52 protein-coding genes and 1 rRNA gene (1 of these 53 running past the window's edge) are annotated in these 56,501 nt (G+C 65.5%); 31 read left to right on the forward strand and 22 right to left on the reverse strand.

Annotated features, from left to right (window positions below; translation table 11 throughout):
- Nucleotides 1-55: 55 nt before the first annotated feature.
- Nucleotides 56-1,592: ribosomal RNA gene (locus tag G7Z99_RS05090) — 16S ribosomal RNA — on the reverse strand.
- 455 nt (nt 1,593-2,047) lie between these two features.
- On the opposite strand from G7Z99_RS05090, the gene G7Z99_RS05095 reads away from it, so the two are divergent.
- From G7Z99_RS05095 to G7Z99_RS05105, 3 genes are all read left to right on the forward strand, one after another.
- Entirely contained in the window at nt 2,048-2,965 is a 918-nt protein-coding gene (locus G7Z99_RS05095) for a formate/nitrite transporter family protein (RefSeq protein WP_181092504.1), read from the forward strand.
- 369 nt (nt 2,966-3,334) lie between these two features.
- A complete protein-coding gene (locus G7Z99_RS05100; RefSeq protein ID WP_181092505.1) occupies nt 3,335-4,411 on the forward strand; it encodes a diguanylate cyclase in 1,077 nt (358 codons plus the stop codon).
- A 165-nt stretch (nt 4,412-4,576) separates the two neighbouring features.
- Entirely contained in the window at nt 4,577-5,833 is a 1,257-nt protein-coding gene (locus G7Z99_RS05105) for a GAF domain-containing sensor histidine kinase (protein ID WP_181092506.1), read from the forward strand.
- Here G7Z99_RS05105 and G7Z99_RS05110 read toward each other — a convergent pair.
- The 6 genes from G7Z99_RS05110 to G7Z99_RS05135 form a co-directional block, all read right to left on the reverse strand.
- Nucleotides 5,806-6,681, reverse strand: coding sequence for an efflux RND transporter periplasmic adaptor subunit (locus tag G7Z99_RS05110; RefSeq protein WP_181092507.1), 876 nt, complete (start codon nt 6,679-6,681; stop codon nt 5,806-5,808). The genes G7Z99_RS05105 and G7Z99_RS05110 overlap by 28 nt on opposite strands.
- Before the next feature lie 9 nt (nt 6,682-6,690).
- Complete coding sequence (locus G7Z99_RS05115) at nt 6,691-6,897, reverse strand: DUF1656 domain-containing protein (protein ID WP_181092508.1); 207 nt, start codon at nt 6,895-6,897, stop codon at nt 6,691-6,693.
- On the reverse strand, nt 6,884-8,872 hold the full coding sequence (locus G7Z99_RS05120; RefSeq protein ID WP_181092686.1) for an FUSC family protein: 1,989 nt from the start codon (nt 8,870-8,872) through the stop codon (nt 6,884-6,886). Before G7Z99_RS05120 ends, G7Z99_RS05115 begins: the two co-directional genes overlap by 14 nt.
- A gap of 337 nt (nt 8,873-9,209) precedes the next feature.
- Complete coding sequence (locus G7Z99_RS05125) at nt 9,210-9,374, reverse strand: hypothetical protein (RefSeq protein ID WP_181092509.1); 165 nt, start codon at nt 9,372-9,374, stop codon at nt 9,210-9,212.
- Between the two features lie 67 nt (nt 9,375-9,441).
- The gene (locus G7Z99_RS05130; protein ID WP_181092510.1) at nt 9,442-9,771 is read right to left on the reverse strand and encodes an aspartate-semialdehyde dehydrogenase; all 330 of its coding nucleotides are present in this window, start codon (nt 9,769-9,771) and stop codon (nt 9,442-9,444) included.
- A 107-nt stretch (nt 9,772-9,878) separates the two neighbouring features.
- The gene (locus G7Z99_RS05135; protein WP_181092511.1) at nt 9,879-10,571 is read right to left on the reverse strand and encodes a M949_RS01915 family surface polysaccharide biosynthesis protein; all 693 of its coding nucleotides are present in this window, start codon (nt 10,569-10,571) and stop codon (nt 9,879-9,881) included.
- A gap of 114 nt (nt 10,572-10,685) precedes the next feature.
- On the opposite strand from G7Z99_RS05135, the gene rapA reads away from it, so the two are divergent.
- Nucleotides 10,686-13,529 (forward strand): RNA polymerase-associated protein RapA, encoded by a 2,844-nt coding sequence (gene rapA / locus G7Z99_RS05140; protein ID WP_181092512.1) that lies wholly within the window; start codon nt 10,686-10,688, stop codon nt 13,527-13,529.
- Between the two features lie 185 nt (nt 13,530-13,714).
- Here rapA and G7Z99_RS05145 read toward each other — a convergent pair whose 3' ends face one another.
- A complete protein-coding gene (locus G7Z99_RS05145) occupies nt 13,715-14,023 on the reverse strand; it encodes a DUF2288 domain-containing protein (protein ID WP_181092513.1) in 309 nt (102 codons plus the stop codon).
- A 359-nt stretch (nt 14,024-14,382) separates the two neighbouring features.
- On the opposite strand from G7Z99_RS05145, the gene G7Z99_RS05150 reads away from it, so the two are divergent.
- The 7 genes from G7Z99_RS05150 to G7Z99_RS05180 all read left to right on the forward strand — a co-directional run bounded on the left by G7Z99_RS05150 (nt 14,383) and on the right by G7Z99_RS05180 (nt 22,366).
- Entirely contained in the window at nt 14,383-15,498 is a 1,116-nt protein-coding gene (locus G7Z99_RS05150) for a branched-chain amino acid ABC transporter substrate-binding protein (RefSeq protein ID WP_181092514.1), read from the forward strand.
- Nucleotides 15,499-15,717: 219 nt separating this feature from the next.
- Nucleotides 15,718-16,641, forward strand: a complete 924-nt coding sequence (livH, locus tag G7Z99_RS05155; RefSeq protein ID WP_060394721.1) for a high-affinity branched-chain amino acid ABC transporter permease LivH — start codon at nt 15,718-15,720, stop codon at nt 16,639-16,641.
- A complete protein-coding gene (locus G7Z99_RS05160; protein ID WP_181092515.1) occupies nt 16,638-17,894 on the forward strand; it encodes a high-affinity branched-chain amino acid ABC transporter permease LivM in 1,257 nt (418 codons plus the stop codon). Before livH ends, G7Z99_RS05160 begins: the two co-directional genes overlap by 4 nt.
- The gene (gene livG, locus G7Z99_RS05165) at nt 17,891-18,658 is read left to right on the forward strand and encodes a high-affinity branched-chain amino acid ABC transporter ATP-binding protein LivG (protein ID WP_060394723.1); all 768 of its coding nucleotides are present in this window, start codon (nt 17,891-17,893) and stop codon (nt 18,656-18,658) included. The genes G7Z99_RS05160 and livG overlap by 4 nt, the downstream gene beginning before the upstream one ends.
- On the forward strand, nt 18,658-19,359 hold the full coding sequence (locus tag G7Z99_RS05170; RefSeq protein ID WP_181092516.1) for an ABC transporter ATP-binding protein: 702 nt from the start codon (nt 18,658-18,660) through the stop codon (nt 19,357-19,359). Before livG ends, G7Z99_RS05170 begins: the two co-directional genes overlap by 1 nt.
- Before the next feature lie 618 nt (nt 19,360-19,977).
- Nucleotides 19,978-20,649 carry a COG3650 family protein gene (locus G7Z99_RS05175; RefSeq protein WP_181092517.1) on the forward strand — a complete coding sequence of 224 codons (672 nt, stop codon included), beginning with the start codon at nt 19,978-19,980 and terminating at the stop codon, nt 20,647-20,649.
- A 103-nt stretch (nt 20,650-20,752) separates the two neighbouring features.
- The gene (locus G7Z99_RS05180) at nt 20,753-22,366 is read left to right on the forward strand and encodes an NAD(P)/FAD-dependent oxidoreductase (protein ID WP_181092518.1); all 1,614 of its coding nucleotides are present in this window, start codon (nt 20,753-20,755) and stop codon (nt 22,364-22,366) included.
- A gap of 64 nt (nt 22,367-22,430) precedes the next feature.
- Here the strand turns inward: G7Z99_RS05180 and G7Z99_RS05185 are convergent, their stop codons facing one another.
- From G7Z99_RS05185 to dinG, 6 genes are all read right to left on the reverse strand, one after another.
- Nucleotides 22,431-22,895: an outer membrane lipoprotein gene (locus G7Z99_RS05185; RefSeq protein WP_060394727.1), complete on the reverse strand. Its 465-nt coding sequence runs from the start codon at nt 22,893-22,895 to the stop codon at nt 22,431-22,433.
- Nucleotides 22,896-23,263: 368 nt separating this feature from the next.
- Nucleotides 23,264-23,911, reverse strand: a complete 648-nt coding sequence (gene pdxH, locus G7Z99_RS05190) for a pyridoxamine 5'-phosphate oxidase (protein WP_181092519.1) — start codon at nt 23,909-23,911, stop codon at nt 23,264-23,266.
- Between the two features lie 18 nt (nt 23,912-23,929).
- Nucleotides 23,930-24,901, reverse strand: coding sequence for an OmpA family protein (locus tag G7Z99_RS05195; protein WP_181092520.1), 972 nt, complete (start codon nt 24,899-24,901; stop codon nt 23,930-23,932).
- Between the two features lie 99 nt (nt 24,902-25,000).
- A complete protein-coding gene (locus G7Z99_RS05200; protein WP_181092521.1) occupies nt 25,001-26,146 on the reverse strand; it encodes a serine hydrolase domain-containing protein in 1,146 nt (381 codons plus the stop codon).
- A gap of 140 nt (nt 26,147-26,286) precedes the next feature.
- Nucleotides 26,287-28,530 (reverse strand): beta-galactosidase, encoded by a 2,244-nt coding sequence (locus G7Z99_RS05205; RefSeq protein WP_181092522.1) that lies wholly within the window; start codon nt 28,528-28,530, stop codon nt 26,287-26,289.
- Between the two features lie 77 nt (nt 28,531-28,607).
- Nucleotides 28,608-30,752, reverse strand: a complete 2,145-nt coding sequence (gene dinG / locus G7Z99_RS05210; protein ID WP_181092523.1) for an ATP-dependent DNA helicase DinG — start codon at nt 30,750-30,752, stop codon at nt 28,608-28,610.
- A gap of 97 nt (nt 30,753-30,849) precedes the next feature.
- Here dinG and G7Z99_RS05215 point away from each other — a divergent pair, with 97 nt between their 5' ends.
- Nucleotides 30,850-31,314: a hypothetical protein gene (locus G7Z99_RS05215; RefSeq protein WP_181092524.1), complete on the forward strand. Its 465-nt coding sequence runs from the start codon at nt 30,850-30,852 to the stop codon at nt 31,312-31,314.
- Nucleotides 31,315-31,344: 30 nt separating this feature from the next.
- On the opposite strand, the gene G7Z99_RS05220 is transcribed toward G7Z99_RS05215, so the two are convergent.
- A complete protein-coding gene (locus G7Z99_RS05220) occupies nt 31,345-31,611 on the reverse strand; it encodes a DUF1145 domain-containing protein (protein ID WP_181092525.1) in 267 nt (88 codons plus the stop codon).
- Between the two features lie 183 nt (nt 31,612-31,794).
- Between G7Z99_RS05220 and G7Z99_RS05225 the strand changes: the two genes are divergently transcribed.
- The 10 genes from G7Z99_RS05225 to pdeM all read left to right on the forward strand — a co-directional run bounded on the left by G7Z99_RS05225 (nt 31,795) and on the right by pdeM (nt 43,369).
- Entirely contained in the window at nt 31,795-32,289 is a 495-nt protein-coding gene (locus G7Z99_RS05225; protein WP_181092526.1) for a DUF6231 family protein, read from the forward strand.
- Nucleotides 32,290-32,419: 130 nt separating this feature from the next.
- The gene (locus G7Z99_RS05230) at nt 32,420-32,896 is read left to right on the forward strand and encodes a YchJ family protein (protein ID WP_181092527.1); all 477 of its coding nucleotides are present in this window, start codon (nt 32,420-32,422) and stop codon (nt 32,894-32,896) included.
- Between the two features lies 1 nt (nt 32,897).
- Nucleotides 32,898-33,374, forward strand: coding sequence for an LEA type 2 family protein (locus tag G7Z99_RS05235; protein WP_181092528.1), 477 nt, complete (start codon nt 32,898-32,900; stop codon nt 33,372-33,374).
- A 5-nt stretch (nt 33,375-33,379) separates the two neighbouring features.
- Nucleotides 33,380-33,583, forward strand: a complete 204-nt coding sequence (locus G7Z99_RS05240; protein ID WP_181092529.1) for an SEC-C metal-binding domain-containing protein — start codon at nt 33,380-33,382, stop codon at nt 33,581-33,583.
- Between the two features lie 138 nt (nt 33,584-33,721).
- Nucleotides 33,722-36,163: a penicillin acylase family protein gene (locus G7Z99_RS05245; protein WP_181092530.1), complete on the forward strand. Its 2,442-nt coding sequence runs from the start codon at nt 33,722-33,724 to the stop codon at nt 36,161-36,163.
- A 151-nt stretch (nt 36,164-36,314) separates the two neighbouring features.
- Complete coding sequence (locus G7Z99_RS05250; protein ID WP_181092531.1) at nt 36,315-37,334, forward strand: ligase-associated DNA damage response exonuclease; 1,020 nt, start codon at nt 36,315-36,317, stop codon at nt 37,332-37,334.
- A complete protein-coding gene (locus G7Z99_RS05255) occupies nt 37,331-38,989 on the forward strand; it encodes an ATP-dependent DNA ligase (RefSeq protein WP_181092532.1) in 1,659 nt (552 codons plus the stop codon). Before G7Z99_RS05250 ends, G7Z99_RS05255 begins: the two co-directional genes overlap by 4 nt.
- 93 nt (nt 38,990-39,082) lie before the next feature.
- Nucleotides 39,083-40,198: a succinylglutamate desuccinylase/aspartoacylase family protein gene (locus G7Z99_RS05260; RefSeq protein ID WP_181092533.1), complete on the forward strand. Its 1,116-nt coding sequence runs from the start codon at nt 39,083-39,085 to the stop codon at nt 40,196-40,198.
- Nucleotides 40,199-40,262: 64 nt separating this feature from the next.
- On the forward strand, nt 40,263-42,716 hold the full coding sequence (locus G7Z99_RS05265) for a ligase-associated DNA damage response DEXH box helicase (protein WP_181092534.1): 2,454 nt from the start codon (nt 40,263-40,265) through the stop codon (nt 42,714-42,716).
- The gene (gene pdeM / locus G7Z99_RS05270) at nt 42,713-43,369 is read left to right on the forward strand and encodes a ligase-associated DNA damage response endonuclease PdeM (RefSeq protein ID WP_181092535.1); all 657 of its coding nucleotides are present in this window, start codon (nt 42,713-42,715) and stop codon (nt 43,367-43,369) included. Before G7Z99_RS05265 ends, pdeM begins: the two co-directional genes overlap by 4 nt.
- Nucleotide 43,370: 1 nt before the next feature.
- Here the strand turns inward: pdeM and G7Z99_RS05275 are convergent, their stop codons facing one another.
- A complete protein-coding gene (locus G7Z99_RS05275; RefSeq protein WP_181092536.1) occupies nt 43,371-43,592 on the reverse strand; it encodes a hypothetical protein in 222 nt (73 codons plus the stop codon).
- 99 nt (nt 43,593-43,691) lie between these two features.
- Entirely contained in the window at nt 43,692-44,258 is a 567-nt protein-coding gene (gene dcd / locus G7Z99_RS05280) for a dCTP deaminase (RefSeq protein ID WP_060394744.1), read from the reverse strand.
- A 325-nt stretch (nt 44,259-44,583) separates the two neighbouring features.
- Between dcd and G7Z99_RS05285 the strand changes: the two genes are divergently transcribed.
- Nucleotides 44,584-44,793, forward strand: coding sequence for a cold-shock protein (locus G7Z99_RS05285; RefSeq protein ID WP_016488765.1), 210 nt, complete (start codon nt 44,584-44,586; stop codon nt 44,791-44,793).
- A gap of 103 nt (nt 44,794-44,896) precedes the next feature.
- Here G7Z99_RS05285 and apbC read toward each other — a convergent pair whose 3' ends face one another.
- Nucleotides 44,897-45,991 carry an iron-sulfur cluster carrier protein ApbC gene (gene apbC / locus G7Z99_RS05290; protein ID WP_181092537.1) on the reverse strand — a complete coding sequence of 365 codons (1,095 nt, stop codon included), beginning with the start codon at nt 45,989-45,991 and terminating at the stop codon, nt 44,897-44,899.
- 157 nt (nt 45,992-46,148) lie between these two features.
- On the opposite strand from apbC, the gene metG reads away from it, so the two are divergent.
- The 3 genes from metG to G7Z99_RS05305 all read left to right on the forward strand — a co-directional run bounded on the left by metG (nt 46,149) and on the right by G7Z99_RS05305 (nt 49,244).
- Nucleotides 46,149-48,197, forward strand: a complete 2,049-nt coding sequence (gene metG / locus G7Z99_RS05295) for a methionine--tRNA ligase (RefSeq protein ID WP_181092538.1) — start codon at nt 46,149-46,151, stop codon at nt 48,195-48,197.
- Nucleotides 48,198-48,324: 127 nt separating this feature from the next.
- Nucleotides 48,325-48,963, forward strand: a complete 639-nt coding sequence (gene nth / locus G7Z99_RS05300; protein WP_181092539.1) for an endonuclease III — start codon at nt 48,325-48,327, stop codon at nt 48,961-48,963.
- A gap of 101 nt (nt 48,964-49,064) precedes the next feature.
- Nucleotides 49,065-49,244 carry a PA3496 family putative envelope integrity protein gene (locus G7Z99_RS05305; protein ID WP_181092540.1) on the forward strand — a complete coding sequence of 60 codons (180 nt, stop codon included), beginning with the start codon at nt 49,065-49,067 and terminating at the stop codon, nt 49,242-49,244.
- 31 nt (nt 49,245-49,275) lie between these two features.
- Here the strand turns inward: G7Z99_RS05305 and G7Z99_RS05310 are convergent, their stop codons facing one another.
- Nucleotides 49,276-49,902, reverse strand: coding sequence for a response regulator transcription factor (locus tag G7Z99_RS05310; RefSeq protein WP_181092541.1), 627 nt, complete (start codon nt 49,900-49,902; stop codon nt 49,276-49,278).
- Between the two features lie 388 nt (nt 49,903-50,290).
- Here G7Z99_RS05310 and G7Z99_RS19840 point away from each other — a divergent pair, with 388 nt between their 5' ends.
- On the forward strand, nt 50,291-50,779 hold the full coding sequence (locus G7Z99_RS19840; protein WP_258196965.1) for an ApaG domain-containing protein: 489 nt from the start codon (nt 50,291-50,293) through the stop codon (nt 50,777-50,779).
- A 129-nt stretch (nt 50,780-50,908) separates the two neighbouring features.
- On the opposite strand, the gene G7Z99_RS05320 is transcribed toward G7Z99_RS19840, so the two are convergent.
- Both G7Z99_RS05320 and G7Z99_RS05325 read right to left on the reverse strand, forming a co-directional pair.
- A complete protein-coding gene (locus G7Z99_RS05320; RefSeq protein ID WP_181092542.1) occupies nt 50,909-52,126 on the reverse strand; it encodes an argininosuccinate synthase in 1,218 nt (405 codons plus the stop codon).
- 126 nt (nt 52,127-52,252) lie between these two features.
- Entirely contained in the window at nt 52,253-53,242 is a 990-nt protein-coding gene (locus G7Z99_RS05325) for a flagellar protein MotY (RefSeq protein ID WP_181092543.1), read from the reverse strand.
- 130 nt (nt 53,243-53,372) lie between these two features.
- Between G7Z99_RS05325 and pyrC the strand changes: the two genes are divergently transcribed.
- Both pyrC and rnt read left to right on the forward strand, forming a co-directional pair.
- Complete coding sequence (pyrC, locus tag G7Z99_RS05330) at nt 53,373-54,419, forward strand: dihydroorotase (RefSeq protein ID WP_181092544.1); 1,047 nt, start codon at nt 53,373-53,375, stop codon at nt 54,417-54,419.
- Nucleotides 54,420-54,475: 56 nt separating this feature from the next.
- Nucleotides 54,476-55,087: a ribonuclease T gene (gene rnt / locus G7Z99_RS05335; protein ID WP_219854087.1), complete on the forward strand. Its 612-nt coding sequence runs from the start codon at nt 54,476-54,478 to the stop codon at nt 55,085-55,087.
- Between the two features lie 109 nt (nt 55,088-55,196).
- Here the strand turns inward: rnt and G7Z99_RS05340 are convergent, their stop codons facing one another.
- A complete protein-coding gene (locus G7Z99_RS05340) occupies nt 55,197-55,799 on the reverse strand; it encodes a peroxiredoxin (protein WP_181092545.1) in 603 nt (200 codons plus the stop codon).
- A 210-nt stretch (nt 55,800-56,009) separates the two neighbouring features.
- On the opposite strand from G7Z99_RS05340, the gene G7Z99_RS05345 reads away from it, so the two are divergent.
- The gene (locus G7Z99_RS05345; protein ID WP_181092546.1) at nt 56,010-56,231 is read left to right on the forward strand and encodes a bacterioferritin-associated ferredoxin; all 222 of its coding nucleotides are present in this window, start codon (nt 56,010-56,012) and stop codon (nt 56,229-56,231) included.
- 198 nt (nt 56,232-56,429) lie between these two features.
- Nucleotides 56,430-56,501, forward strand: partial view of a bacterioferritin gene (gene bfr, locus G7Z99_RS05350; protein ID WP_181092547.1) — the 5' end (the start) only. 402 nt of this gene lie beyond the right edge of the window; the window shows 72 of its 474 coding nt (coding positions 1-72); it begins with the start codon at nt 56,430-56,432; its stop codon lies beyond the right edge, outside the window.

Genomic DNA, 56,501 nt, shown 5'->3' on the forward strand with positions numbered 1-56,501 from the left:
TACAATGAATCAAGCAATTCGTGTGGGAGCTCATCAGCTGGCTGATGTCGTCGATTAAGGAGGTGATCCAGCCGCAGGTTCCCCTACGGCTACCTTGTTACGACTTCACCCCAGTCATGAATCACACCGTGGTAACCGTCCTCCCGAGGGTTAGACTAGCTACTTCTGGTGCAACCCACTCCCATGGTGTGACGGGCGGTGTGTACAAGGCCCGGGAACGTATTCACCGCGACATTCTGATTCGCGATTACTAGCGATTCCGACTTCACGCAGTCGAGTTGCAGACTGCGATCCGGACTACGATCGGTTTTGTGAGATTAGCTCCACCTCGCGGCTTGGCAACCCTCTGTACCGACCATTGTAGCACGTGTGTAGCCCAGGCCGTAAGGGCCATGATGACTTGACGTCATCCCCACCTTCCTCCGGTTTGTCACCGGCAGTCTCCTTAGAGTGCCCACCATAACGTGCTGGTAACTAAGGACAAGGGTTGCGCTCGTTACGGGACTTAACCCAACATCTCACGACACGAGCTGACGACAGCCATGCAGCACCTGTGTCAGAGTTCCCGAAGGCACCAATCCATCTCTGGAAAGTTCTCTGCATGTCAAGGCCTGGTAAGGTTCTTCGCGTTGCTTCGAATTAAACCACATGCTCCACCGCTTGTGCGGGCCCCCGTCAATTCATTTGAGTTTTAACCTTGCGGCCGTACTCCCCAGGCGGTCAACTTAATGCGTTAGCTGCGCCACTAAAATCTCAAGGATTCCAACGGCTAGTTGACATCGTTTACGGCGTGGACTACCAGGGTATCTAATCCTGTTTGCTCCCCACGCTTTCGCACCTCAGTGTCAGTACCAGTCCAGGTGGTCGCCTTCGCCACTGGTGTTCCTTCCTATATCTACGCATTTCACCGCTACACAGGAAATTCCACCACCCTCTACCGTACTCTAGCTTGCCAGTTTTGGATGCAGTTCCCAGGTTGAGCCCGGGGCTTTCACATCCAACTTAACAAACCACCTACGCGCGCTTTACGCCCAGTAATTCCGATTAACGCTTGCACCCTCTGTATTACCGCGGCTGCTGGCACAGAGTTAGCCGGTGCTTATTCTGTCGGTAACGTCAAAATTGCAGAGTATTAATCTACAACCCTTCCTCCCAACTTAAAGTGCTTTACAATCCGAAGACCTTCTTCACACACGCGGCATGGCTGGATCAGGCTTTCGCCCATTGTCCAATATTCCCCACTGCTGCCTCCCGTAGGAGTCTGGACCGTGTCTCAGTTCCAGTGTGACTGATCATCCTCTCAGACCAGTTACGGATCGTCGCCTTGGTGAGCCATTACCTCACCAACTAGCTAATCCGACCTAGGCTCATCTGATAGCGCAAGGCCCGAAGGTCCCCTGCTTTCTCCCGTAGGACGTATGCGGTATTAGCGTTCCTTTCGAAACGTTGTCCCCCACTACCAGGCAGATTCCTAGGCATTACTCACCCGTCCGCCGCTGAATCCAGGAGCAAGCTCCCGTCATCCGCTCGACTTGCATGTGTTAGGCCTGCCGCCAGCGTTCAATCTGAGCCATGATCAAACTCTTCAGTTCAATACTGCTTGGGTTTTTAAGAAACCCTAAACTTGGCTCAGCAATCTCAAATGACTACTATGATTACTCATGTGTCACTTGTGATGCTGATAATCTATCTGACTATCAGTCCAAACTCACAAGCACCCACACGAATTGCTTGATTCAAGTTGTTAAAGAGCGGTTGGTTGAGAAGCTTTCGTCTCAACCGAGGCGCGCATTCTACGCTGTCCTCGTTGTCTGTCAAGCGTTTATTTTGAAGTTTTTTTCGATCTGGTGTCTGTCGACACCGTGATCACTTCATGTTGCGCTTGCCCCGCTGCAAGTGCATCGCTGCGGGAGGCGAATAATACGTCATTCACAGACAGTGTCAACCACTGCATTGAAAATATTTCCAAATCCCTGGGTCGGGCCCAGGCAACTATTCAAGGCCGCTCTGATCTGTACCTACAGCCCACCTGCAGAGCGAACCCTCCATGAACGATGAACACGAAGAAAAGACCCCCGGCCTCTCGGCCGATGAAGAGCAGGAAGCCTCTCACAACCAACCCCCGCGTGCAGCCGTGCTGCACGAGATCATCCGCACCCAGGGCGACCACGAGCTCGAGCGCCCCGTCGCAGCCCTCTGGTGGTCGGCGCTGGCCGCAGGGCTGAGCATGGGGCTCTCGTTCATGGCGATGGGCCTGTTCTCGGCACGCCTGCCAGACGGCGAGAGCAGTCATGTGATCGCCAGCCTCGGCTACAGCGCGGGGTTTCTGGCCGTCATCATCGCCCGCCAACAGCTGTTCACCGAGAACACCCTCACGGCCGTGCTGCCCCTGATGAGCGCTCCGACCTTCAGCAACCTCGGACGCCTGCTCAGGCTGTGGGGCGTGGTGCTGGTCGGCAACCTGGCCGGCACGTTGCTGGTGGCCTGGGTCATGCTCGAGCTGCCGATCTTCGACGCCAAGACCGACGCGGCCTTCCTCGACATCGGCCGCAAGGTCATGGAGAACGACATCGCCCAGATGTTCGCCAAGGGCATCATCTCGGGCTGGATGATCGCCACCATGGTCTGGATGATCCCGTCCATGGAGCACGCCAAGATCTGGATCATCGTGCTGATCACCTACCTGATGGCCCTGGGCGACTTCACCCACATCGTGGTCGGTTCGGTCGAGGTCTCCTACCTGGTCTGGGCTGGCGAGCAGACCTGGAGCGACTTCTGGCTGCAGTTCGCCTTGCCGACCCTGGCTGGCAACATCATTGGCGGCAGCTTCATCTTCGCGCTGATCAGCCATGCGCAGGTTCGCAGCGACAGCGAGCAGCCACCCTCGCGTGACGGCAAGACACCCGAGGCGCCCAGGACCCAGCGTAACCGTGATACGACCGAAGGCGCGTCGCGCAAGCCATGACGCTCACGCATGGGCAGTCGCCGGACCCGGCTGCCCATGCACCTTTGCAATCCCCCTTCCCCTCCCCTCTTTCCTCTCCTCGACCGGCCGCCGATCGGTATCCCCTGGCATGCCGTCGTATTTTTTCGAATAGCCCATTCCTTGCTCGCTGCGTACCGCTATCATAGGCGGGCATGACGCAACGCCTCTTTCGCTGGAGGGCGGTCGTCGTCATCGACAGCGCTGCAACGTCGTGCCCTGTTCTAGGTATGCGGCGTGATTGGACCGGCCATGCCCTGGCCTCGAGGTCAAGCGATTCCCTATAGAAGTGCTCCTTAAACCGTTTGCCTGCAACGCGCGCCCGACAGCGCCCAGGGATTGACCTCGATCATGATCGACAACACGACCGGCAGTGGTCTTTCTTTCGTCAAGCGCATCTACCGGCCACGCATCGTCGGCAAGGTGCTTGGCCTGATCGCCGTCCTGGCTGCGTTCACCACGCTGACACTGCCCGACTGGGTCTGGGGACTGGTCCTCTTCAATGGGCTGGTCTGGCCGCACGTCGCCTATTACTGGGCGTCACGTGCCCTCGTGCCTTACAGGGCCGAACGACGCAACCTGCTGATCGACTCCTTGATGACCGGCTTCTGGATCGCCTGCATGCAGTTCAACCCTCTGCCCAGCCTGACCATCCTGTCGATGGTGACCATGAACAACGTGGCCGTGGGCGGCAAGCGCCTGGTGGCCCAGGGCATGCTCACGCAGTTGATCGGCATGACGCTGGGCGTCGCTTGCTTCGGCCTGAACCTGCAGCTCATCGTCACGCCCTACCAGGTCTATGCCTGCCTACCGATGCTGACGCTCTACCCGCTGGCGCTTGGCTGGGTGTCCTACCGCCTGGCCATCACGCTGTCCGAACACAAGCAGCGCCTGGGCATCCTGAGCCGTACGGACAGCCTGACCGGCCTGCTGAACCACGGCGCCTGGCAGAACCTGCTGAAGGTGGCGTTCCACCGCTGCCAGGCCAAGGGCGAACACGCCATCATCGCGCTGATCGACGTCGACCACTTCAAGCCGATCAACGACACCTTCGGCCATGCCGTGGGCGATACCGTACTGCGCACGCTGAGCCAGGAGCTCAAGGGCAACCTGCGCCCGACCGACCGGGCCGGGCGTTATGGCGGCGACGAGTTCTGCGTGTTGCTGCGTGACGTCACCGAAGCCCAGGCCTACCAGATCATGGACCGGGTGCGGCAACGCATCGCCAGCTACCATGACCCCTTGCTGCCTGAACTGCGCATCAGCCTGAGCATCGGGCTGGCCAGCTTCCGTGCCGATCTGGGCAGTGCCGATGCCTGGCTGGAAAATGCCGACAAGGCACTCTACACCGCCAAGCGCCAAGGCCGTGACCAGGTCTTCGCCCGCGCGCTGCCGCCACAACTGCGCCTGGTCAATCCAGAAGGATGACCCTGACCACCCGTCGAGGTGCTCGAGCAATCCCCTTCGCGCAGTGATGCACGTCAATACATCGCACGATGCCTGCGATTCGACCTGACCTCGCGCCCCGGCGCAGCGGCCTGCCGACTAGAATGTCTGGCATGGAGTCCGTCCTGACAACCTGCCAGGTAAGGTATGAGCATCGACATCGCAGCCGACATCGCAACGCTTGGGCGCATCACGGCGGTGCCCGCCATTCTGCAAGTCATTCACGAACAGACCGGCCTGCGCTTCGCGGCCGTGGCGCGGGTGACCGAAGACCGCTGGACCGCCTGCGCCGTACTCGACCTGCATCATGTCGGCATCCAGCCGGGTGACGCGCTGGACGTGACCACGACGCTGTGCCATGACATCCGGGCGACCCGTCGCACCATCGTGATCGACCATGCCCGCGAAGACACCCGCTATTGCCGCCATCAAGCTCCGCGCCTGCACGGCTTCGAAAGCTACATTTCGGTACCGATCATCCGCGCCGACGGACGCTTCTTCGGTACCCTGTGCGCGCTCGATGCACGGCCCGCCGCCCTGCGCGGTAGCGCCATCGTACCGATGATGGAGGCCTTCGCCCGGTTGCTGTCGATCCAGATCGCCAGCGAAGAGAGCGCGCAACGCACCGAACACGCCCTGCTCGAGGAACGCGCCATGGCCGACGTGCGCGAACACTTCATCGCCGTCCTGGGCCACGACCTGCGCAACCCGTTGTTCGCCATCAGCGCAGGCGCCGAGCTGTTGGCGCAACGCCTGAAAACGCCACGCGACGTGACCATCGCGCGCCATATCCAGACCTGCGGCAAGCGCGCCTCACAACTGGTACGTGATGTGCTGGACTTCGCCCGGGGGCGGCTGGGCGGCGGCATCGTGCTGGACATACGTCCCTGCCCGGACCTGGACAAGGCCATCGAGCATGTCGCTCTGGAACTGCACAGTGTGCATCCACAACGGGACATCCGCTTGTGCCTGCAGACCTTGCACGGCGTCCACTGTGACCGGGAGCGGATCATGCAGTTGCTGTCCAACCTGATCGCCAATGCCCTCACCCATGGCGCGAGCGATGGCCCCATCACCGTTCAGGCCGAGGTCGAGGACGAGGTGCTGCGCATGAGCGTGCACAACCAGGGCGAACCGATCCCGACCGCCATCCTGGCACACCTATTCCAGCCGTTCACCAGCCCCGTCGATGGCAAACCCCGGCAAGGTCTGGGCCTGGGGCTCTACATCGCCAATCAGATCGCCATGGCCCATGGGGGGCGCCTGAGTGTCGTCTCGACCCAGGAAGCCGGAACAGCATTCACCTTCACCCTGCCACTGACGCAGGCACTGCCCCAGGCCAGCGACACTCCCTCCTCGACCGATGCCGAGGACCATCACAGTCCGGAACGCTCGGCGCTCTGATGCACCCGCACGCTGGCGGTCATGCCCGCGCTGAGCACCGTGCCCGTCGGGACCTGCTCGAGCCGAATGCGCACCGGGATACGCTGCGCCAGGCGCACCCAGTTGAACGTGGGCTCCACCTCGGCCAGCAATTGGCCGTCAGGCGTCGTGTTGCGGTCGTTGATCCCCCGGCTGATGCTGTCGACACGGCCGGGGATCGGCTCGCCTGCGCTCATCAGCCACACCTGCACCGCGTCGCCCTCGTGCACACGTGGCAGCTTGGTTTCTTCGAAGTACGCCTGCACATAGAAGGTGGCATCGTCCACCAGCGCCATGACCGACTGCCCTGCCGTGGCGTAGTTGCCCTGTGCCAGGCGCAGGTTGGTGATGTGCCCTGCCCTGGGCGCTCGCACATCGCTGCGCGCCAGGTTGATCTTCGCCAGCTCCAGGTCCGCCTGGGCCTGGTGCAGTTCGCCGCGGGCGATGGCGGCAGTGATCTGCGCGTTCTCGCGGGTCTCGGCACTGATCGCCTCGGCGCCCAGCGCCACCCGGCGAGCGGCTTCGCGTTCGCGCAGGCGCGCTTGCTGCGCGCGCGTCTCGACCACGGCCTTGGCCTTGTCCACCGCCGCCTGGAAGCGCTCCCGATCGATGCGCATCAACAGCTCGCCGGCCTTGACCGGTTGGTTGTCCCGCACTCTGAGTTCGCTCACCCAGCCCGACACGTCCGGCGCTATCACGACCACGTCGGCGCGCACCCGTGCATCACGGGTCCAGGGGGTGAGCATGTAGTACTGCCACAGCTGGTAGCCGGCGAACAGGGCGACGATCACGACACACACGGTGACCAGGACACGGGCGGTCATACGCATACAGGCTCCTTAGCGATAACTCGGCAGATGGACGATCAACGACAACACACAGACGAACAGCGCCGTGTCGAACAACGCTTCGTGCCAGATCCAGCGCCCCACTACCGTGGCCTGCACCAGCAGACGCAGCGCGCCGGTCACCACCAGGGCCAGCACCACATCCAGCAGAAAGGGGCTGATCAACACCCCGCCCACTGCCCATTCACGCAACTCCATCCTCGACCTCCTGCCAACGGCACCAACGGGCCCAACTGCTGCGCAACTGCATGACGGCCCCTTCGGCCAGGCGTAGGGCATCGCTCGACGGTTGTCGCTGCAGCGCGTCGAGCAGCTGCGTGCTGGCCGCGTCGAGGCGGTCTGCCTGATCGGGGGCAGGGCCTGCGGCCAAAGTATCGCGCACCTGCTCCAGGTATCGCTGCTCGGCCCCGGCCAACGGCGCCTGGGCGATGGCCAGGCACATGCGCAGGTGCACCAGCTCGTCGCCGATATCCAGGCCATGCAAGCCGTCGTCCCACCGACGCCGCTCGACGTCAGGCAGCTCGTGGGCGTGCCGCGCCAGCAGCATCAGGCGATCGGCCATGCGCCCGCCGAACCAGCCATCGGCGCTGCGCAGGTCGCGCCGGGTGAGCCTGACCAGGTCGCTCTGGGTCGCCGCGCGCAGACGGCGACGCAGCCAGTTGGGGTGGCGCAGCACTACCAGCTTGAAGGCCAGCACGGCGGCGCTCACCCCCATCAACATGGCCAAGGCGCTGTTGAGCATGGTTTCGACGCTGAACTGCATCGCGTTGAGCGGCGCCACCAGCACGATGAAGTGCAGGCAGAATGACGTGGCGGTCGGCCCGGTGCGCGGGTTGGCCATGCATAACGCGCCGAGAAACAGGGGCACGCCCAGGCCCAGACACAACAGGGCGAAGCCGCTCCACTGCGGCAGCAGGATCTGCCCGACGAAAAAGGCGCTCGGAATGGCCAGGGCGATGCCGCGCAAGAAGCTCAAGCCGATCTGCGCGCCGTTCTCGCGGCTGGCGAACAGGCTGCAGACCACGCAGGTCAGTACCAGTCCACCGATGGCCGACGGCCAGGCCGTGGCCAACCAGAACGTGCACATGGTCAAGAAGGCCAAGGCGCTGCGTGCACCGAACAGCAAGGCGAGCGGCGGATCGCGGTGCGCCGCCAGGCCTTCGACGACGCCCTTGGGCGCCCTGCCCGCCTCCACGTCGACCAGGGCCTGATGCGCGGCCAGGACCTTGTCCAGCAGCAGCGCCAGACGCGCCAGGCAATAGTGCTCGGTGGCGCTGACCTGCTCGTCGTGCGCCGCATCCCGGATACGCTGCCCGAGCAAGGACAGGTCCGCCACCTGTGGCGTCGCCAGGTGGTCACGCACCGTGTCCAGCCACGGCGCCAGACGCGCGGCTTCATGCTCGTCGAGCTGCCGCCATTGGCGACGCACCGAGCGGGCCACCCGCAGCAGCACCATCAACTGCTGGCTCAGACCGCCGATGGCCCGCTCCCGCTGACGCCCACGCAAGCCTTCGAAACCGGCATGCTCACGCTGGGTGTCGATCGCCACGATGCGCCCGAGGATTTCCAGCAACCCCTGACGCGCCTGCTCGTCGCCTGCCAGCACCGCGCTGGCTGCACGCAATCCTGCGTCCCAGGCCTGACGCGCCTGGTCGGCCAATTGCTGTTCGACATGCATGGGCCAGAGCAGCGCACTGGTCAAGGTGGCGCAGACGATGCCCAGGCTGATCTCGGTGCAGCGCGCGACCGCCTGATCGAACACTTGCAGCGGGTTAGAGGTGGCCGGCAAGGCAATGATCGCCGCCGTGTAGCCTGCCAGCACGAAGGCATAGGCCCAGGCACTGCGCAACTGCGTGGAGGTGGCCGTGCAGATCGCCAACCAGGTGGCCAGGCTCAGCAGGAACAGCCAGGGCGTCTGGGCGAACAAGGCGATCAGCAGCACCGCCATGCCGGTCCCGGCCACCGTGCCGGCCAGCCGCGCCAGGCCTTTCTGGATCACCATGCCGGACAGCGGCTGCGCGACCACGAAGGCCGTCATCAAGGCCCATGACGGCTGCTCCAGCTCCAGGCGCATCGCCAACCACAAGGCCAGGCCGCCCCCGAGCACGGTCTTGAGCGCGAACTTCACGGCAGTGGCGGTGGGCGCGAACAGCGCCTGCAAGGTGATCGGCACGGCGGGGAACCCTGGACGTCCATGGGAATGATCCATAGACAGCGGCATCGCGCAGAGGGTCGATCTTCAGCCGATGAAAACGGCACGCAAAAAAAGGGGCAACCGAAGTTGCCCTAAATGCCTTGCGTGCCCTTGTACCCGGGCGCATCGACAGCACGGTTGCCGTGGGTGCGCGCGCGTGAAACAGTCCGGATCGGCGACAGCCTGTCCCGTGAGCCGAAGGTGCCATGGTGGGCACCCGTCGCCGTCCGATGAGTGCAAGGTAATCGATCCGTATGCGCGCGCCATTGATCAGGGTCAATGGTCGCGATGACGTCGCCGCGCCAAGGGCAGGTATTCAACCTTTGCGGGGCTTGCCCTTGGGCTTTTTCTTCTTCTTCGACGTACCCAGGGGCATGGCCTGCTCGAAGGCCTGGCGCATGTCGTCCAGGCGCTTGTCGTTGAGGTCATGGACACGTTTGGCGCGCTCGGCACCGAAGTCGATGAGGTTATCCTGGCTCATGGCATGGTCGTTCTGGCGGGACAGGTGCCCATGATGAAGCGGCGTGTCGGGGCTGACCAGCCCCGGCTCAGATTTCGATGTCCACCAACAGGCCTTGACGCGGGCTGTCTCCGGTCAGCGGCACGACCGGCACGGTGTTGTCGGCATTGAGTTCGTCGCCCGGCACGGCGCTGTAGCGTTCCTCCCGCTCACGCTGGCGCCGCCCTTGCTGCTGACGTTGCTCTTCGCGCAGCAGGTAGGTCTGCTCATCGGGATCGCGCTGGTTCTTCAGGTCGATGGTGCTGTCGCCGGCGCCCGGCTGCACGGCCACCACGGGCGCGATGGCCGGCGCCTGCCTGGGTGGGTCGAGCTGCGACGTGACGGGCACGGCGCTGAGCGGAATGATGGGTGGCAGCATGAGGGCTCTCCTGTTCACCACTGTATCGGCCTGTCAGCCGTGCACTTGAGTGTGCACCGCGCGCCGCGCCGACGCGAGCGCTAATCGAAACGGTCCGATGAGCCGGCTCAACGGGGGTCGCCGTCGTCCTGCTCGTCGGACACGCTGCCGGTCTCGCTCCAGGGCCGCTTGTAGATGGTCTGCCAGACCTCGTCCAGGTGCGCTCGGAACACGTCCGGGGCGGTCTTGAACGAAGCGCTGTCGTGCCGCTCACCACCGATGGGTTCCTCGGCCGCCGGCACGATCAGCGACTCGCCGGTGAGGGTATAGCGGGCCTCGCCCTCGCGCATCTCGAGCGTGATGTCGTGGGGGTCGATGCCACCGCCGCAGAATGCGTGGCTGGCCACGGTCGTTTCGGCGCGCCCGTTGCCGTCCAGGTCGCTCACGCCGCTGACATCGCCGTAGAAATCCACGTCCAGGTCGAGCCCGGCGCAGGTGGTCTCCTGCTCGGTCTGCCAGCGCGGCGTGAAGCCTGCGCCCTCGTGCCGCTCGTACAGGGTCGTGCGCAGCACCACCTTGTCCACTTCCTGTTCGGTTTCGGGATCGGTGGCCTGCCCGTCCACTCGGCTCAGGACCAGCAACCCTTCGCCGTCGATGTCGCGAAAGTGCACGCTCTTGATCGGCGCTCGCACGCCCAGCACTTCCAGTTGTTCGACCGGAACCGGCTCGAGCACGTCGAAACGTTTCTGTTCGCACCCCGCCAGCAGCGCGAGGCCGCTCAAGGCGAGTGCGAGGGGCAACGCAGCGGGGGAAGCGGACATGGCGAAATCACCCTTTCGATCAGCATGGCATTCGTCGATGAAGTGGCCAGAGGCTTTGGTCTGCATCGGCTATCCGTTAAGATAGTCGGCTTTTCATCGCGGGAGTCAGGCAGTATGGCGCAGCAGTATCAACCGGGGCAACGCTGGATCAGCGACAGCGAAGCCGAGCTAGGCCTAGGCACCGTTCTGGCGCAAGACGGTCGCCTGCTGACCGTGCTCTATCCGGCCACCGGCGAGACCCGTCAGTACGCCCTGCGAAACGCACCGCTGACCCGCGTGCGCTTCTCCCCCGGCGACCAGATCACCCACTTCGAAGGCTGGAAGCTGACCGTCCGCGAGGTCGAGGACCACGAGGGCCTGCTGGTCTACCACGGCCTGGACCAACAGAACCAGCCGCGCACCCTGCCCGAAACCCAGCTGTCGAACTTCATCCAGTTCCGCCTGGCCAGCGACCGCCTGTTCGCCGGCCAGATCGACCCGCTGCCCTGGTTCTCGCTGCGCTACAACACCCTCGAGCACATCAGCCGGCAGATGCAGTCCCCGCTGTGGGGCCTGGGCGGCTATCGGGCACAACCGATCGCCCACCAGCTGCACATCGCCCGCGAAGTGGCCGACCGGATCGCGCCTCGGGTACTGCTGGCCGATGAAGTCGGCCTGGGCAAGACCATCGAGGCTGGCCTGGTGATCCATCGCCAGCTGCTGTCCGGGCGTGCCAACCGTGTGCTGATCCTGGTGCCGGAGAACCTTCAGCACCAGTGGTTGGTGGAGATGCGCCGACGCTTCAACCTGCAGGTCGCGCTGTTCGACGCCGAGCGCTTCATCGAAAGCGATGCCAGCAACCCCTTCGAGGACACCCAGCTGGCCCTGGTGGCGCTGGAGTGGGTGACCGAGGACGAAAAGGCGCAGGACGCCCTGTTCGCCGCGGGCTGGGACCTGATGGTGGTCGACGAGGCTCACCACCTGGTATGGCACGAGGACCGGGTCAGCCGCGAGTACGCGCTGGTCGAGCAACTGGCCGAAGTCACGCCAGGCGTGCTGCTGCTGACCGCGACCCCCGAGCAGCTCGGGCAGGACAGCCACTTCGCCCGCCTGCGTCTGCTGGACCCCAACCGCTTCCATGACCTGCACGCCTTCCGTGCCGAAAGCGCGCACTACCGCCCGGTGGCCGAAGCGGTTCAGGAGCTGCTGGACGAGGGTCGTCTGTCGCCTGCTTCCCAGACCACCATCCACGACTTCCTCGGCGCCGAGGGCGATGCCTTGCTCGCGGCCGTGAATGCCGGCGACAGCCAGGCCAGCGCACGCCTGATCCGCGAACTGCTCGACCGCCACGGCACCGGCCGGGTCCTGTTCCGCAACACCCGTGCGGCCATCCAGGGCTTCCCCGAGCGCGAGCTGCACGCCCATCCGCTCCCCCTGCCCGAGCCCTACGGTGACCATCCCGAGCAGGTTGGCGACGGCCTCTACCCGGAAGCGGCCTTCCAGGCGCCGGAGACCAGCGACGATGCGCGCTGGTGGCGGTTCGACCCACGGGTCGAGTGGCTGGTCGACACCCTCAAGCAGCTCAAGCGCACCAAGGTCCTGGTGATCTGCGCCCACGCCGAAACCGCCATGGACCTGGAAGACGCCTTGCGCGTGCGCTCCGGTATCCCTGCCAGCGTGTTCCACGAGGGCATGAGCATTCTCGAGCGTGACCGCGCCGCTGCCTACTTCGCCGACGAAGAGTTCGGTGCCCAGGTGCTGATCTGCTCGGAAATCGGCAGCGAAGGGCGCAACTTCCAGTTCGCCCACCACCTGGTGATGTTCGACCTGCCGGCCCACCCCGACCTGCTCGAGCAGCGCATCGGCCGCCTTGACCGGATCGGCCAGAAGCAGGTGATCCAGCTGCACGTGCCGTACCTGCTCGACAGCCCGCAAGCACGGCTGTTCCAGTGGTACCACCTGGCCCTGAATGCCTTCCTGGCCACCTGCCCGACCGGCAACGCCTTGCAGCACCAGTTCGGCGAGCGCCTGCACGACCTGCTGCACGGCGGCGACGACAGCGCGTGGGACGCGCTGATCGAGGAGGCCCGTGGTGAGCGCGAGCGGCTCGAGGCCGAGCTGCACAGCGGCCGTGACCGTCTGCTGGAACTCAACTCCGGTGGCGCAGGCGAAGGCGAAGCCCTGGTCGAGGCGATCCTCGAACAGGACGATCAGTTCGCCCTGCCGATCTACATGGAGACCCTGTTCGATGCGTTCGGCATCGACAGCGAGGACCATTCCGACAATGCGCTGATCCTCAGGCCCAGCGAGAAGATGCTCGACGCCAGCTTCCCCCTGGGCGACGACGAAGGCGTGACCATCACCTACGACCGTGACCAGGCGCTGTCTCGCGAGGACATGCAGTTCCTCACCTGGGAACACCCCATGGTGCAGGGCGGCATGGACCTGGTGCTGTCCGGCTCCATGGGCAACACGGCCGTGGCGCTGATCAAGAACAAGGCGCTCAAGCCCGGCACCGTCCTGCTCGAGCTGCTCTACGTCAGCGAAGTGGTCGCCCCGCGCAGCCTGCAGCTGGGCCGTTACCTGCCGCCTGCCGCGTTGCGTTGCCTGCTCGATGCCAATGGCAACGACCTGGGCCCGCGGGTGGCCTTCGAGACACTCAACGATCAGCTCGAAAGCGTCCCCAGGGCCAGCGCCAACAAGTTCATCCAGGCCCAGCGGGACGTGCTGTCCAAGCGCATCGCCGCCGGCGAGGAGAAGGTGCTGCCCCGTCATGAGGCCCGTGTCGCCGAAGCGCGCCGTCGCCTGGGTGACGAGGCCGACGAGGAACTGGCACGCCTGATCGCCTTGAAGGCCGTCAACCCGAGCGTGCGTGACAGCGAGATCCAGACGCTGGGCAAGCAGCGCGACGATGGCCTGGCCATGCTGGAGAAGGCTGCGCTGCGCCTGGAGGCGATTCGCATCCTGGTGGCAGGCTAGGCCGCATCGTCAGGCCTTGGAACACCCGCCCGGGGTTCCAGGGCCTGACGCCCGCTCCAGCACCCGCTCACCTGTTACCGACCTCGAGCTGCAAGGGCTCGACTGTTACCGAGCGCCACTTAAGGGGGCAGATCACTGCACCTTGAAGGTGCCGGCCTGCCCCAGGCTGCACCCATAGTGTGCGCTCAACGCTGTTCCTGGTTGTCCTGCACCAGCACGAAGGGCGACACGACCACGGCCCACAGCTGAGGATCGCGTTGCTGAAAATCCAGCGCCTGCTCTACGGCCAGGGGTCCGACGGTGCCGGCCTCCCGCCAGGCGGCGAATGCTGCGTGGTGGTTTTCGGCCATGGCGGCTGCGACTTCGATCAGGTCCAGCGAGGGGTCGACCCAAATCAGGTCACCTTTGGCCCAGAAGCGCTCCAACGCTTTCCATTCGATGGTGGCGGTCTCACCCAGCAGTTTGGCATAGAGGGTGCTTGTTCGATCAGTCATGGCTAGGTATCCGGCAGGGGTCCGTTTGTTTCGAAGCGGCGGATTGTCCCAGAAAAACTTGGTTTCAAATACGGACGAACGGCTTTGGCGCGGTTTTACGGGGCGATGCAGGGGTTATCCGGTGGGTAATGGCGTTTTAATGTACGTTCATGTCGATCAGGCGACACCCTCGAGCCAAGCCTTCAAACCGCGGCTTTTCAAGCGAACGGACCCCGCTCTACACTGTACCGGTACAGTTCCGGGACATGTTCCGGGGGAAGGTGGGCGTGTGTGATGGCATGGCCATGACGCCAGTCCCGCCCGGTCTGTAGCCCTGGCCGCCAGGACCATAAGAATTACAACAGAATGAGTGGAGCACCATGATCAAGATTTCCAAGCTGTTCGCTGCAATGGTATTGGCCGGTGTCGCGAGCCATTCGATGGCCGCCGACACCATCAAGATCGGCATCGCCGGCCCCAAGACCGGCCCGGTCACGCAGTACGGTGACATGCAGTTCATCGGCGCCAAGCAGGCCATCAAGGACATCAACGCCAAGGGCGGCGTCGATGGCAAGATGCTCGAGGCCAAGGAATACGATGATGCCTGCGATCCCAAGCAGGCCGTGGCGGTCGCCAACAAGGTGGTCAACGACGGAGTGAAGTTCGTCATCGGTCACCTGTGCTCCAGCTCCACTCAACCGGCCTCGGACATCTACGAGGACGAGGGCGTGATCATGATCACCCCGGCGGCCACCAGCCCCGAGATCACCTCGCGTGGCTACAAGCTGGTGTTCCGCACCATCGGCCTGGACAGCGCCCAGGGCCCGGCGGCAGGCAACTACATCGCCGACCACGTCAAGCCCAAGGTCGTCGCAGTCCTGCACGACAAGCAGCAGTACGGTGAAGGCATCGCCACCGCCGTCAAGCAGACCCTCGAGAGCAAGAACGTCAAGGTTGCCGTCTTCGAAGGCCTCAACGCGGGTGACAAGGACTTCTCCTCGATCATCCAGAAGCTCAAGCAGAACAACGTCGACTTCGTCTACTACGGCGGCTATCACCCCGAGCTGGGCCTGATCCTGCGCCAGGCCAAGGAAAAGGGCCTGAACGCCAAGTTCATGGGGCCTGAGGGCGTGGGCAACGACTCGATCTCGCAGATCGCCCAGAACGCCTCCGAAGGCTTGCTGGTCACCCTGCCGAAGTCCTTCGACGCCGACCCTGAGAACAAGGCCATCGTCGAAGCGATCAAGGCCGACGGCAAGGACCCGAGCGGTCCGTTCGTCTTCCCCTCCTACTCGGCCGTGGAGCTGATCGCCCAGGGCATCAAGGCTGCCGGCAGCGAAGAGACCGACGCAGTAGCGGCCGCCTTGCACAAAGGCAGCTTCAAGACGCCGACCGGCACCCTGTCGTTCGACGACAAGGGCGACCTCAAGGACTTCAAGTTCGTGGTCTACGAGTGGCACTTCGGCAAGCCCAAGACCGAAGTCTCGCCCCAGTGATCGGTATCTGACCCGCTGACCAGAAGCCCACTGTGCGAGCAGTGGGCTTTGTTTTACGAGGTTCATGGGCCCGGCCGCCGCGATCCGGCGACCGGCCCACCTGAAAATCTTAAAACCGTCACCCGCGGTTCCCTGGTTGTGCGCGTTCGGTCGGCCCGTGCCGTCGGTTGAGGCCGAGCGTGTGCCCGTGAATGCGATCAGGTTTTTAGGAGCGTTGTAATGCCCGAGATCTACCACTTCTTCCAACAGCTGATCAATGGCCTGACCATTGGCAGCACCTATGCCTTGATAGCCATTGGCTACACGATGGTCTACGGCATCATTGGAATGATCAACTTCGCCCACGGCGAGGTGTACATGATCGGTTCCTACGTGGCCTTCATCGCCCTGGCGGGGCTGGCCATGATGGGGATCGACTCGCTGCCGATCCTGATGACCGTGGCCTTCGTCGCCACCATCTTCGTCACCAGCGCCTACGGCTACAGCATCGAACGGGTCGCCTACCGACCGCTGCGCAACAGCAACCGGCTGATCCCGCTGATTTCCGCGATCGGCATGTCGATCTTCCTGCAGAACACCGTGCTGCTGTCGCAGGACTCCAAGGACAAGTCGATCCCCAACCTGATTCCGGGGAGCTTCTCCTTCGGCCCAGGCGGCGCCGAGGAAGTCCTGGTGTCGTACATGCAGATTCTGGTATTCGTCGTCACCCTGGTGTCGATGGTCGGCCTGACCTTGTTCATCTCGCGCTCGCGCCTGGGTCGCGCCTGCCGCGCCTGCGCCGAAGACATCAAGATGGCCAACCTGCTGGGCATCAACACCAACAACATCATCGCCCTGACCTTCGTCATCGGTGCCGCGCTGGCGGCGGTGGCGGCCGTGCTGCTGAGCATGCAGTACGGTGTGATCAACCCCAACGCCGGCTTCCTGGTGGGCCTGAAAGCCTTCACCGCCGCAGTGCTCGGCGGCATCGGCAGCATTCCGGGCGCCATGCTCGGTGGGCTGGTGCTGGGCGTCGCCGAAGCCTTCGGCGCCGACATCTTCGGTGACCAGTACAAGGATGTGGTGGCGTTCGGGCTTCTGGTCCTGGTCCTGCTGTTCCGGCCGACTGGCATTCTGGGCCGTCCGGAGGTTGAAAAAGTATGAATCGCACTCTCAAACCGGCGCTCTTCAGCGCCCTGCTGGTCTGGGCCGTGGCATTCCCCGTGCTCGGCCTGAAACTCAGCATCGACGGCATCAACCTTGTCGTGCACAGCCAAGGGCCCTTCACCCTGACGGTGATCGCGGTCTGCTCGGTGCTGATGTTCCTGCGCGTGCTGTTCGACAAGCAGTGGAGCGCCGTGGTCCGCAGCCGTTCGGACCGCAAGCTGATCTCCCCGGCCGTCAGCAACTTCCTGACCCTGCCACGCACCCAGCGCTGGATCATCCTGGGGCTGATCGTGGTGGCGCTGGTCTGGCCGTTCTTCGGCTCGCGCGGGGCGGTGGACATCGCCACGCTGATCCTGATCTACGTGATGCTGGGGCTGGGCCTGAACATCGTGGTCGGCCTGGCAGGCCTGCTCGACCTGGGCTACGTGGGCTTCTATGCCGTCGGTGCCTACAGCTACGCGCTGCTGTCGCATTACTATGGCCTGAGCTTCTGGATCTGCCTGCCGATCGCCGGGCTGATGGCCGCGACCTTCGGGTTCCTGCTGGGCTTCCCGGTGCTGCGCCTGCGTGGCGACTACCTGGCCATCGTCACCCTGGGGTTCGGCGAGATCATCCGGCTGTTCCTGCGCAACCTCACCGACCTCACCGGTGGCCCCAACGGCATCAGCAACATCGAGAAGCCCACGTTCTTCGGCCTGAGCTTCGAACGCCGCGCCGCCGAGGGCCTGCAGACGTTCCACGAGTTCTTCGGCCTGCCCTACAACTCGATCAACAAGGTGATCTTCCTCTACCTGGTCGCCCTGTTGCTGGCGCTGCTGGCGCTGTTCGTGATCAACCGGCTGCTGCGCATGCCGATCGGACGCGCCTGGGAAGCCTTGCGCGAGGACGAGATCGCCTGCCGTGCGCTGGGCCTGAACCCTACCGTGATCAAGCTCTCGGCCTTCACCCTCGGGGCCAGCTTCGCGGGCTTCGCCGGCAGCTTCTTCGCCGCGCGGCAAGGCCTGGTCACACCCGAGTCGTTCACCTTCATCGAGTCGGCCATCATCCTGGCGATCGTGGTGCTCGGCGGCATGGGCTCGCAGCTGGGCGTGATCCTCGCTGCGATCGTCATGATCCTGCTGCCGGAGCTGATGCGTGAATTCAGCGAATACCGGATGCTCATGTTCGGTGCGCTGATGGTGTTGATGATGATCTGGCGTCCGCAAGGCCTGCTGCCGATGCAACGCCCTCACCTGGAGCTGCGCCGATGAGCCGTGACATCCTGCAAGTCAGCGACCTGAGCATGCGCTTTGGCGGCCTGCTGGCGGTCAACGGCGTCGGCCTGACCGTCAAGGAGCGCCAGGTCGTGGCGCTGATCGGCCCCAACGGGGCCGGCAAGACCACCGTCTTCAACTGCCTGACCGGGTTCTACAAGCCCAGCGGCGGGACCATCCTGCTCGACGGGCAACCGATCCAGGGGCTGGCTGGGCACCAGATCGCGCGCAAGGGCGTGGTGCGTACCTTCCAGAACGTGCGCCTGTTCAAGGAAATGACCGCGCTGGAAAACCTGCTGATCGCCCAACACCGGCACCTGAACACCAACTTCCTGGCAGGCCTGTTCAAGACGCCAGCCTTCCGTCGCAGTGAGCAGGAAGCCATGGAGCGGGCGCAGTACTGGCTGGAGCGGGTCAACCTCACCGAATTCGCCAACCGCACGGCGGGCACCCTGGCCTATGGTCAGCAACGCCGCCTGGAAATCGCCCGCTGCATGATGACCCGTCCGCGGATCATCATGCTCGACGAGCCGGCGGCCGGACTCAACCCTAAGGAAACCGAAGACCTCAAGGCCCTGATCGGCTACTTGCGCGAGGAGCATGCGGTCACGGTGCTGTTGATCGAGCACGACATGAAACTGGTGATGAGCATTTCCGACCACATCGTGGTCATCAACCAGGGCACGCCCCTGGCCGACGGCACGCCCGACGCGATTCGCGGCAACCCCGAGGTGATCAAAGCCTACCTGGGGGAAGCGTGATGCTGACATTCGAGAACGTGTCCACCTTCTACGGCAAGATCCAGGCACTGCACAGCGTCAACGTGGAGATCAAGCAAGGCGAGATCGTCACCTTGATCGGCGCCAACGGCGCGGGCAAGTCGACCCTGCTGATGACCCTGTGCGGCTCGCCGCAGGCGCACGCCGGCAGCATCCGCTACCTGGGCGAGGAACTGGTCGGCCAGCCTTCATCGCACATCATGCGCAAGAGCATCGCCGTGGTACCGGAAGGCCGGCGCGTGTTTTCCCGGCTGACGGTGGAGGAGAACCTGGCCATGGGCGGGTTCTTCACCGACAAGGACGACTACCAGGCGCAGCTGGACAAGGTGCTGCACCTGTTCCCGCGCCTGAAGGAGCGCTATGCCCAGCGCGGCGGGACCATGTCGGGGGGCGAGCAGCAGATGCTGGCGATCGGCCGGGCGCTGATGAGCAAGCCCAAGCTGCTGTTGCTCGATGAACCGTCGCTGGGCTTGGCGCCGATCATCATCCAGCAGATCTTCGACATCATCGAGCAGTTGCGCCAGGACGGCGTGACGGTCTTTCTGGTGGAGCAGAACGCCAACCAGGCGCTGAAGATCGCAGACCGCGCGTACGTGCTGGAAAACGGGCACGTGGTGATGCAAGGGTCCGGCGAGGCGCTGCTGACCGATCCGAAGGTGCGCGAGGCTTACCTGGGCGGGTGATGCCCGCAGTAATGTCAATGATCTGGCCCGATGTCTGGCCGACGTCGGTTCTGACGACGAGTCAGGCATCGGGTTGGATCGATGCAGGTTGATTTCGTGGGCCCTTCGGGCCCAATCGCGGCACTGGGGCCGCTCCTACACCCGTAGTCCCGCCGCAGTAAGACAGGCAGTCACGGTCCTCATGTGAGCAACTGTCTTTTTTCTGCTACAACGCATTGACTGTTTTGTGGGCTCTCCGAGCCCAATCGCGGCACAGGGGCCGCTCCTACACCCGTAGTCCCGCCGCAGTAAGACAGGCAGTCACGGTCCCCCATGTGGGAGCGGCCCCCGTGCCGCGATTTGGCCCGCAGGGCCCACAACATCAGCCACCCCCCTGTTTCAGGCAAACGTGCACTGACACCGCCCTCCGTGTGAGGCCGATTCATCGAGGCGCTGGGCCAACCGCGTCCGGCCTGAAAGGCACCTGCACATGCCCACCCCAAGTCACCCCATCTGCACGGTCGTGCCGAGCCCCCTTCCAGCGCCTTCGAGCACCCGCGCTTGCCCTCCCCCTTGAGATCGAACGCCAGCCTGCGTAACGTGGCCGCCATCTTTCGCCCGCTCCTGGAGCCTGTCCGCATGCGCGCCACCCCTCTGCTGCTCGCCGCCCTGTTGCCCCTGTTCGCCGGTTGCCAGATGTTCTCGCAACCGCCCAGCAACCCGAACCTGGGCACTACCCGTCTGCAGGGCGAGGTCAGCGACAACGGCAGTCAATTGCTGTTTCAGCCCTGTGACGACAGCCGTCACTTCCTGCTCAACGACGTGGCCGACCTCGGCCTGTCCCAGGACGTGAAGAACCTGCCGCAGAGCACATCAGGCAAGGTCTTCGCCGACCTGCGCGGCACCCTGGGCGGCACCCGCACCGCCACCGGCGACGGCACGCTGGACGTCACCCGCGTCTACCGGTTGGAGTCTGCCTCCGGCGCCTGCAACGACCCGGCCTTCAAGCGGCTGACCGTGCACGCCAGTGGCCAGAACCCGGCCTGGGACCTCAAGGCCAGTGGCAAAGGCATGGTCTTGACCCGTGCCGGGCAGCCGCCGCTGGCACTGCCGTTCCTGGAGGAGCAGATCCCGGGCGGCAGCCTGAACCTGTCGACCGAAGCCAACCACCAGCAGGTTCAGGTCTGGCTGGCACCACAGCACTGCGTCGACGCCTCGAGCGGCGCCATCCGGCACCTGCACGCCGAGCTGCGCATCGATGGCCAGACCTTCCAGGGCTGCGGCTATTACGGGGGCGCACGGGACAACTGATCACTGGTGACGTTTCTCCTGCCAGTCGGGGTGACGAAAGGCTTATAATCGGCGGTTTACGTAAAGCCACCGGCCGTTCGAGGCCGGGATACCGGACTCCGCCATGCTACGAATCACCGAACTGAAGCTGCCCCTGGACCATCCTGACGAGGCGCTGCGCGAAGCCATCCTGCAGCGCCTGGGCATCACCGACGAACAGCTGACGGGCTTCACCCTGTTCAAGCGCAGCTACGACGCGCGCAAGAAGAACAGCGAGCTGCTGTTCATCTACACCATCGACCTGGAAGCGACCAACGAAGCCGAACTGCTGCGTCGCTTCGCCGACGATCGCAACATCGGCGTGGCCCCGGACACCACCTACCGGTTCGTCGGGCACGCCAGCCAGGCACCCGAGCAGCGCCCCCTGGTGGTCGGGTTCGGCCCGTGCGGTATCTTCGCCGGGCTGCTGCTGGCCCAGATGGGCCTGCGCCCGATCATCCTCGAACGCGGCAAGGACGTGCGCCAACGCACCAAGGACACCTGGGGCCTGTGGCGCAAGAGCGAACTCAATCCGGAGTCGAACGTGCAGTTCGGCGAAGGCGGCGCGGGTACCTTCTCCGACGGCAAGCTCTACAGCCAGATCAAGGACCCGCAGCATCATGGCCGCAAGGTCCTGGAAGAGTTCGTCAAGGCCGGCGCGCCCGAGGAAATCCTCTACATCAACAAGCCGCACATCGGCACCTTCCGCCTGACCGGCATGGTCGAGCGCATGCGCGAGGAGATCATCGCCCTGGGTGGCGAGGTGCGCTTCGAGCAGAAGGTCACCGACCTGCTGATCGACAATGACCAGCTGCAGGGCGTCGTGCTGCACAGCGGCGAGCAGTTGCACGCGCGCCATGTGGTGCTGGCGCTGGGCCACAGCGCACGCGACACGTTCCGCATGCTGCATGGCAAGGGCGTGTTCATGGAGGCCAAGCCGTTCTCCGTGGGGTTCCGCATCGAGCACCCACAGTCGCTGATCGACCAGGCACGCCTGGGCAAGTACGCGGGCCATCCGAAACTCGGCGCTGCCGACTACAAGCTGGTCTACCACGCCAGCAACGGGCGCTCGGTGTACAGCTTCTGCATGTGCCCAGGCGGCACCGTGGTGGCGGCCACCAGCGAGCCGGGTCGCGTCGTGACCAACGGCATGAGCCAGTATTCGCGCAACGAGCGCAATGCCAACTCGGGCATCGTGGTCGGGATCGACCCGGAGCGGGACTACCCTGGCAGCCCGCTGGCCGGTATCGAGCTGCAGGAGCGCCTGGAGGCCCACGCCTACGTGATGGGCGGCAGCAACTATCAGGCGCCGGCGCAGCTGGTCGGTGACTTCGTCGCCGGTCGTCCGTCCACGGCACTGGGCAGCGTCGAGCCGTCCTACAAGCCAGGCGTGACCCTCGGGGACCTGGCCCCCAGCCTGCCTGCCTTCGCCATCGAGGCGATCCGCGAGGCACTGCCGGCCTTCGACCGTCAGATCAAGGGCTACAACCTGCCCGACGCGATCCTGACCGGCATCGAGACCCGCACCTCCTCGCCGCTGCGCATCACCCGTGACGACAGCTACCAGAGCCTGAACCTCAAGGGCCTGTTCCCGGCCGGTGAAGGCGCCGGTTACGCCGGTGGCATCCTCTCGGCCGGGGTCGATGGCATCCGTGTGGCCGAGGCCGTAGCGCGCGACATGCTGGGCCTCACGGCCTGAGGCGAGCGCCCACGAAAACGCCCCGGGCAGCGAGGCTGGCCGGGGCGTTCAGGTGACGCTGGACTCAGTGCGAAACGCGGCTGGTGCCGTCCACGGTCATGATGCGCACGCGCTCGCCGACCCGGAAGATTTCGTTCGATTGCACGGCCTGAACGTAGGCGCGGGTGCTGCCGTCGTCCTCGCGTACGGTGATTTCCACACCCTGAGTTCGGGTGATGCCTTCTTCGGCCGCCGAACCGGCCAGGCCACCGGCGACCGCGCCGATCACCGCAGCCACGAGGCTGCCACGCCCGCCGCCGATGGCACTGCCCGCCACACCACCGACGATGGCGCCTGCGCCACCACCGATCGGCGTCTTGGTGCCTTCGATCTTCACGGGGCGCAGGGCTTCGATGGTACCCATGCGCACCGTCTGGACGCGCCGGGCCTCATCGCGAGAGTAGGTATCGCCCGCCAGGTTCGAGGCACAGCCGCCGAGCAACAGGGAAAAGGCGGTGAAGCTCGCTACCAGCAATCCGGATCTACGCATGGGAAAAGTCTCCAATAATCGAGTGTCCATTAGACCCCGTGCGCGCAGAGCTGTCACCGGCCAGCCGTTAAATCGTTTTTCATCCAGGCCCGGTTGGCTCACGTCCGCGCACGGTGTGGTTATCCATGGGACCACGCATGGCGGCAATGAGTCCGTCACGCTGACGGCGTGAAGGCATTGGACCAGGAACGCGCAACTCACAGGGTTATTTGCATGCAAGTCTGGCTGGCCAGTGGGTTGCCCGGAATCAGGGCCAGCGACAGGGGCTGGTCAGGTGTCGCCTGCATCGCGGGCAAGCCCGCTCCCACAAGAGGAGCGTGCTTGCCTACATGCCTGGGCTGGCGCCACAGGCCAGGGAAGCCAGAGGATCAGGGCGCGAGGCGTTCGCGCTGCCACTGTCCGTCCACCGCACGGTAGTTCAGACGGTCGTGCAGGCGGCTGGGGCGGCCTTGCCAGAACTCGATGCGATCCGGCACCAGACGATAGCCACCCCAGTGTTCGGGGCAATGCGGCGCGGTATCCTTGAAGCGCGCCTGCGTGGCCTGCACAAGATCCTCCAGTGCTTCACGTCCCGCGATCACGCGGCTCTGCGGCGAAGCCCACGCCCCCAGGCGGCTGCCCAGGGGGCGCACCTGGTAATAAGCGTCGGACTCCTGGGCGGTGACCTTCTCCACTCGACCTTCGATGCGCACCTGACGCTCCAGCGCCGGCCAGAAGAAGGTGATGGCCGCGAACGGGTTGGCCCGCAGCTGCTCGCCCTTGGCGCTGTCGTAGTTGCTGAAGAAGGTGAACCCCTGCGCGTCCAGCCCTTTGAGCAACAGCACCCGACAGTGCGGCCGACCGTCGGCATCGACGGTGGCAAGGGTCATGGCATTGGCCTCGACCGGCGCCTGCTCGGTCTGCACGGCGTCGTCGAACCACTGGTGGAACAGCGCGAACGGCTCGTCCGGCGCCTGCGCTTCGGCCAGGCCATCGCGGGTGTAGTCACGCCGCATATCAGCCAGGGTCTGGGTCATGTCGAGCTTCCTTGACGATCAGTTGGTCTTGTTGGCCGCGACCTTCTTGTCCACGGCGGCCTTCTTGGCGGCAGGCTTGGCTGCTGCCTTCTTCGCTGCAGGCTTGGCCTTGGCCTTGGCCACGGTCTTCTTGGCAGCTGGCTTGGCAGCGGCTTTGGCAGCCGGCTTGCTGGCGGGGGCCTTGACCACGGGCGCCTTGGCGTCCTGGGTGGCGACCATGGCCACAGGCGAGACCACCGGGGTCGCCTGCTGGTACTTGGCGAGCAAGGCGACCATGGTGTTCTGCGGCGTCAGCAGCATTTCGACGCGACGGTTCAGGGCACGGCCCTCGGCGCTGTCGTTGGCGGCGCGTGGCATCACCGAGCCCATGCCCTTGAGGATCAGGCGGTCACGCTGCAGGCCGCTGAGACGGAAGATCGCCGAGACCGAGGCGGCCCGCTCCAGGCTGAGCTTCTGGTTGGCCGCCGCAACACCGCTGCTGTCGGCATGGCCCAGCACCAGTACGGCGGTCTTCGGGTCGCCTTCCACGGCCTTGGCCACACGGGTGATCGGGCCCAACGTGACCGGCAGCAGCATGTTCGGACGGTCCGGGTTGTAGTTGCCGTCGACCGGCAAGGTCACCGCCAGCAGGTCATCGCGGCGCTCGACCTGCAGGTTGGTGCCCTTCACCGCTTCACGCAGTTTCGGCTCGTAATCGTCCAGCCAGGCCTGGGTGGCCTTCTGGTCGATCTTCGGCACCACTGGCTGGGCCTGGGCAGTCTGCTTGCCTTCACCACCGAACGGCCACCACCAGCGGCTGCCGCTCTCGGACTTGGCATCGGCCTTGGCGACCTTTTCGGTCACCGCGTCCTTGACCTCCTTGTCGGCGACCTGATCGGACCCGAACGGCCACCAGTGACGGCTGGTCTGGGCAGAGCCGTCTTGAGCGTGCTGAGCGCAGCCGGTCATGGCCAGGCACAGGGCAAGTGCTAAGGTTTTTTGTGAAGACATCAGCGATACACCATGAATTAGAAGAAGTTCTGCCCAGCCGTGGAGGGGCGTTGGCGTTGAGGATAGACAAAGCCTGCGGTCAATACTTGTACAACCCGATCAAAGGCAACCGGCCAAGGCGCGGACCAGCGCCTGGGCGCGTGGGTCCATCAGGACGTACGGCCCCAGGGTAGAGGTGACGAAGCCGAAGGCGACGTCGCGCCCGGGATCGGCGAAGCCGACCGAGCCGCCGGCCCCTGGGTGACCGAAGGCATTGCCGCCCAGTCCGAAGGTGGCATTGGGCTGGTCGGGCTGGTCGAGCATGCAGCCCAGGCCGAAGCGCGTCGAGGTGAGCAGCGTCAGGTCATGACCACAGCTGTGCTCGCGGGTCATTTCGTCCAGCAGCTCGGCTTCCAGCAGGCTGCCGTCGAGCAAACCGGCATAGAAGCCTGCCAGGGCCCGGGCCGTGCCGTGCCCGTTCGCTGCAGGTTGCTGCATGCGGCGCCAGGCCGGCTTGTTGGTACTGGTCAGCATGCCTGGCGGGTTGGTGAAGGCTCGCGTGGACAGCGCCTCGGGCTCGCGCAGGGTCACATGCAGCAGGCGCTGCGCGGCCGCATCGCCGACAGTGCCCTTGGCGCGGGCCAGGTGTGCGACGCGGGGGAACTCATCATCGTGCAGCCCGATGTGGAAATCCAGGCCCAGCGGCCTGGCGGTGCGGGCGACGATCGAGTCACCGGGCATGCGGCCATCGACGCGACGGATCAGCTCTCCAACCAGCCAACCGTAGGTGATGGCCGCGTAGCCGTGCGCCGTGCCCGGCGTCCACCAGGGCGCCTCGGCAGCCAGCGTATCGACCATGCGTTGCCAATCGTAGAAGGCTTCGGCAGGCAGCAGGTCATGGATGGCCGGCACCCCGGCGCGGTGGCTGAGCAGCTGGCGGACGGTGACGGACTGCTTGCCGGCCTGGGCGAACTCGGGCCAGTAGCGGGCCACCGGGGCGTCGAGGGCCAGCTTGCCCTCGCCCACCAGTTGCAAGGCCGTGACAGCGGTGAACGCCTTGGTGCAGGAGAACAGGTTGACCAGGGTGTCGCTGTGCCAGGCCTCGGCGCCGTCCTTGTCGGCCGTACCGGCCCACAGGTCGATCACCACCTCGCCGCCGACCTGGATGCACAGCGCTGCGCCGCGTTCTTGAGGATCGTCGAACAAGGCGGCGAACGCCTCGCGCACCGCTTCGAACTTCAGCTCGTAATGACCCTGGATCTGCACTTGCCCGCCCCTCGTTCACCGGTGTCGCAAAGGCGTGCATTGTTTCAGTAGTTGGGCGATTTGCATACACCGGGCAGTCAGGCGAAGGGAGAATCCGTGTCCAGTGAAGGTCTTTGGAAGCCGGGCCCAGGGCCCTGGCCTCACGGTGCTTCGACAGGCGCCCCCTTTACTCGCTCGCGCACGACAGCCACGGCGTGCGCATGGCTCTTGCTCACGGCCTCGACGAACCCCGACCAGGGCACATCGGTGATCGCCACCAGTCCCAGGTGACCGTTCTCGCCATCGAGCAGGCGTCCGCTGGCCGGCTGGTCCAGGTACTGGAACCAGTGCGCCCCCACGATCAACGGCTGGGCCAGCGCGGCGTCGATGAAGGCTGCGTAGGCAGGCCCGCGTGCCTCCTCGCGGGGCACTTCCACCGGCCCGGGCCAGAACGGGCCGCGGTCGCGGGAGCCGAACTGGAACTCCGACACCAGTACCGGCTTGTCCAGCTCGGCCAGGCGTGCGAAGTCGTAGCCGTCTTGGGGTGTGAGGGTATAGAAGTTGAAGCTCAGCACGTCACAGAATTCGGCGCAGGCCTGGACGGCCTCGGGCGTGCTGACGGCAAAGCGTCCGCCGAGCAGCAGGTGATTGGGCGCATGCCAGTCCAGCGCGTCGGCGATGGTCTTGAAATAGGTCTGGGCGAACACCGCCTGGAAGTGCTGGTAGTCGCGCTCGATCTCCGGGTGCGCCGGGTCGGGCAGTGGCGCCTCGAAACCTGGGTCCTCCATCAGCTCCCAGGCCGGCAACTGGATGCCCCAGGCCTTGGACAGCCCCTCCTGGTTGCGGTACTTGTCGCGCAGTTGCTTGAGAAACGCCCGCTTGGCCGGCACGTCGGTGGTCAGGCGCAGGGTGCCGAAGGCCAGGCCGTAACGGGCCCTGGGGTCATCGCCCGGTGCCGCCCAGGCCAGCTCGTTGTCGGCGAAGTAGCCGATCAGCCAAGGATCGTCGCGGTGATCGCGGGCCGCGATGGCCACGGCGCGTTCGGTGGCCATGGCAAAGCGCGGATCGAACGGGTCGGGCATGCGTCCCCACCAGTCCATGCCGGTGCTGATGCTGGCGTAGTCGCCGACGATCGACAACGGCAGGGTGTAGGGCACGCGCGCCGCCTGCCCGAGCGCCGGGTCGCTCCAGTTGCCCAGGGTATTGAAGCCCCAGGCCTGGAGCCGGTCCAGCGTGTGGGCCTGCCAGCGGGACGCATCGACCGGCCCGAACGGGCAGGCCGTCCCAGACGTGGCCTTGGGCGTCGTGCAGTCGGCAGGTGCGGTACGCGCCAGGTTGGCGGCGTAGAAGTCGAACCAGCGCCCCTGCTTGTAGCCGCGCCCCTGCGAAGACGCGTTGCCATCATCGTTGTTGCCTTTACCGAAGAACGCCGCCAACGGCTCGCCCTCGGCGGGAAGCTGGGTGAACATCGTCTCCCGACCTGCCACGTAGGTGCGTCCGCCGTCGCGGGCCACGGCATTCACGCCCAGCGAAAAGAACGGGTGGCCTTCCGGCGTGACCAGGTACCAGTGCCCCTCGCGTTTTTCCGTATGGAAGAACCCGGTGGCCTCGAACGCCTGGCCACCGCTGACGCCACCGTAGGCGTCCAGTGCCTGTTGGCCCCGGGCCTGCAACGCTGCCTGCAGGCGTTGCCGTTCGCGATCGGCACCGACCTGGAGCTGGGCATCGCTGTCGACCTTGTCGGGCCAGTGTCCACGGGTCGCCTGCCCATAGCCATCGATCAGCCGGGCATACGCCGCATCGATGGCCCGGGCATCGTCCTGCACCGCCACTTTTTCGATCAGCAGGCTTTGCGCCACGGCCGGTCGTGGAATGCTCAAGGTGATCGAGGCCACCTGGGCCAGGTCGATCTCGCCGCGGCTGGCGGTCACCAGCAGGCGTTGGCCGTCATGCACCCAGGGCATGGGAGGCCCGGCGCGCATGCCTTCGTTCAGCGGGGCATGGGCCTGCAGGGGTATCCAGACCGTCTGGGCGGGCCCGGCTGGCAGGTCGATGCGGCTGGTCAGGCGCTGCCCTCCATTGTCCTGCACCGTCACGTCGACCGTCAGTGCCCAGTCCATGCCGCTTTGCAGGCGCAGGCTCAGCGCCCGCTGGCCCGACCAGTCCCAGACGCCCTGCTGGGGCGCCAGGCGCAACCACGGGTTGGCTGCCGGGTTGAAGACCACGCGGCGCAACACTTCACCCGCAACGGTCTGCTCGGCATTGGACTGCGGCAACCCGGCATCGCCCGTCGTGACCGCAACCACCGAGGCCGGGCGCACGAAACTGAACAACGCCTGCTGCGCGGCCAGGGCCGGTGAAGCCAGGGCCGCGCTCAACGCGGCGACCATCAGGTGACGGATCATGACGCAGGTTCTCCTTGAAAAGCTCGAGGCCCCCGCAGGGGCCCAGGTCAGCCAACCATGGCGCTCGACGTCGAGGGTCAGCCGATCTCTCGCCGGAAAGGCGGCAGCGCATTGAGGATAGCCTTTCCGTAACGCTGGGTGACCACGCGCCGGTCGAGCAAGGTGATGGTGCCGCGGTCCTGCTCGGTGCGCAGCAGCCGCCCGCAGGCCTGGATCAGGCGCAGCGAGGCGTCGGGCACGGCGATCTCCATGAACGGGTTGCCGCCGCGTGCCTCGATCCATTCGGCCAGGGCCGCTTCCACCGGGTCGTCCGGCACGGCGAACGGGATCTTGGCGATCACCACGTGCTCGCAATAGGCACCCGGCAGGTCAACACCCTCGGCGAAACTGGCCAGCCCGAACAGCACGCTGGACTGCCCGTCGTCCACCCTGGACTTGTGCTTGTTGAGGGTTTCCTGCTTGGACAGGTTGCCCTGGATCAGCACGCCCTTGCGCCAGTCGCGGTCCAGCCCGTCGAACACGTCCTGCATCTGCTTGCGCGACGAGAACAGCACCAGCGAGCCGCGCGAGCCTTCGACCAGGTCGGGCAGGTCACGGATGATGGCGGCCGTGTGCGACGGCACGTCACGCGGGTCGGCGCGCAGGTCGGGTACCCGCAGCACGCCGGCATCGGCGTGGTGGAACGGGCTGGGCACCACGCTGGTGACCGCATCGCGGGGCACGCCGGAGCGCATGCGGAAGCGGTCGAACTTGCCCAGGGCGGTCAACGTGGCCGAGGTCACCAGCGCACCATGGGCCACGTTCCACAGGCTGCGGCGCAACATCTCGGCGGCCAGGATCGGGCTGGCGTTGACCTCGATGTCGAACAGCGCGCCGCCTTCGACCAAGGTCAGCCAACGCGCCATCGGCGGATTGTCTTGCGGGTCTTCGGCGGTGAATGCGCCCCACAGCTCCCAGTTGCCCTGGGCGCGCGTCACCAGGGTGCCGAACAGCGGGTACCATTCCTCGGCCTGGTGGCTGGCGATGCCGATGTTCTTCTCACCGTCCATGCCCTCCTTGAGCAGGTCGGCCAGGCGGGTGAACAGGTCGTTCAGCTGACCGAACCCCTTCTTCAGCTCCAGGCCTGCCTCGCGCATGGCCTCGGGCACCACGCCGCCCTCGAAGCGGTAGCGCGGTCGCTCGCGGCCTTCGACGTCCTCGCCGGGGCGAAAATCGGCGATCTGCTCGCACAAGGTGAACATGAACTGCTGCTGGGTGCGCAGCGCACGTGCCAGCTCCGGCACCTGTTCGATCAGCCGGCCCAGGTCGCCGGGCAGCGGGTGCTGGGCCAGCAGCTTGGTGAGGTTCTTGGCCGTCTGTTCCAGCCAGTCGGCGGTGGAGCGCAGGCGCGAATAATGGGCGAAATGGCCGATGGCCTTGTCCGGCAGGTGATGACCCTCGTCGAACACGTAGACCGTGTCGCGCGGGTCGGGCAGCACGGCGCCGCCACCCAGTGCCAGGTCGGCCAGGACCATGTCGTGGTTGGTGACGATGACGTCCACCTTGCCCATGCCTTCGCGGGCCTTGTAGAACACGCACTGCTGGAAGTTCGGGCAGTGGCGGCCGGTGCACTGGCCATGGTCGGTGGTCAGCCGGGCCCAGGCCTGGTCGTCCACGGCCTCGGGCCAGCTGTCGCGGTCGCCGTCCCAGCGGTTACCGGCCAGGCGCTCGATCATGGTGTTGAAGAGCTTCTGGCTGGCTTCGTCGACCTCGATGTGGAAGCCTTCTTCCTCGAACAGTTGCGCGGTGGCCGAATGGGCGTTGCCTTCCTGCAGCAGCAGGTCGAGCTTGGACAGGCACAGGTAGCGGCCACGGCCCTTGGCCAGGGCGAAGCTGAAGTTCAGCCCGCTGTTGCGCATCAGGTCGGGCAGGTCCTTGAAGACGATCTGCTCCTGCAGGGCCACGGTCGCGGTGGCGATCACCAGCCGCTTGCCGGCCGCCTTGGCCGCCGGAATGGCTGCCAGGCTGTAGGCGACGGTCTTGCCGGTACCGGTGCCGGCCTCGACCGCGACCACCGCCGGCTCGCCGGCCCGCCGCCCCTCGTCGTCGCAAGGGATGTCGCCGAGGACCTTGGCCACTTCGGCGATCATCAGCCGTTGGCCATAACGGGGGCGCAGGCCCTTGGCCTCGAGGAAACGCGAATAGGCGCCCTGGATGGTGCTCTTGAGTTCGGTGCTGATCATGGTCTGGGCGCGCCCGGAGGGCTGTATGGATTTTCAGTGTTTCGCATGGGTCGCTATCATACCCGGCTCGCGCGCCGATTGCCCCCCGGAGATCCACATGACTGCCCTTGCCCTGCCCAACCTGCTGCATGCTGCCGCCACCGCGATCTGGCTATTGGGCCTGGGTTACCTGTGGTGGGCGCTGCGTCTGGCGCCGGTCGCGACCGTCGATCGGCCGGCACGACTGCAGCGTTGGGGCGACCTTTTCCGACACCGTTTCGGAGCGGTCTGGCTGGTGCTGGTGATTCTCTCGACCAGCGGCTTGAGCCTGATGCACGCCAGCGGCCTGACCCTGGACACGGTGCCCCGCCCGGTGCAGGTGATGATCGGCGGTGCCATCGCCAGCGTCGCCCTGTGCCTGCGCATCCGCTCGCTGCTCGGCCCGGAACTGGACGCGGCGATCGCGTCGCAGGACTGGCCGACCGGCGCCTGGGTGCTGGCGAGGATCCGACGAATGGTGGGCATCTGCCTGCTCATCGGCCTGGCCGTGGTCGGCGTGGCACTGTGGCAGCTGTCCTGGTGAACGGCTACACCGGGCGAGGCGCAGGCGGGATCAGTCGACCGTACGGCGACGCGACATGGAAACGAGGTGGAAGATCCCGGTCAGCAGGATCTGCAGGCGATCGAAGACGCGGTGACGACGGCCGCGCAAGCGGGCGTTGAAGCACAGCATTTCCAGCACGTGCACGCCCAGTAACAGCGCCCCGGCGGCCGTGATCAACAGATCGAACGGCCTGGCGGCCGGCATCAGCAGGTTCCACAGCACCACCCACCAGAACGCGATGGTCAGCAGCTTGCCCACGGCGGTCACTACGCCCATGACGGCCTCCTCCATTCGGTGATCGACCCGGACAGCCTGGCGCCGCCTCATTCGGCCGTACGTCGTCCAGTAAAGACCCAGGCCGGGCCTCCCGCCAGCCCGACGTTGTGGCACGTGCACGCGCCCTCTATGCCTGGCGCGCCCAACCCCGTTACTCTTGCCGCTCCCGCATGAGGACCGCCCATGAGCGACGGATTTTCCCAACGAACGCCCCAACAGGCCCTGGCGGCCCTGCTCGAACGGGTCTCGCCTCAGCGCCTGCTGCTGGTCGGCAGCCGCTTCCCGGCGCTCGATGCCTTCGCCCAGGCCCATCCGCAGGTCCAGATCGCGATGGCCCCACCCGGCCCGCTGCCGGATGCCTTGGCCGCCACGCGCTTCGACCTGGCCGTGCTGGTCGATTGCCTGGAGCACCTGCCCAAGCGCGAGGGCCTGCAACTGCTGGGGGGCATCCGCAACCTCAATGCCAGCCGCGTGGCGGTGCTGGCCGACCTGGCAGCCTGCGGCTGGCACGCCACGGACTTCTTCGCCCTGGCCTTGTCGGCCAGCGAGCGGTTTTGCCGCGACGACCAGGTGCTGAGCCTGTTCACCTACGACCTGCACGACTACAAGCAGGTGCCGGACTGGCTCAATGCCCGGTTCTGGGCCAACCCGGAGATGTTCGGGAAGTATTGGTGGTGAGGCGGTGTGGACGCTTGCGGTCCGGGAGCCTGTCGCTGACACTGTCGTCTGCTCGTCACTGAATCCCGAGGCTTTCCATGACCCCATCCTCACCCGACCTGCCCGCGCGCCTGCCCCTGGAGCGCGCGCGATGAGCGTGGCGGTCTGCCCCTGCGGCAGCGGCAACCTGCTCGACGCCTGCTGCGGTCACCTGCACGCCGGTACCCCCGCGCCGGATGCGCAGTCGCTGATGCGCTCGCGCTACAGCGCCTACGTGCTGGGCCTGGTCGACTACCTGGTGGACACCACCTTGCCGGTGCAGCGCGAAGCCCTGGATCGCGACGGTATCGCGGCCTGGAGCGCCGAGAGCACCTGGCTGGGCCTGGAGGTGGAGGGGGCCGAGGTGTTCGGCGGCCAGCCCGAGCATGCCTTCGTCACCTTCACCGCACGCTGGCACGACGCTTCAGGCGACCATCAGCACCGTGAGCGCTCGGCCTTCGTCCAGCAGGCCGACCGCTGGTACTTCATCGACCCGACCGTCGGCCTCAAGGCCGGGCGCAATGACCCCTGCCCCTGCGCCAGCGGGCAGAAATTCAAGAAATGCTGCTCCAGTTACCTGGCGCCATGAGATGAGCGCCCTCTTGCGTGCGCTGACCCTCGGGGTCGCCCTGGCGCTGCTCAGCGGCTGCGTGAGCTGGGGCGCGGATACCTGGAAAACGCCCGAACTGCACCTGGTCAAGGTTCGCAAGGTCAAGGCGGGCCTGCACCAGCAGGAGTTCGTGCTGTACGTACGCGTGGTCAACCCGAACGACAGCCGTCTGTTCATCCGGCATCTGGACTACTCGGTGCACCTGGGCGACCTGCTGCTGGTGGACGCCGACGAACGCCTGTGGCGCAGCGTCGGGGCGCATGAGACGCGCACCTTCCAGATCACCGCACGGACCAACCTGTGGAAGCAACTGCGCCCCCTGGCCCGCCTGCTCAAGCGCCGCGAAGCGGTGCCGTACCGGTTGGACGTGGACGTGGCCAGCGGATTATTCTTCTGGCACGACCTGCACTTGTCGCGCAGTGGTGAGATAATGCCCGGTGATCTCAAACCGGAGTAACCGCAATGACCCAGCAACCCCACGTTCATGGCCCTGACTGCAACCACGACCATGACCATGACCACGCTCACGACCATGGTCACGTCCACGGCCCGCACTGCAACCACGCCCCGCAAGAGCCGGTGCGCAACGCGCTGAAGGACGTAGGCCGCAATGATCCCTGCCCGTGCGGCAGCGAGAAAAAATTCAAGAAGTGCCACGGGGCCTGAGGTAGCAGCACGCTGCACGCCGGAGCGACAGCGTCGCCTTGACGTCCCGTCGACCGCTGACCAATCGCATGACCGTCCGCTTGTCGCTCGCGGCTCGCGGCGTGCAGCCGCCCCCCTTTCTCTTTCAGGAGCCTGGCCATGGCCGTCCTTCGTTTTTCATCCTCGCGCCCACCTCTGCGTGCGGCGGCGATGCTGTGCGGTGTGCTCGGCCTGGCCGGCTGTCAGACAGCGTCTCAACACGCCACCCTGCCGCCCGGCGCTGGCGTGCAGTCGCTCAAGGGCCTGGCGCAGAACGTCTCGGTGCGGCGCAATCCGCAAGGCATGCCGCTGATCGAGAGCAGCACGTTCCACGACGCGCTGTTCAGCCTGGGTTACCTGCACGCCGTCGACCGTATCGAACAGATGGTGACCTTGCGCCTGCTGGCGCAGGGGCGTCTGGCCGAGCTGGAGGGGCCCGACGCCCTGGACACCGACCGGCTGATGCGCGCTGTCAACCTGCGGCGCAGCGCCGATCAGCTGTACGCCGACGCCTCGCCGCGCCTGAAGCGCTTTTTCGAGGTCTACGCCCGGGGCGTCAACGCCTACCTGTTCCGCGCCCGCGACAGCTTGCCAGGCAACCTGGCCAAGGCCGGCTACCGGCCCGACTACTGGAAGCCCGAAGATTCGGCCCTGCTGTTCAGCCTGTACGCCTTCAGCCAGTCGGTGAACCTGCAGGAAGAACTCGCCGGCCTGACCCTGGCGCAACGGGTCGGCGTCGATCGACTGGCCTGGCTGCTGCCCAGCGCTGCGGACGAACCGCTGCCCGACGCGGAGGCGGCCAAGCTCCAGGGCCTGGACCTGACCCGAGGGTTGCCGGGGCTCGGCGCCCTGAATGCTGCAAGCCAGCGGTTGGCGGCTTTCGACCTGCTGGGCAGCCCTGGCTCGGCGAGCTGGGTTCTGGGGCCACAGCGCAGCCAGAGCGGCCGCAGCCTGCTCGCCAGCGACAGCCGCGCGGCCTGGGCCCTGTCCCCGGTGCAGATCCACACGGGCAAGTACCAGGCGGCGGGGCTGACCCTGCCTGGGTTGCCGCTGATCCTGGCCGGCTTCAACGGCAAGCTGGCCTGGAGCAGCAGCGCGGTGATGGCCGACAACCAAGACCTGTACCTGGAGAAACTGCGGCGCCAGGGCAACCAACTGAGCTACCTGGCCGACGGCACGTGGCAGCCCGCGCGCGGGCGCACCGAAACGTTCCTGGTCCGTGGCCAGCGCCCGCAGCGTGAGGTCATGTACGAAACGCGGCATGGCACGCTGCTCGGGCAACCGGGTAACGAGACCCTCGGCCTGGCCTTGCAGATGCCGACGCTGCAGGGCGATCGCAGCCTGGATGCGCTGTTCGACCTGACCCGTGCCAGCACCCTGGAGCGAGCGTCCGACAGCGCACGCGCCATTGGCGCCGCCGCGCTCAACCTGGTCTTCGCCGACGCCCAGCACATCGGCTGGCAGGTCACCGGCCGCTACCCGAACCGGCGTGACGGGCAAGGCCTGCTGCCCTCCCCCGGCTGGGACGGGCGGTATGACTGGGATGGCTATGCCGATGCCATGCTGCACCCCTACGATCAGGACCCGGCCAGCGGCTGGATCGGCCACGCCAACCAGCGCAGCCTGGCACGCGGCTACGGCATGCAGCTGTCCAGCACGTGGGACTACCCCGAGCGGGCCGAACGCCTGGCGCAGTTGATCGGCACGGGCCGTCATGACGGCCGCAGCCTGGCAGCCATGCAGAACGATCAGCTCACACCCCTGGCCGGCAAACTCCGGCAGATGCTCGACGCCCCCGGCATGGCCTCGGCGCTGCCGCGTGCCATCGATGCGCTGCCGCCGGCACGACGCGACCTCGCCCGCCAGGCACTGGCCCGGTTGAAGGCCTTCGACGGACGCCTGAGCGCCCAGTCGGCAGACGCGGCGCTGTACGCGCTGTTCCTGCACCAGGTCGCGCGGCAGACGTTCCTCGACGAACTGGGCCCGGCCTCGAGCGAGGCATGGCAGACCTTCGTGGCCAATGCGCGCCTGTCCTATTCGGCCCAGGCCGACCACCTGCTGGGGCGTGACGACAGCCCGTTCTGGGACGACCGTTCGACCCCGCAGCACGAGGACAAACCGACCATCCTGGCGCGCAGCCTGGCAGCCGCGATGGAGGCAGGCCTGGCGCAGCTGGGCAGCGACCCGCGCGCCTGGCAATGGGGCCGCCTGCACGCCTACCAGTGGCCGACGCCGACCTGGCCAGGGTTGGGTGATGGCGTGGCACGCCCTCCCCGTGCCGTCGGGGGCGACTTCAGCACGCTGGCGCTCACGCCCTATGCCTGGGGTCGTGACTTCGACACGCAACTGCCGCCTTCGGCCCGCCTGATCGTCGACTTCGGCCAGGCCGAACCGCTGCGCGTGCTGACCAGCACCCGCCAATCCGGCAACCCGGCCAGCCCCCACGCGGCCGAGGGTCTCGACGCCTGGTTCGCAGGCCGCTTCACGACCCTGCCGCTGCAGCCGCAGCACTTCACCCAGGGGTACGGTACCCAGCGCCTGAGCCTGGTCCCCGAGCGCTAGCCGCGAGAGGGCCGGGACGCCGCGAAACCCTGCGGCGTCCCGACCGCCTTCGGCGCGCCCGGTCGTCACGCGACCGGGCCTGCCAATCCCCTCGAACTCCCCGGCCAGGGCACGACTCCTACCTTGTAACTCCCCTGCCAGTGGCCTGCCCATGGACCTCGTCATCGCCCGCCCCGAAGGGTTGTACTGCCCGCCCGGTGATTTCTACATCGACCCCTGGCGCCCGGTCGAGCGCGCGGTCATCACCCATGGCCATGGCGATCACTCACGACCGGGCAACACCCATTACCTGACGGCCGAGCCCGGCGCAGGCGTACTGCGCAGCCGGCTGGGCGACGACATCCGCCTGCAGACCCTGCCCTACGGGGAACGCCTCGATCACCATGGCGTGACCTTGAGTTTCCATCCGGCCGGGCATGTGCTGGGATCGGCCCAGGTGCGCCTGGAGTATCAGGGCGAAGTCTGGGTGGCCTCGGGCGACTACAAGGTCGAACCGGACGGCACCTGCACCCCGTTCGAGCCGGTGCGCTGCCACACGTTCATCACCGAATCGACCTTCGGTCTGCCCATTTACCGCTGGCCCTCGCAGGCCGAGGTGTTCGCCGAGATCAATGCCTGGTGGCGCGCCAACCGCGAACAGGGCAAGGCCAGCGTGCTGTTCAGCTACGCCTTCGGCAAGGCCCAGCGCATTCTGCACGGGCTGGATGCCGGGATCGGGCCGATCCTCGTGCATGGCGCCGTCGAGCCGCTCAACCGGGTGTACCGGGAGGCCGGCGTGGCCTTGCCGCCGACGGTGTACGCAGGCGATGTGCCGCGCAACGACCCGATGATGCGCGAAGCCTTGATCATGGCCCCGCCCTCGGCCTCGGGCAGCAGCTGGATGAAGCGCTTCGGCGACTACAGCGACGCCTTTGCCAGCGGCTGGATGCTGCTGCGCGGGACCCGGCGTCGGCGCGGCGTGGACCGGGGCTTCGTGCTGTCCGACCACGCCGACTGGCCAGGCCTGCTGTGGGCTATCGAGCAGACCGGCGCCGAACGGGTGATGGTCACCCATGGCTCGGTCAGCGTGCTGGTGCGCTACCTCAACGAACAGGGGCTCGACGCACGGGCGTTCGTCACCGAATACGGCGACGAGGACGACGCCCAGGCCACCGCGGAGGCCTCGGCATGAAGGCCTTCGCCGAACTCTACCTGCGCCTGGACGCCACCACCTCGAGCAATGCCAAGCTTCGCGCGCTGCAGGCGTACTTCGCCGAGGCAGCGCCCCACGAAGCGGCCTGGGCCGTGTATTTCCTGGCCGGCGGACGCCCTCGGCAGCTGGTGCCCACGCGCCTGCTGCGCGAGCTGACCATCGAGCTGACGGGGCTGCCCGAATGGCTGTTCGAGGAAAGCTACCAGTCGGTGGGCGACCTGGCCGAAGCCATCTCGCTGCTGTTGCCTGCGTCCGAGCAGACCAGCGACGAGGACCTGGCGCACTGGGTCGAAGCGCACCTGCTGCCTCTGCGCGGCCAGGCGCCCGAACAGATCAAGGAACAACTGCCCGCGCTGTGGGCACGCCTGGACCGGCCCAGCCTGATGCTCTGCCTCAAGCTGATCACCGGCAGTTTCAGGGTCGGCGTGTCGAAGCTGCTGGTCACCCGCGCCCTCGCGCAGCTGGCCGGGCTGGACGCCAAGCGCGTCGCCCAGCGCCTGGTCGGCTACACCGACCTGTCGCATCGACCGACGGCAGCCAGCTACCTGAAGCTGATCGCCCCAGAGTCGGCGGACGAACATGCCCAGCGCGGCGGGCAACCCTACCCGTTCTTCCTCGCCCATGCCCTGCAAGCCCCCACCGAGCAGTTCGATACGCTGCTCGGAGCGACCGGCGACTGGCAGGCCGAGTGGAAGTGGGACGGTATCCGCGCCCAGGTGGTCAAGCGCGACGGGCAGTTGTGGATCTGGTCGCGCGGCGAAGAGCTGGTCACCGATCGTTTCCCGGAGCTGCACAGCCTGGTCGACAGCCTGCCGGACGGGGTCGTGCTGGATGGCGAGATTCTGGTCTGGAAGGCGCCCGATGCCGACCAGGAAGCCGCGGTCCAGCCGTTCGCCCTGTTGCAGCAACGGCTGGGGCGCAAGACCCTGGGCAAGAAGCTGCTGGCCGATGCGCCGGTGGTCCTGCAGGCCTACGACCTGCTCGAGTGGGAAGGCGAGGACTGGCGCACGCGGCCTCAGCACGTGCGGCGCGCCCAGCTCGAGCGGCTGGTCGAGACCCACCCTTCGGCACCGGTGCTGCTCTCGCCCCTGCTTACCGGCAAGGACTGGGCCGATCTGGCCGAACAGCGCGAGCAATCACGGGCCCTGGGCGTCGAAGGGCTGATGCTCAAGCAGCGCGAGTCGTTGTATGGCGTCGGGCGCACCAAGGACATGGGCCTGTGGTGGAAATGGAAGATCGACCCGTTCAGCGTGGACGCGGTGCTGATCTACGCACAGCGAGGCCATGGACGCCGCGCCAGCCTCTACAGCGACTACACCTTCGCGGTCTGGGACGGCCCGCCCGGTTCGCCGGACCGGACCCTGGTACCCTTCGCCAAGGCCTACTCCGGCCTGACCGATGCCGAAATGCGCAAGGTCGATGCCATCGTGCGCAAGACCACGGTCGACACCTTCGGCCCGGTCCGCAGCGTGACGCCGACCTTGGTGTTCGAGCTGGGGTTCGAGGGCATCGCACTGTCCAAGCGCCACAAGAGCGGCATCGCCGTGCGCTTCCCGCGCATGCTGCGCTGGCGGCACGACAAGCCGGTGGACGAGGCCGATGACCTGGCGACCCTGCAGGACCTGCTGGCCTGAGCGCAGGCATCGATCACGTGCTGCACGATCGCCTGAGCTGTGGTTGTATGGGCCTGTTCCAGCGCCTTTCTTTTTCGTCGACCCAGGAGTCCCATGCGACACGTGATCCATGACCTGCTCGGGCCCACGCCCGGCAGCGTCCGCCAACTGCACAGCTTCCACTACGGCCCGAGCACCGGCGGCAAGGTCTATATCCAGGCCTCCCTGCATGCCGACGAGCTGCCTGGCATGCTGGTGGCCTGGCACCTCAAGCGCCGGCTGGCCGCGCTCGACGCCGAGCAGCGACTGCTGCACGAAATCGTCCTGGTGCCGGTGGCCAACCCGGCGGGCCTCGAGCAGGTCGTGCTCGACGCACCGCTGGGGCGTTTCGAGCTGCACAGCGGGGAGAACTTCAACCGCCACTTCGTCGACCTGTCCGACGCGATCGGCGACCAGGTCGAAGGGCTGCTCGGCCAGGACCCGGAGCTGAACCAGGAGCTGATCCGCGACCACCTGCGGCGCAATCTGCAGGCGCACCCGGCTTATACGCCGCTGCAGGCTCAGCGCCTGACTCTGCAGCGACTGGCCTGCGATGCCGACCTGATCCTCGACCTGCACTGCGACTTCGAGGCGGTCGAGCACCTCTACACCACGCCCGAGGCCTGGCCGCAGATCGAACCTCTAGCAGGCTATCTGGGCGCCCAGGCCAGCCTGCTGGCCACCGATTCGGGCGGCCAGTCGTTCGACGAGTGCTTCAGCCTGCTGTGGCTGCAGCTTCAGCAACGCTTCGCCAAGCGTTTCCCCCTCCCCGCGGGCAGCCTGTCGGTGACCATCGAATTGCGCGGGCAGGCCGATGTCAGCCACGAGCTGGCGCAGCGCGATTGCCAGGCGATTCTCGATTACTTGATGCTCAGAGGCGCCATCGCCGGCCAGGCGCCGCCGCCGCCCGCGCTGCAACGTCCAGCGACGCCCCTGGCGGCCGTGGAGCTGCTGGTAGCGCCCCACGGCGGCCTGCTGGTGTTCCAGGCCGAGCCAGGGCAGTACCTGGAGGCCGGCCAGGTGGTCGCCGAGGTCATCGACCCGCTCGACGACCGCGTCACCCCTGTGCGCACGCTGCAGGCAGGCGTGCTCTACGCGCGCAGTGGCCGGCGCCTGGCGACCCACGGCATGGCCATCGCCCACGTGGCGGGTGAGCGCATCTGCCGCTCGGGCTACCTGCTGGCGCCCTGAGCGAGTAAAACCAACCGGGCCTGCCGGCGGTCTGTAGAGCACACCCTCCAGAACGGTCCGCCGCATGCCGCCAGCTTCCGACCTCGCCAGCCACTGGTTCAGCGCCCAGGGCTGGAAGCCCTTCGCCTTCCAGCGCAGTGTCTGGGCCGCCGTGTCGCGAGGCGAGTCCGGGCTGTTGCACGCCAACACGGGCGCGGGCAAGACCTACGCGGTGTGGTTCGCCGCACTGCGCGCCTTTCGCGTGCCCAAGGCCCGCCAGCCGGCGCCGATCCAGGTGCTCTGGATCACCCCCATGCGCGCCCTGGCGGCGGACACGGCCAAGGCCTTGCAGGCGCCCCTGGCCGACCTCGAGCTGGACTGGAGCGTCGGGGTACGCAGTGGCGACACCGGCGCGGCCGAACGTGCGCGTCAGGCGCGGCGCCTGCCCAGTGCGCTGATCACCACGCCGGAGAGCCTGACCCTGCTGCTCACCCGCGAGCATGCCGAGGAAGAATTCAAGACCCTGCGCATGGTGGTGGTCGATGAGTGGCACGAACTGCTCGGCAGCAAGCGCGGCGTGCAGTTGCAACTGGCGCTGGCACGCCTGCGTCGCTGGCGTCCTGACCTGGTGACCTGGGGGCTGTCAGCCACCCTGGGCAACCTCGAGCACGCGCGCGATGTGCTGTTGCCCGAAGGCGGCTCGCTGGTCAAGGGTCGCCAGGACAAGCGCATCGAGGTCGACAGCCTGCTGCCACCGGCCCTCGAGCGCTTCCCGTGGGCCGGCCAGATGGGCCTGAAGATGCTGGGCCAGGTCCGCGATGAAATCGAGGCCAGCGCCAGTTGCCTGGTCTTCACCAACACCCGTGCGCAGGCCGAGCTCTGGTACCAGGCGCTGCTCGATGCGCGGCCCGACTGGGCCGGCCTGATCGCCCTGCATCACTCCTCGCTGGCGCGGGCGACCCGTGACTGGGTCGAACGCAGCTTGAAGGAGGGCGCGCTGAAGGCCGTGATCTGCACCTCCAGTCTCGACCTGGGGGTGGATTTTTTGCCGGTGGAGCGGGTGCTGCAGATCGGTTCGCCCAAAGGCGTGGCGCGACTGCTGCAACGGGCCGGGCGCTCCGGCCATGCGCCCGGGCGTGCCTCGCGCATCACCCTGGTCCCGACCCACAGCATGGAGCTGGTCGAGGCAGCCGCCGTGCGCCAGGCGCTCGCCGCCGGACACATCGAGGCACGGCAATCACCCCGCCTGTGCATGGACGTGCTGGTGCAGCACCTGGTGAGCATGGCCCTGGGCAGCGGTTTCATGCCCGAACAGCTGCTGGCCGAAGTACGCAGCACCTGGGCGTTCAAGGACCTTCGCGACAGCCAGTGGGCCTGGGCGCTGGCGTTCGTGCGCAACGGGGGCGACTCCTTGAGTGCCTACCCTGACTACCAGCGGGTGGAGGTGCACCCCGACGGCGTCTGGCGCGTGGCCAGCCAGCGCCTGGCGCGTCGGCACCGGATGGGCATCGGCACCATCGTCAGCGAAGCGCAGATCCAGCTCAAGTTCTGGAGCAAGGGCGGGGGCGGACGGTCGCTGGGCAGCGTCGAGGAAGGGTTCATCTCGCGGCTGCGGCCAGGCGACACGCTGGTGTTCGGCGGGCGCATCCTCGAACTGGTGCGGGTCGAGAACATGACCGCCTACGTGCGGCGCAGCACCCAGCGCAAGGCCGCCGTGGCGCGCTGGAGCGGCTCGCGGCTACCGTTGTCCAGCGAACTGGCCGACGCCATGGTGGACCAGCTGGACACGGCCAGCCAGGGGCGCTTCAACGGTCCGGAAATGCGTGCCGTGCGCCCGCTGCTGGACATCCAGGCACACTGGTCTGCCTTGCCCTCACGGGACACGCTGCTGGTCGAGACCCTCGATTCGCGGCAGGGCTCGCACCTGTTCGTCTACCCATTCGCCGGGCGCATGGCGAACCTTGGCCTGGCCAACCTGATCGCCTGGCGGATCAGCCAGACGCAGCCGCTGAGCATTTCCATCGCCGTGAACGACTATGGCTTCGAGCTGCTCAGCCCCAGTCACGTCGCCTGGGCCGACCTGTTGCCCCCGGCCATGAATGCAGACGGCCTGCTAGAGGATGTTTTGCACAGCCTGAACGCCGGCGAGATGGCGCTGCGGCGCTTTCGCGAGATCGCACGGATTTCCGGCCTGGTGTTCGGCGGCTACCCGGCCGCCCAGAAAAGCATGCGGCAGATCCAGGCCTCCAGCGGCCTGTTCTACGAGGTGTTCCGCAAGCACGACGCCGACAACCTGCTGCTGGGTCAGGCCCGCGACGAGGTCCTGCGCGAAGAGCTGGAGATTGAGCGGTTGCAGCGCCAGCTGCTGCGCATCAATCGGTTGCGCCTGGACCTGCACGCCCTGGCGCGGCCAGGCCCGCTGGCGTTCGCCCTGATCGTCGAGGGGCTGCGCGAAACCATGACCAGCGAGAAGCTCGCCGACCGGATCGCGCGCATGGTGGCCGACCTGGAAAAAGCAGCCGGAGGCCCTTGGTCGTGAGCGAGCACCACGTCATCGAACATTGCGGGGAAACGCTGTGGCTGCTGGTGGACAAGGCCCTTTACTGGCCGCGCGAGAAAACCCTGTTGATCGCCGACCTGCACCTGGGCAAGGCAGCCAGCTACCGAGCCTTGCACCAGCCGGTGCCACGTGGCACCACGGAGTTGAACCTGGCACGCCTGGACGCCCTGCTGGCCGCCCATGACTGCGAGCGCCTGGTCGTGCTGGGCGACTTTCTGCACGCCAGGACCGCACGGGCGCCTGCCGTCATGGCACGGCTCGAGGCGTGGCGAGCCCGGCATGCGTCGCTGGAGATCGTGCTGATCCGCGGCAACCATGACCAGCACGCAGGCGATCCGCCTGCCAGTCTTGGCATGCAGGTGGTCGATGAACCTTGGTTGATGGGGCCCTTCGCCCTGCGTCACGAGCCCGAGCCCCACCCTACCCACGCCGTGCTGGCAGGCCACGTGCACCCGGTCTACGTGCTGCGTGGACGCGGTCGACAGCGGTTACGCCTGCCGTGCTACGTGGTGGATGACGCGGTCAGCCTGCTGCCGGCATTCGGCGAGTTCACAGGGGGCTGGGAAGTCAGGCCCACCGGGGCCGCCAGGGTCTACCTGACGGGCGGCGAGCGCGTCTGGGCGGTGCCGTGAGTCAGGCCTGCGGCGCAGGTGGCGGCTCGTCAGGCAGCGTGGGCACACCATCGGGCTGCGAGTCCGGTTCGGTGGGCTGAGGGAAGTCTGGATCAGGTTGTCCGGGCATGCCACCGGCCTGCAGGGGCGAGCGCGGCTGGGCCAGCAGTGACCATGCCAACAGCCCGATCTGGTTGGGCTGCAGCACGGCCAGCTTTGCATTGATCACGGGGTCTAGTTTCATAAGGTACTCCTGGCGAGCGCCTGGCACTCTTGATGAGCGCCAGGACTGTTCACTGGTTTGGAGCACCGATCGGCGAACTAATTCCCGCGCTTCGTCGGCTCAGGTGCGCGGCAGGGTCACGCCACGCTGACCCTGGTACTTGCCACCGCGGTCCTTGTACGAGACCTCGCAGGCTTCGTCCGACTCGAGGAACAGCATCTGCGCCACGCCTTCGTTGGCGTAGATCTTGGCCGGCAAGGTGGTGGTGTTGGAAAACTCCAGGGTCACGTGCCCTTCCCATTCCGGCTCGAGCGGCGTCACGTTGACGATGATGCCGCACCGCGCGTAGGTGCTCTTGCCCAGGCAGATGGTCAGTACGTTGCGCGGGATGCGGAAGTACTCGACGGTGCGGGCCAAGGCGAAGGAGTTGGGCGGAATGATGCAGACATCGCTCTTGATGTCGACGAAGCTGCCGGCGTCGAAGTTCTTCGGGTCGACGGTCGCCGAATTGATGTTGGTGAACACCTTGAATTCATCGGCGCAACGCACGTCGTAGCCATAGCTCGAGACGCCGAAGGAGATGACCCGGCTGTCCTGCTCGCCGCGCACCTGGCGCTCGACGAACGGCTCGATCATGCCGTGTTCCTGCGCCATGCGGCGAATCCACTTGTCCGATTTGATGCTCATGGCCGGTGTCCTGAAAGTGCGATGTGAAAAACCTGGGCGCATCTTACCGGTCCACGCGCCGACGGCAAAGTTTCCCGCCGCAATCCCGCGTCGTCCGTGACGTGCGGCCACCATCGATCCGAATTCCAACAAAGGGGGCATTGGCCATTGGCAGGTCGTGCAAAGTGGGGTAAGGTGACGCCACTGTGCTGCACGTGACACCGAGAATCTCTGTTTGATGCACGATTACCATCGGCCCATCGCTGAATTTTCCTGCTCTTTGCACTCAGTCCCGGCCGGGGCGTTTCCCGCGCCGAAATCAACTTTGTCCAAGGAGACAGACACCATGTCCAATCGCCAATCCGGTACCGTCAAGTGGTTCAACGATGAGAAGGGCTACGGCTTCATCACCCCTCAGTCGGGTGACGACCTGTTCGTACACTTCAAGGCCATCCAGGCTGACGGCTTCAAAACCTTGAAAGAAGGCCAGGCTGTTACCTTCGTCGCTACCCGCGGCCAGAAAGGTATGCAGGCTGAAGAAGTGCAGATCGCCTAAGTCGATCTCGCTTTAGAAAAAACCCGCCATTGGCGGGTTTTTTCATGCCTGCGCAAAAGAGGCCGGCGCCGCCGACCGAGATGGCCGACGGTGCCGGACGCGCTCAGCCCTCGGTGATGGTGATGCTCGGTACCGCAGCGCAGGCGGCCTCTTCCAGCACGATGCGCGCACCGACCTGCCGCGCCAGCTCCTGATAGACCAGCGCGATCTGGCCGTCGGGATCGGCGATGACCGTCGGCTGGCCGTTGTCGGCCTGCTCGCGGATCGTCATCGACAGCGGCAACGAGGCCAGCAGCTCGACGCCATAGCGGGCGGCGAGTTTCTCCCCGCCTCCCTCGCCGAACAGGTGTTCGGCGTGCCCGCAGTTCGAACACACGTGCACGGCCATGTTCTCGACCACACCTAGGACCGGAATGCTGACCTTGCGGAACATCTCCACGCCCTTGCGCGCGTCCAGCAGTGCGAGGTCCTGGGGCGTGGTGACGATCACCGAACCGGCGACCGGGACTTTCTGGGCCAGGGTCAGCTGGATGTCACCGGTGCCTGGCGGCATGTCGATCACCAGGTAGTCCAGATCGTCCCAGGCCGTCTGCGTCACCAGTTGCAGCAAGGCGCCGGAGACCATCGGCCCGCGCCAGACCATCGGTGTGTTGTCATCGGTCAGGAACGCCATCGACATCACGTCCACGCCGTGGGCCTTGATCGGCACGAACCATTTCTGCTCGCGCACCTGGGGGCGCGTACCCTCAGGAATGCCGAACATGATGCCCTGGCTGGGGCCGTAGATGTCCGCATCGAGAATGCCGACCCGCGCGCCTTCACGCGACAGGGCCAGGGCCAGGTTGGCCGCCGTGGTGGACTTGCCGACGCCACCCTTGCCCGAGGCCACGGCAATGACGTTCTTGACGTTGGCAAGGCCCGGGACCTGCGCCTGGGCCTTGTGCGGCGCGATCACGCTGTCGATGCTCACGCGTGCGATCCTGACGCCCTCGAGGCCTTCGAGCGCGGTGCGCAACACCTGCGCCCACCCATTCACGAACAAGCCGGCGGCATAGCCGAGGCGCAACCGTACGTCGACCTGGTCGGCCTGTACCTCGATGTGCTCGACGCACCCGGCGGTGACAGGGTCCTGGTTCAGGTAAGGGTCGGTGTACTGGCGAAGGACGGCTTCGACGGCGGCGCGCGTGACGGCACTCATGGGATCTCCCGTGGCGGAACTGACGTGGTGGACGAGCGCCTATGCTAACCCGTCAGCGATCGACAGGTGCGCCATGGGGTGAAATATCTTCGCCAGCGCTTTATAGTGGCCGATCATCTTCACGTCATCACGCCGTCAAACAAGTAGCCGAGCCACCATGTCCGAGCCACGCCAGATTCTCGTTACCAGCGCCCTGCCCTATGCCAATGGCTCCATCCACCTTGGCCACATGCTGGAGTACATCCAGACGGACATGTGGGTTCGCTTCCAGAAGCTGCGTGGTCACCAGTGCATCTACGTCTGCGCGGACGATGCGCATGGCTCGGCCATCATGTTGCGCGCCGAGAAGGAAGGCGTCACCCCCGAGCAGCTGATCGCGGCCGTACAGGCCGAGCACAGCGCGGACTTCGCCGACTTCCTGGTGAACTTCGACAACTTCCACTCGACCCACTGCGACGAGAACCGCGAGCTGTCCGCCGAGATCTACCGGCGCCTGCGCGACGCCGGGCACATCGCCAGCCGCGCGGTCACGCAGTACTTCGACCCGGAAAAGGGCATGTTCCTGGCTGACCGGTTCATCAAGGGCACCTGCCCCAAGTGCGCGGCCGAAGACCAGTACGGCGACAACTGCGAAAAATGCGGCGCTACCTATTCGCCCACCGAGCTGAAAGACCCACGCTCGGCCATCTCGGGCGCCACGCCCGTGCTGCGTGATTCCAAGCACTTCTTCTTCACGCTGCCGAACTTCCAGGCCATGCTGCAGACGTGGACCCGCAGCGGCACCCTGCAGGAGCCGGTGGCCAACAAGATCGCCGAGTGGCTCGACGCGGGCCTGCAGGAGTGGGACATCTCGCGTGACGCGCCCTACTTCGGTTTCGAGATCCCCAATGAGCCGGGCAAGTACTTCTATGTCTGGCTGGACGCGCCGATCGGCTACATGGCCAGCTTCAAGAACCTGTGCGCACGACGCCCGGAGCTGGACTTCGACGCCTTCTGGAACAAGGACGCCACGACCGAGCTGTACCACTTCATCGGCAAGGACATCGTCAACTTCCATGCCCTGTTCTGGCCGGCCATGCTCGAAGGCGCAGGCCTGCGCAAGCCGACCGCGATCAACGTGCACGGCTACCTGACGGTCAACGGCGCGAAGATGTCGAAATCCCGCGGCACCTTCATCAAGGCCCGTACCTACCTCGACCACCTGTCGCCGGAATACCTGCGCTACTACTATGCGTCCAAGCTGGGCCGCGGTGTGGACGACCTGGACCTCAACCTCGACGACTTCGTGCAGAAGGTCAACTCCGACCTGGTCGGCAAGGTCGTCAACATCGCCAGCCGCTGCGCCGGTTTCATCCACAAGGGCAACCAGGGTGTCCTGGTGGCGGGCGATGCCGAACCGGTCCTGACCGAGGCGTTCCTGGCTGCCGCGCCAAGCATCGCCGATGCCTACGAGGCACGCGACTTCGCCCGCGCCATGCGCGAGATCATGGCCCTGGCCGACCGCGCCAATGCCTGGATCGCCGACAAGGCGCCCTGGTCGCTGGCCAAGCAGAACGGCAAGCAGGACGAGGTTCAAGCCATCTGTGCGCAGGGCATCAACCTGTTCCGCAGCCTGGTGATCTTCCTCAAGCCCGTGCTGCCGCAACTGGCTGCCGATGCCGAGGCCTTCCTCAACGTCGCACCGCTGCACTGGAACGATCACACCACGCGCCTGGAGAACCACCGCCTGGAGGCGTTCAAGCCGCTGATGAGCCGAATCGAGCCGGCCAAGGTCGAGGCCATGGTCGCCGCCAGCCAGCAGGACCTGGCTGCCGCTTCCGAAGACGCGCCACAGACGTCGGCCGGCAACGGCGAACTGGCCAAGGACCCGCTGGCCGAGCAGATCGAATTCGATGCCTTCGCGGCCGTCGACCTACGCGTGGCCTTGATCGTCAAGGCCGAGGCCGTGGAGGGGGCCGACAAGCTGCTGCGCCTGACGCTCGACATCGGTGACGAGCAGCGCAACGTGTTCTCCGGCATCAAGTCGGCCTACCCGGATCCCGCCCAGCTGGAAGGCCGCCTGACGATGATGGTCGCCAACCTCAAGCCACGCAAGATGCGCTTCGGCGTGTCCGAAGGCATGGTCATGGCAGCCGGCCCTGGCGGCGAAGAGATCTACCTGCTCAGCCCGGACAGCGGCGCCAAACCTGGCCAGCGCATCAAGTGATCGCGGGCGCCCCGGTACGCCGGGGCGCTCAGCCACGAGGCGCACCAGCACGAGGCGTGTGCCTGTGGTTTCAGGGCTCTGAAACCCAGGCATGGGCCAGTGCCCGGTGCCTGGAGACCTTTACAGCATGAATGCCGCCAAACGCCTGGAAATCTTCCGTCGGCTGCGCGAGGACAACCCCGAACCCCGCACGGAACTGGCCTACACGACCCCTTTCGAACTGCTGATCGCCGTCATCCTGTCCGCCCAGGCCACCGATGTCGGCGTCAACAAGGCAACGGCGCGCCTGTTCCCCGTGGCCAACACGCCCGAGGCGATCCATGCGCTGGGCGTCGAAGGGTTGAGCGAATACATCAAGACCATCGGCCTGTACAACGCCAAGGCACGCAACGTCATCGAGACCTGTCGGCTGCTGATCGAACGCCACGGCAGTCAGGTGCCCGATCAACGCGAAGCGCTCGAGGCACTGCCCGGTGTCGGGCGCAAGACGGCCAACGTGGTCCTCAACACGGCCTTCAGGCAGCTGACCATGGCGGTGGACACTCATATCTTTCGCGTCAGCAACCGGACGAACATCGCACCCGGCAAGAACGTGCTGGAGGTCGAGCACAAGCTGCTGAAGTTCGTGCCCCGTGACTACCTGCTGGACGCCCACCACTGGCTGATCCTGCACGGCAGGTACGTCTGTCAGGCGCGCAAGCCGCGGTGTGGCAGCTGTCGCATCGAAGACTTGTGCGAATACAAGGCCAAGACCTCGGACGATTGAGCCGATAGCGCAAATCATCCGTTCTGATTGAAAAAATCTTTTTTACCGGCTTCATGAATCCCGTTATAAGGTCGCCCATGGCTCTAGGCTTGGAGTGACACATGGGTAACGAAAAAGAAGACCTCGTGCTGGACGACGATTTCAGTACCAGCACGGAAGACGACGCAGAGCAGCCGGCGGTGAACCTCAAGGCCGACCTGAGCAAACGGCGCACCATCGACAATCTGCTGGAAGAACGCAGACTCAAGCGTCAGCTGGCCGAGTACGATTACGACCTCTAGCAGGCCTGCCTGAGCGCACGCTGGCAGGGGGTCACGTCAGGCCATGGCGATTGGCGAGCTCGATCAGATCGACCAGCGAGCGCGCATTGAGCTTGTGGAGCAGTCGCGTCTTGTAGGTGCTGACGGTCTTGTTGCTGAGGAACATGCCGTCGGCGATTTCCTTGTTGCTGCGGCCCTTGGCCAGTTGCTGCAACACCATCATTTCCCGCCCGGACAGGCGCTCGACCATCTCGGTCTCGGTGCCTCCATTGAGCACGCAACGCGCCTTGTGCAACGCCTGATTCGGGAAGTAGCTGTAGCCTGACAATACCGCCTTGATGGCACTGAGCAATTCGGTGAGTTCCTGCTGCTTGCACACGTACCCCGCAGCGCCTGCCTGCATGCAGCGCATCGAGAAATGCCCAGGCGCCTGCGAGGTCAGCACCAGCACCTTGGTGTTGGTGCTGCACATGGCCAGCCGCGTGATGACTTCGAGCCCGTCGAGCTTGGGAATACCGATGTCCAGAATGACCACATCGGGGCCATGCTCCCTGGCCAGTTGCAGGGCATCGACACCGTTGTCGGTTTCTGCCACCACGTCGTAGCCATGCCGCTCCATCAACATGCGCACTGCCAGCCGGATGACTGGATGGTCATCTACGATCAACACTTTGTTCATAAGCTACCCAACTTTCCGTTGTTCTAGTTCTGAAGCGTTACAATAACCGAGACACTCGATAAATGGCGTATCGCTTCCCAGCCAATTCAATGGCAAAGATAAGACTTACAACAAGTAGCGAAACTTCCTACATTCAGTAACATTCTGATTCGAGTATGGGCAGCGCAATACCGCGGACACGAGCGACACCCTATCAAACGGACAGGGAAACCTAACGTGGGCAACATCGTGCTCGAGGGTCGTCAAATGCGTTTCAACCAGGGGAAATTGCAAGGGCCCGCGCGCCATGCGGCACGGGCAATGCCTGGTCTTCAAGAACGGTTTCACCTTCCGGGCCACAGGGGACGTGTGATACACCCATAGGCATTGTCCTGACAGGCCGCTCGTCATGAACGAAACGCAACCCATCAGCCCGCTCGCCGTGATCGCGATCTTCGCAGGCATCATCGAGGCATCCGCCCTGGCATCGCTGCCCTTTCTGAGCGAGCGCAGCCAGACGATCTACACCTGGTTCCTGGTGGGGTTTCCGTTTTTCCTGACGCTGCTGTTCTTTTTGACGCTCAACTTCAACTACAGGTCGCTGTACTCGCCCGAGGCCCATGCCGAGCGCCAGGGCCGGGGAAGCGGTGCGCCTGCCGCCCACGCGCAGGCACATGACCGTCAGCCGGATGTCGAGGCCACTGCCGAAGCGCAGATCCTGGTGGTTTCAGGGCCGCAGGCCCGAGATACGGTCGAACAGCACCTGATACGGGTGTCCAACACCCCGCCATCGGTGCGTCGTCACTGGATCATCTACGACCTGAATCGCCGCCTGCGCCTGCACGTGATGCTGGAGCCGCTGCCTGCTGGGCAGGAACCGCTTGTGCCAAGTGCGTGACGTGTGCAGGACATGCCAGGTGCGCGATGCCGACGCACCGCGACCCGTGTGCCAGGCCGGAACAGCCCGGCAGGAATACCGGTGTCGTACCGGGAAACGCTCACCCGGCACGACACAGGTTCAACCGCCTCAGAGCATCGAACGGCCTTTGTTGGCCGCGATACGCATGCGCAGGGCATTGAGCTTGATGAAGCCGGCCGCATCGGCCTGATTGTAGGCACCGCCGTCCTCTTCGAACGTGGCGATGTTGGCATCGAACAGCGAGTCGTCCGACTTGCGCCCCACCACGATGATGTTGCCCTTGTACAGTTTCAGGCGGACCACGCCGTTGACGCTGGTCTGGGAAGCATCGATCATCTGCTGGAGCATCAGGCGCTCCGGGCTCCACCAGTAGCCGGTGTAGATCAGGCTGGCGTACTTGGGCATCAGCTCGTCTTTCAGGTGAGCCACTTCGCGGTCCAGGGTGATCGACTCGATGGCGCGATGCGCCTTGAGCATGATGCTGCCGCCTGGGGTTTCGTAGCAGCCACGCGACTTCATGCCGACGTAGCGGTTCTCGACGATGTCCAGTCGACCGATGCCATTGGCGCCGCCGATGCGGTTGAGCTCGGCCAGAACGGTCGCAGGGCTCATCTCGACGCCGTCGATGGCCACGATGTCGCCATTGCGGTAGGTCAGCTCGAGGTAGGTCGCCTGGTCAGGTGCGTTCTCGGGCGAGACGCTCCAGCGCCACATGTCTTCTTCGTGCTCGGTCCAGGTGTCTTCCAGCACGCCGCCTTCATAGGAGATGTGCAGCAGGTTGGCGTCCATCGAGTAGGGCGATTTCTTCTTGCCGTGGCGCTCGATCGGGATGCCGTGCTTCTCGGCGTAGTCCATCAGCTTCTCGCGCGACAGCAGGTCCCACTCGCGCCACGGTGCGATGACCTTGACGCCGGGCTTGAGGGCATAGGCACCCAGCTCGAAGCGGACCTGGTCGTTGCCCTTGCCGGTGGCGCCATGGGAAATGGCGTCAGCGCCGGTTTCGTTGGCGATCTCGATCAGGCGCTTGGCGATCAGCGGACGGGCGATCGAGGTGCCGAGCAGGTACTCGCCCTCGTAGACGGTGTTGGCACGGAACATCGGGAAGACGAAGTCACGCACGAATTCTTCGCGCAGATCGTCGATGTAGATTTCCTTGACGCCCATCGCCTGCGCCTTGGCACGTGCGGGCTCGACTTCCTCGCCCTGGCCCAGGTCGGCGGTGAAAGTCACCACTTCGCAGTCATAGGTGTCTTGCAGCCACTTGAGAATCACCGAAGTATCGAGGCCGCCGGAATACGCCAGTACGACCTTTTTTACGTCCGCCATGCCATCACTCCACGGGGTTGTGCGAAAAGCCCACGATTCTACCGGGCTTGGCTCAAGATTTACAGTGGGGCGACAGCTTGTGACGGCCAGGCGACACGTTTTTGCGAAGCGTGACGCATTCGGCCCTCAGGGTTTGGGCGGCGCTGCGGCCGGCGCAGGTGTACCGGATGCCGGTGCGGGTGCCGGCGCAGGCGCTGCCGTCGGCGCCTGAGGCGCCGCGGAGGCGGCAGGCTCGCTGACCGGGGTGGCGGCCTGGAGCGGCGCACCGCGCTCCAACTGAATGCTGACGCGACGGTTGCGCGCCCGATTGGCCGCCTTGTCGTTACGCGCCAAGGGGTAGCGCTCACCATGGAAACGGACGGTGATCTGCGCCTCGGTGATGCCATGGGCCTTGAAGTAGTCCGCCACGGCCAAGGCACGCCGACGGGACAGCTCGCGATTGGTCAGGCGGTTGCCGCTGTTGTCGGAGTGCCCATCGAGCTCGATGCGATTGACGCTCGGATCGGCCTTCATGTAATCGAGCAGCACATCCAGGCGCGCCTTGGCGGCAGCGTCCAGGTCCGTCCCCTCACGGGCAGGGAAGCCGACCTGGGTCTGGCGGATCTGGTCGTAGTTCATCGGCAGCAGGCGGCTGGCACATGCCTGGTAATCGGCATAGGCCTTGGCGAAACTGACCGGCAGTACGCGCACCTCCATCGTCCGGCCACCCTCCCCGGCACGGTTGCGCACGACCGTGCTGCGCCCGTCGAGCAGGCCGTTGATCAAGCGACTGGTCTGGCCCTGGGAGGCGCTGAAGAGCACGCCCGTGCGGGCCAGGCGCACGCTGCCCAGGTCGATGTCGTCACGCCCGGGCTGCCAGGGCGCAGCGGCCGCCAGCAAGGTCGCAGGCCCTGCACCCAGAGCGTTGCCGGCCGAGCGCAGCTGAAAGGTCGCCGCCTCCCCGGCACGCCGCACGAACTCGCCACTGCCGAAACCGTTCACAGGCTGGATCAGCCGACATTCGAAGACGTCGCCTTCGACCGTCCACGCAATGTTCTCCATGCGCGTCTGGAACGTCAGCGCCATCGCCGGCAGGCTGGCAAACATACTGAACAGGGCAAGGTAACGCTGGCGCACGGCGGGCTCCACGGATGATCACGGCTTACCTCACGGTATCGGTCACCCTGCGGCAAACTTGATAGCCCGTGCCCGAGAAGGGCTTTTCCGGTAGCATTGCGCCTTGAGTTCGACCCGCCTGGAATCCCCAATGTCCGATCGCCTGACCCTCCTGCGTCCCGATGACTGGCATATTCACCTGCGCGATGGCGCGGTGTTGCCGCATACCGTCGGCGACGTGGCGCGCACCTTCGCCCGCGCCATCATCATGCCCAACCTGGTCCCGCCCGTGCGCACCGCCTCCGAGGCCGGCGCCTACCGCGAGCGCATCCTGGCAGCCCGACCGGCTGGCAGCCGCTTCGAGCCGCTGATGGTGCTGTACCTCACCGACCGGACCACCGCGCAGGACATCGCCGAGGCGAAGGCCAGCGGCCTGGTGTACGCCGCCAAGCTGTACCCGGCAGGCGCGACCACCAATTCCGATTCCGGCGTCACCCTGATCGACAACGTCTTCCCGGCGCTGGAGGCGCTGGCCGAGGCCGGTCTGCCGCTGCTGGTGCACGGTGAGGTGACGCGCGCGGAGATCGACGTGTTCGACCGCGAGAAGCGCTTCATCGACGAGCACCTGCGCCGTGTGGTCGAACGCTTCCCGACCCTCAAGGTGGTCTTCGAGCACATCACCACCGCCGATGCTGCGCAGTTCGTCACCGAAGCGCCCGACAACGTCGGCGCGACCATCACCGCGCAGCACCTGCTGTACAACCGCAACCACATGCTGGTGGGCGGTATCCGTCCGCACTTCTACTGCCTGCCGATCCTCAAGCGCAACACCCATCAGGAGGCGTTGCTCGACGCGGCCACGGGCGGCAACCGCAAGTTCTTCCTGGGCACCGATTCGGCACCCCACGCCCGTCATGCCAAAGAGTCGGCGTGCGGCTGCGCCGGCTGCTACACCGCCTACGCGGCGATCGAGCTGTATGCCGAGGCCTTCGAGGGCCGCAACGCACTGGACAAGCTGGAAGGTTTCGCCAGCCTGCATGGCCCGGCCTTCTATGGCCTGCCTGCCAATACCGACACCATCACCCTGGTCCGCGATGCCTGGACCGCACCCGAGAGCCTGCCCTTCGGCGAGCAGACGGTGATACCGCTACGCGCTGGCGAAACGCTGCGCTGGCGCCTGCTGGAGGACCACGCGTGAGCGACGATCTGTACGACGAAGACCAGGACGGTCAATCGGCCAACCTGCGCCACCCCATGGCCGAACGTTTCCGCGGCTACCTGCCGGTGGTCGTGGACGTCGAGACGGGCGGCTTCAACAGCGCCACCGACGCCCTGCTGGAGATCGCCGCGGTCACCATCGGCATGGACGAGAAGGGCTTCCTGTTCCCGGAGCACACCTACTTCCATCGGGTCGAGCCGTTCGCCGGCGCCAACATCGAGCAGGCCGCGCTGGAGTTCACCGGCATCAAGCTCGACCACCCGCTGCGCATGGCCGTCAGCGAGGAGACCGCACTGACCGACATCTTCCGGGGCGTGCGCAAGGCCTTGAAGGCCAATGGCTGCAAGCGCGCCATCCTGGTCGGGCACAACAGCAGCTTCGACCTGGGCTTCCTCAACGCTGCCGTGGCACGGGGGGACCTCAAGCGCAATCCGTTCCACCCGTTCTCCAGCTTCGACACGGCCACCCTGGCCGGCTTGGCGTACGGGCAGACGGTGCTGGCGCGGGCCTGCCAGAGCGCCGACATCGACTTCGATGGCCGCGAGGCCCACTCGGCCCGTTACGACACGGAAAAGACCGCCGAGCTGTTCTGCGCCATCGTCAATCGCTGGAAGGACATGGGCGGCTGGCGTCACTTCGACGACTGAGCCCCCTGACAGCACAAGGCCGCCCGGGTCTTCACCTGGACGGCCTCGAGCGCCGGCGTATCGAACGCCGGCGGCTTGTCGACCAGGCCCGCAGGCCCGGCCCCGGCGCTTACAGTTTGCCGGCGTTCTCGCTCAGGTACGCCGCGACCCCTTCAGGCGAGGCCGTCATGCCCTTGTCGCCCTTCTTCCAGTTGGCAGGGCAGACTTCGCCGTGCTCTTCGTGGAACTGCAGGGCATCGACCAGACGCAGCAGCTCGTCCATGTTGCGACCCAGCGGCAGGTCGTTGATGATCTGCGAGCGCACCATGCCGTTCTGGTCGATCAGGAACGCGCCACGGAAGGCCACGCCGCCTTCGGACTCGACGTCGTAGGCCTTGCAGATCTCGTGGGAGATGTCGGCCGCCAGGGTGTACTTGACCTGGCCGATACCGCCCTTCTCGACCGGCGTGTTGCGCCAGGCGTTGTGGGTGAAGTGGGAGTCGATGGACACGCCGATCACTTCCACGCCACGCGCCTGGAACTCGGGCATGCGGTTGTCCAGGGCGATCAGCTCCGAGGGGCAGACGAAGGTGAAGTCCAGCGGGTAGAAGAAGACCAGGCCGTACTTGCCCTTGATGGCCGAAGCCAGGTTGAAGCTGTCGACGATTTCGCCCGTGCCCAGCACGGCAGCGACGGTGAAGTCCGGGGCTTGTTTACCAACGAGTACGCTCATTGTTCATCTCCTGATAGATAGGCGTCATGCATGGCCCGTGCAGCCAGGCCGCACGGTTCGCAAGGGGCGCCCATCATACATGGCATCCCTCGACAGGCCGACCCTGACCGTCGGTCAGGACGATCAAACGTCTCGACCAAGTGTTTTGACAAGCATTCTCATTACCATTACTCTCCTGACCATCCAGCCGCCACTGACGATGGGCCGACTATGTACGTGTGTCTTTGTGTAGGTGTCACCGACGGACAGATCCGCGACGCGATCTATGAAGGATGCTGCAGCTACAAGGAGGTGCGCGCTGCCACGAACGTGGGCACCCAGTGCGGCAAATGTGCCTGCCTGGCCAAGGAGGTAGTGCGCGATACCCTCGCCGACCTGCACGTCGGTCAGCAAGCCGCCCTGCCCTACCCGGTCGAATTTACAGCCGCATGAATCATCGATTTCCAGAGAACCAGGCCACGGCCTGGTTTTTTTATGCCTTCAATTCAAGCAGTTAGTCGCCAGACGCAGTTTGAAAACATTCTTATTCTTATTGATTTTCATAGACTATTCAATTACTTAAGTTTGACACTTGTCGGGCGCCGCCGCACACTTCAGCGCAGTGCACTTATTCAATGGCAGGCATCCGACATGAAAGGCGACATCAGCGTTATCCAGCACCTCAACAAAATCCTCGGAAACGAGCTGGTCGCGATCAACCAA

Source organism: Pseudomonas entomophila, from assembly GCF_013523165.1.
In the GTDB taxonomy this organism is placed as follows: Bacteria; Pseudomonadota; Gammaproteobacteria; order Pseudomonadales; family Pseudomonadaceae; genus Aquipseudomonas; species Aquipseudomonas entomophila_A.

Bases quoted from the DNA above. Each gene is read 5' to 3' on its own strand.
- G7Z99_RS05095 (WP_181092504.1), top strand. From the start codon at position 2,048: ATGAACGATGAACACGAAGAAAAGACCCCCGGCCTCTCGGCCGATGAA.
- G7Z99_RS05100 (WP_181092505.1), top strand. From the start codon at position 3,335: ATGATCGACAACACGACCGGCAGTGGTCTTTCTTTCGTCAAGCGCATC.
- G7Z99_RS05105 (WP_181092506.1), top strand. From the start codon at position 4,577: ATGAGCATCGACATCGCAGCCGACATCGCAACGCTTGGGCGCATCACG.
- G7Z99_RS05110 (WP_181092507.1), bottom strand. From the start codon at position 6,681: ATGCGTATGACCGCCCGTGTCCTGGTCACCGTGTGTGTCGTGATCGTC.
- G7Z99_RS05115 (WP_181092508.1), bottom strand. From the start codon at position 6,897: ATGGAGTTGCGTGAATGGGCAGTGGGCGGGGTGTTGATCAGCCCCTTT.
- G7Z99_RS05125 (WP_181092509.1), bottom strand. From the start codon at position 9,374: ATGAGCCAGGATAACCTCATCGACTTCGGTGCCGAGCGCGCCAAACGT.
- G7Z99_RS05130 (WP_181092510.1), bottom strand. From the start codon at position 9,771: ATGCTGCCACCCATCATTCCGCTCAGCGCCGTGCCCGTCACGTCGCAG.
- G7Z99_RS05135 (WP_181092511.1), bottom strand. From the start codon at position 10,571: ATGTCCGCTTCCCCCGCTGCGTTGCCCCTCGCACTCGCCTTGAGCGGC.
- rapA (WP_181092512.1), top strand. From the start codon at position 10,686: ATGGCGCAGCAGTATCAACCGGGGCAACGCTGGATCAGCGACAGCGAA.
- G7Z99_RS05145 (WP_181092513.1), bottom strand. From the start codon at position 14,023: ATGACTGATCGAACAAGCACCCTCTATGCCAAACTGCTGGGTGAGACC.
- G7Z99_RS05150 (WP_181092514.1), top strand. From the start codon at position 14,383: ATGATCAAGATTTCCAAGCTGTTCGCTGCAATGGTATTGGCCGGTGTC.
- livH (WP_060394721.1), top strand. From the start codon at position 15,718: ATGCCCGAGATCTACCACTTCTTCCAACAGCTGATCAATGGCCTGACC.
- G7Z99_RS05160 (WP_181092515.1), top strand. From the start codon at position 16,638: ATGAATCGCACTCTCAAACCGGCGCTCTTCAGCGCCCTGCTGGTCTGG.
- livG (WP_060394723.1), top strand. From the start codon at position 17,891: ATGAGCCGTGACATCCTGCAAGTCAGCGACCTGAGCATGCGCTTTGGC.
- G7Z99_RS05170 (WP_181092516.1), top strand. From the start codon at position 18,658: ATGCTGACATTCGAGAACGTGTCCACCTTCTACGGCAAGATCCAGGCA.
- G7Z99_RS05175 (WP_181092517.1), top strand. From the start codon at position 19,978: ATGCGCGCCACCCCTCTGCTGCTCGCCGCCCTGTTGCCCCTGTTCGCC.
- G7Z99_RS05180 (WP_181092518.1), top strand. From the start codon at position 20,753: ATGCTACGAATCACCGAACTGAAGCTGCCCCTGGACCATCCTGACGAG.
- G7Z99_RS05185 (WP_060394727.1), bottom strand. From the start codon at position 22,895: ATGCGTAGATCCGGATTGCTGGTAGCGAGCTTCACCGCCTTTTCCCTG.
- pdxH (WP_181092519.1), bottom strand. From the start codon at position 23,911: ATGACCCAGACCCTGGCTGATATGCGGCGTGACTACACCCGCGATGGC.
- G7Z99_RS05195 (WP_181092520.1), bottom strand. From the start codon at position 24,901: ATGTCTTCACAAAAAACCTTAGCACTTGCCCTGTGCCTGGCCATGACC.
- G7Z99_RS05205 (WP_181092522.1), bottom strand. From the start codon at position 28,530: ATGATCCGTCACCTGATGGTCGCCGCGTTGAGCGCGGCCCTGGCTTCA.
- dinG (WP_181092523.1), bottom strand. From the start codon at position 30,752: ATGATCAGCACCGAACTCAAGAGCACCATCCAGGGCGCCTATTCGCGT.
- G7Z99_RS05215 (WP_181092524.1), top strand. From the start codon at position 30,850: ATGACTGCCCTTGCCCTGCCCAACCTGCTGCATGCTGCCGCCACCGCG.
- G7Z99_RS05220 (WP_181092525.1), bottom strand. From the start codon at position 31,611: ATGGGCGTAGTGACCGCCGTGGGCAAGCTGCTGACCATCGCGTTCTGG.
- G7Z99_RS05225 (WP_181092526.1), top strand. From the start codon at position 31,795: ATGAGCGACGGATTTTCCCAACGAACGCCCCAACAGGCCCTGGCGGCC.
- G7Z99_RS05230 (WP_181092527.1), top strand. From the start codon at position 32,420: ATGAGCGTGGCGGTCTGCCCCTGCGGCAGCGGCAACCTGCTCGACGCC.
- G7Z99_RS05235 (WP_181092528.1), top strand. From the start codon at position 32,898: ATGAGCGCCCTCTTGCGTGCGCTGACCCTCGGGGTCGCCCTGGCGCTG.
- G7Z99_RS05240 (WP_181092529.1), top strand. From the start codon at position 33,380: ATGACCCAGCAACCCCACGTTCATGGCCCTGACTGCAACCACGACCAT.
- G7Z99_RS05245 (WP_181092530.1), top strand. From the start codon at position 33,722: ATGGCCGTCCTTCGTTTTTCATCCTCGCGCCCACCTCTGCGTGCGGCG.
- G7Z99_RS05250 (WP_181092531.1), top strand. From the start codon at position 36,315: ATGGACCTCGTCATCGCCCGCCCCGAAGGGTTGTACTGCCCGCCCGGT.
- G7Z99_RS05255 (WP_181092532.1), top strand. From the start codon at position 37,331: ATGAAGGCCTTCGCCGAACTCTACCTGCGCCTGGACGCCACCACCTCG.
- G7Z99_RS05260 (WP_181092533.1), top strand. From the start codon at position 39,083: ATGCGACACGTGATCCATGACCTGCTCGGGCCCACGCCCGGCAGCGTC.
- G7Z99_RS05265 (WP_181092534.1), top strand. From the start codon at position 40,263: ATGCCGCCAGCTTCCGACCTCGCCAGCCACTGGTTCAGCGCCCAGGGC.
- G7Z99_RS05275 (WP_181092536.1), bottom strand. From the start codon at position 43,592: ATGAAACTAGACCCCGTGATCAATGCAAAGCTGGCCGTGCTGCAGCCC.
- dcd (WP_060394744.1), bottom strand. From the start codon at position 44,258: ATGAGCATCAAATCGGACAAGTGGATTCGCCGCATGGCGCAGGAACAC.
- G7Z99_RS05285 (WP_016488765.1), top strand. From the start codon at position 44,584: ATGTCCAATCGCCAATCCGGTACCGTCAAGTGGTTCAACGATGAGAAG.
- apbC (WP_181092537.1), bottom strand. From the start codon at position 45,991: ATGAGTGCCGTCACGCGCGCCGCCGTCGAAGCCGTCCTTCGCCAGTAC.
- metG (WP_181092538.1), top strand. From the start codon at position 46,149: ATGTCCGAGCCACGCCAGATTCTCGTTACCAGCGCCCTGCCCTATGCC.
- nth (WP_181092539.1), top strand. From the start codon at position 48,325: ATGAATGCCGCCAAACGCCTGGAAATCTTCCGTCGGCTGCGCGAGGAC.
- G7Z99_RS05305 (WP_181092540.1), top strand. From the start codon at position 49,065: ATGGGTAACGAAAAAGAAGACCTCGTGCTGGACGACGATTTCAGTACC.
- G7Z99_RS05310 (WP_181092541.1), bottom strand. From the start codon at position 49,902: ATGAACAAAGTGTTGATCGTAGATGACCATCCAGTCATCCGGCTGGCA.
- G7Z99_RS19840 (WP_258196965.1), top strand. From the start codon at position 50,291: ATGAACGAAACGCAACCCATCAGCCCGCTCGCCGTGATCGCGATCTTC.
- G7Z99_RS05320 (WP_181092542.1), bottom strand. From the start codon at position 52,126: ATGGCGGACGTAAAAAAGGTCGTACTGGCGTATTCCGGCGGCCTCGAT.
- pyrC (WP_181092544.1), top strand. From the start codon at position 53,373: ATGTCCGATCGCCTGACCCTCCTGCGTCCCGATGACTGGCATATTCAC.
- rnt (WP_219854087.1), top strand. From the start codon at position 54,476: ATGGCCGAACGTTTCCGCGGCTACCTGCCGGTGGTCGTGGACGTCGAG.
- G7Z99_RS05340 (WP_181092545.1), bottom strand. From the start codon at position 55,799: ATGAGCGTACTCGTTGGTAAACAAGCCCCGGACTTCACCGTCGCTGCC.
- G7Z99_RS05345 (WP_181092546.1), top strand. From the start codon at position 56,010: ATGTACGTGTGTCTTTGTGTAGGTGTCACCGACGGACAGATCCGCGAC.